Below are 55492 nucleotides of genomic sequence, written 5' to 3'. Positions count from 1 at the left end.
CACGCTTCATCGACTCAATCTGGCGGATGCTCTCCTGCAGTTCGCGGTGCATTTCCTCAAGCGAAAGAGAGAAAAAGCGGATCCGTTCTTCAACAGACATCTTTTTCATTTCTGAGCACAGGTCACTGGCGGTACGTGGCGGCATATTCTCTTCCTGTCAAAAAGTTAAGCACTCATCCATTATGGAGCCTTAGATAACTTTTTGTACCTGCCGGGTTAACGGTGTTCTTCAATATAGCGGGCCAGGTCCGCCGGGGTTTTCAGCACCGTCGCCACGTCTGTTGGCGGGATCATAAAGCCGTAAACGTCCTGCACTTCCAGTACCATATCGACCGCCAGAATGGAGTCGAGAATGTCTGAGTCAATCAGTTCATCGTGGAAACCGACCTTACGGGATAATACGTTTTCGAACAGGGCGAGAATTTCTTGTTCCATCATTTTTTCCTGGTGTCATTAATGTGTGCGGGCGTAAGCGTCCAGCAGTTTGCGGTCAATTTTGCCGTTAGGATTCAACGGTAAAGCGTCTTTGACGATAATTTGTGACGGTACCATATAGTGTGGAACCACCTTCGACAGGGCGGTTTTGATCGTATCCGGTGCCAGCTCCGTCACGCAGAAGGCGGCAATGCGCAGTACGCTGCCACAGGATTTCTTCAGCGGCAGTACCACCGCTTCGTTGATGCCGGACATGGCCAGCAGGCGGTTTTCGATCTCGTTGATTTCAATACGGTAACCATTCAGTTTGATCTGGCTGTCATTGCGGCCCTGACAATAGATGAGCCCTGCTTCATAACCCAGATCGCCGGTCCGGTAGCCACGAAAGGCTTCATTTTCACGGTGGAGCAATTTTGCCGCGTTCTCCTGCGGCAGGCCGAGGTAGCCGCGCATAACGTTCTTACCCCAGATAATCAGCTCGCCCTCGGCGGTAATTTCCATTTTGCTCTCTGGCATCATGACCCCCACCGGCAGCACGGCGCTGTCGCTGTTGAGGATCTCATCCGTTATTTCCACCACGGTTGTCGCAATGGTCGCTTCCGTCGGGCCATAGGCGTTAATGATGTTGGCCTGCGGGAAACGGCGGCGTAGCTGCTTAACCAGCGCTTTATTTAACACCTCACCAATGAAGATAAAGACCTTGAGTGCTGGCAAATACTCGCTGTTGAACTGCGGGGACAGCAGCTGCTGGTAAGCAAAAGAGGGGGTAGAAACCCAGGCGGACACCGCGTTGCTTTTCAGCCGCGCCAGCCAGTTCGCTTTCTGAATATCCTCTTTGGCGTTCAGTACGATGTGTCCCCCCATCGCCAGATTCGCCAGTAACGGGATCAGGGAGAGGTCAAAACTGAATACCGCGTGGTTCATCAGCACCGGTTGTTCCGGCAGTGAAAAATCTTTGCTGACCCATTTCATGAAGTGCCATACGCTCTCACGTCCAATCTGCACGCCTTTAGGCTTGCCGGTGCTGCCCGAGGTAAACATGATATAGGCCAGATCCTGCTCCTCCAGCACCTTGCTTGTTTCACCGGTGGCGATGAACTGCCGGGTCGCCACGTCGTAATAGTAAGGGGCACTGGCCAGATGGCAGATCTCCTTCAGCCTTTCCTGCGGATAGATGCAGTCGACCGGGATATATGGAATGTTATGCAGCAGGCAGCTATAAATCGCCACGGCAAATTCCGCCTGCTGGTGTCCGTACAAGACGACCGGCGTACCTGCAACAGGCCGGCAACGCTGATAGCGCTGCGCCCAGTCCGTCACGGCTGCGGAAAGCTGTTCCCAGCTTAGAGATTCGTCGCTGCCGCTGATGGCCAGCTGTTGCGGACGCGCGGGATCGCATAATGCCGCACGTAAGAAATCCTGCAGTGCCTGAAGGTCGGCGTGATTATTCATAGAGGTGACATTCCACTAAAGATGTAAAGGGACCCTGCCGCGCTTCCCAGCGTCAGAATTCGCCCCAAAAAAGCAACAGCCGGATACTGCAATCCGCGTTGTAATGCCGGGCTGCGTTTGGCTGACCACAACAGCATGTTATGGGCCACCGAAATCGCGCCAAACAGCGCGCCGCTGATGACATAATGGCGTTCCAGACCATTCCACGCGCCCATGCAGAACAGGGTGCAAAAAATGCCGATATTTTGCGCCAGCGTTTTGTTCTGACGGAAAAAAGTAAACTTCATCAGGTTCATATAGACGGGCATAAACACCACATCACGCAGCCATTCAGACAGGCTGATGTGGAAGCGGCGCCAGAAATCCTGCGGGTTTTTGGCGAGAAGGGGCATATTGAAGTTTGCCGGAATGTTCAACCCAAACAGGCGGCCTGCACCGATGGCCATATTGCTGTAACCCGCAAAATCAAAATAGAGATAGGCGCTATAGGCCAGTGACATCACCACGCCCACGGTCAGCGTAAACGGCTTATGGCTCCAGGGCTGCACGACAAGTGAATCAACCAGCATGGCAAACAGGAACTTCTGGACAATGCCGGTAATGATTTGCTCCAGCGCCACTAAAAACTGTTCGCGGTTAAGGGCAAAGACGGGCTTACTGACGTCGCTCATCCATGTCCGCCAGCGATACATGGGGCCCGCCAGAATAATAAAGGGCATAAACAGATAACAGAAATAATGCAGGAAATTCTGTCCTTCTTTTTTACTGCGATAGAGCAGCACGTCCACCGCGCGGAACGTCATAAAAGAGAGGCCGATCATGCCGAGATGATGATTAAGATGTAGTTTCACCAAAAATAAAGGTAGCAGCGTTAACACAATCGCCTGCCAGGTTTTTAACCAGCCTTTTTCTTTTAACGTGGCGACAAGATAAAAACTGAAAAAAACGACCGCGGGAACACGGTAATCACCCTGAAAAATATAGCCCCAGCCTAATGCGGCGAGGACGGATAACGCCGATAAATACGTCAGGCGATGACGTAATACGCGATTGATCAGCGCAAACGCCAGGGCGGATGAAAATAAATAGACAAAAAACATGCCTGAGCTATACATCATTCGGCCTCAGAACTTTTGATATTCAAAATGCAGCTGCATACTCATGCTGTCATCGACAGAGGTCCACGCGACGATGGTGATCGCCAGCAGGAGATAAAGGAAAAAAAGACGGATCGCGATTTTCATTATTTAAAACTCTGCGCAATAAAGCGAATCATAGGAACCCAGGCCAGCTCGGAAGGGTGCAAACGATCCCAGTTCCAGCCATTCTGATAAGGCATGGAATACATATCTAAATAGGGGATCTGGTTCGCTTCCAGAATGGTTTGAATTTGCTTATCCACCGGACGGAAGGTATCGGTATGGTAAAGCGCCCAGGGGTTAACCGGGTCGACGATAGCAATCACCTGCACGTGACGGTCTTTCAGCAACTGGACAGTTTTTTTGAACGCGGCGATTTGCGCAGGTACGACCGGCGTGTCATCCCACTGCTGTCGCGTACTGTCCTCCTCGTAAATCGTTTTGTCCATCCACAGGGTGGCCGCGCTCTGCTGGCGTTTTTTATTGAGCTCGCGGGCATTCGCCAGCTCTTTATCCCAGTCCGGCGTGATGTGGGTTGTGGGCTGCTGCGGCCAGGGCTGCGCCGTCCCGGGCGTGACGTGGAGCAGCGCCAGCCAGTCGTTTTTAATCAGGGTGCAGACGTTGGCAAACTGGTAACTCAGCTCGTCCCACATCAGACCGGGGTGCCAGCCAAAGACGCGCATTTGACCAAAGGTTAAATGACTTATTTCTTTGGCATCAATATGCTTTAAGTAATTTACCAGTAACGGGCGCGCCTGCGGATCCTGCATCAGCGGATTAAAAACAGAGGCCGGGAAATTATCGGCATAGATAGCAGGAGGCAAACCTTTTGAATAAAAGCTGTCCGGTGCCAGAAGCAAAACAACTTTACTGTTTGCGTTAAGGCTATTTTTAAAACGTGAGAGCAGCAAAAATTGCGTTTCGTCATCGACAAAGGCATCGCCATACGCCACAACGGGTTGGTGCAATTGCTTATTAAAGTAATTATATACCGCGTAATGTTCATCTTCCGAGGTTGCAACCTCAGACGCACCAATGAAAAAAATCGCATTCCCTTCTAAGGCATGGGAAATAGTCGCTATTTTTTCCGCTTGTTCTTTCGGCGTGCCCGCCATTGATTTAATCAGCGGCTGGAAGGTGAGTGGCGGATTAACGCCCGACATGAACGGATGAACACAAAGGAACAACATGGCCAGGGTCGCCATCAGGATATGTAAGCAAAGCGTATTTTTGATTTTCATCATCAACCAGTAAGACTACATGGCAGTAATTTCTACAATCTGTGGGTAATCAAATTCATAACAATTACACAACAAATGGCGGTCTATTTTTTGGGGCATTCTATACCAGAGTGTTTTAAAAGGATGAGCGTTGCTGTGTAACGGTATGTACAAGGGGGCGAAGAAAGAACGGGGACCCCGCTCCGGTGGCTTTTTGAGCAATCAACCCTCGGTAGTCAAAAATAGAAAAATTCCTGCTTTACAAGGCGCTAATAGATGTTTATAGTGCGCCTCACTTTGGAAGCGTGGCCGAGCGGTTGAAGGCACCGGTCTTGAAAACCGGCGACCCGAAAGGGTTCTAGAGTTCGAATCTCTACGCTTCCGCCAAATTCGAAACCCAGGTCGTTATGCGACCTGGGTTTTTTGTTTTCTGTCGGTTTCAGCATGCATGCTGATGAGGCGCAGGAACGGCGTTCTGGTGCCCGTCACGCTGGCGCTGTCAGGGAGCGAAAAGCGTTATCAGCAGGACACACAAAACCCTGCTCTATTTATAGCTCAACGTTTTGTTTTATATTTTTTAACATCCAGTCCCTGATTATTCCTGATTTTAATGGCCATACGTTTTTTCGTATAATAAAACGCTGCCTCCATTACCCGAGACACAAAAGTGAACAGGTTCTTAATAATCTTTCATGTTTCATTTCATTTTCTGCAAGTAGTTTGGCCTGAGCCGCAAAACTGATTAAATCATGGTATGGATCACTGCCGACAAAGCCTAACTAAAATATAATGGCGGTATCGTTCTGAAGCAGGGTTTATTCGCTTCAAAAAAATACTGTTACCCACCATGAATGGAAGACATGATGAGAGGAAAAATCCCCAAGAGCGAGTTGCTGGTGACGTTCGAAGTGGTGGCACGTCACGAAAGCTATACCCGCGCCGCAGAAGAGCTGGCGTTAACGCAAAGTGCAGTGTTCAGACAGGTGACGGCCCTGGAGGAGTTTTTACACACCTCATTATTTAACCATGCCAAAAAACGGATTTTTCTGAATGCGGCAGGAAAGCATTATCTGAATATCGTCAAAGAGACGCTGAATAAGCTGGAACGCGATACCAATATGATAATGAATTGGCAGCCTGCTGTTCAGGTAGTGGAGCTGGCGGTCAATCCCACCTTCAGTACGCATTGGCTGATCCCCAATTTATGGGAGTTTAATAAATTAAATCCTGATATTATTGTTAATATTCACTCGCTGGCCAATATCGGCGATTTTTTGAATCGTGAATATGATGCGGCTATTATGCGCGCAGATTTTTGTTCTCCGTGGTCGGAAGTCGATTATTTATTTGAAGAGGAGATCCTGCCGGTCTGCAGCCGCAGCTTGCTTCCTCATGCGGAGCAGAAGCTGGGGGTTGAGGAGTTGCTAAGGGAGTTCCCGCTGTTACATCAAAGCACTCGCATCAATGGCTGGCAGGAGTGGTTTGCGCTTTCCGGTATTACCAGTCCGGATGTGAATCTGGGCCCGCGTTTTGACCTCCTCTCGATGCTGATTGCCGCAGTACGATCGAATCTTGGGGTTGCGCTGCTTCCCCGCTTCGCCATCCAGCATGACCTGGACTGCGGCGAGATGGTAATCCCCTGTGATGTGCCTATCCGCACCGGCAACCGCTTTATCATGACATGGCGGGAAGAAAAGTCTCAGGCACAGCCGTTACAAGTCTTCCGCGAGTGGCTGTTGCAAAAATCAGTGGTATCCCCGGTTGAGTCATAATGCCGGATGGCGGCAGTGCAGCGCGCCATCCGGTGCAGACACGCTTACCAGTCGATGCCCTCCTGCGCCTGGATACCGCTGTCAAATGCGTGTTTAACCGGGCGCATTTCGCTGACCGTGTCGGCAAGCGCCAGTAATTGCGAGTGACAGCCGCGTCCGGTGACAATCACGGTCTGCTGTACCGGACGGTTCTCCACCGCCGCGATCACCTCCTGACTGTCCAGATAGTGATAAGCCAGCATATAGGTGAGCTCATCCAGAACCACCAGGTCATAACGTGGGTCAGCGAGCATGCGTTTGCTCTCCTGCCACACCGCCGTTGCGGCCTGAATATCCGTTTCCCGGTTTTGTGTTTCCCACGTAAAACCGGTGCCCATAATGTGAAATTCGACGCCGAGCGGATGCAGGGTGTTGTATTCGCCATTATCCCACTGACCTTTAATAAACTGCGCGACGCCAACGGTTTTACCGTGCCCGACGGCACGCGTCGCCGTGCCGAAGGCGGCGGTGGACTTTCCTTTTCCGTTGCCGGTGAAGACGATCAGAATGCCTCTCTTCTCCGTTGCCGCCGCTACGCGGCTCTCAACCTGCTCTTTACGCTTTTGCTGCCGTTGGCGGTGTCTGTCTGCGTTAGCTCGCGCTTCCATAATGGCTCCTTAATGTCCGGCAGGGCAGGATGCGCAGCGATGCTGCTGCTCAAACTGGCTGAAGAAATTATTTCCTTTGTCATCAACCAGCATAAAGGCGGGCAGATTTTCGACCTCCATCATCCACACTGCCTCCATGCCCAGTTCGGGATACTCAAGGCAGCGCAGGCTTTTCACATACTGCTGCGCCAGCAGAGCCGCCGCACCGCCGATACTGCCGAGGTTGAAGCCGCCGTGCTTATGGCAGGCATCGGTGACTTGCTGGCTGCGGTTGCCTTTGGAAAGCATGATCAGGCTTCCGCCCGCGGCCTGGAAAGCATCGACGTAGCCATCCATGCGCCCGCCAGTGGTCGGACCGAGGGAACCGCAGGCCTGATTCTCCGGTGTTTTCGCCGGTCCAGCGTAATAGACGATATGGTTTTTCATATACTCCGGCATCGGTTCGCCGTTATCCAGCCGCGCTTTGATTTTGGCGTGAGCAATATCGCGGGCGACCACGATCGGGCCGCTTAACGACAACCGGGTGCCGATCGGCAGGGTGGACATATCGCGCAGAATCTCGCGCAGCGGGCGGTTCAGGTTGATCTGTACGGTCCGGGCGTCGTTTTCCTCACGGCAGGCGTCCGGGATGTATTTCCCTGGGTTATGTTCCAGCTTCTCCAGCCAGATACCCTGCTTGTTGATTTTCGCTTTGATATTTCGGTCTGCGGAGCAGGACAGTGCCATGGCGACAGGGCAGGAACCGCCGTGTCGCGGCAGGCGGATGACGCGAATATCGTGGGCGAAGTACTTGCCGCCAAACTGGGCGCCGATGCCGAATTCGCGGCTGGCGTTGAGCAGCGTGGTTTCCAGCGCCGTGTCGCGGAACGCCTGACCCAGCTCGTTCCCGCTGGTGGGCAGATTGTCATAGTATTTTGTTGAAGCCAGCTTCGCGACCTTCAGCGCCTGGTCGGCAGAGAGGCCGCCGACCACAAAGGCAATGTGATACGGTGGACAGGCTGCAGTACCGAGCGACTTCATCTTCTCGATCAGGAACGCGGTGAGTTTCTCCGGCTGCAAAATGGATTTCGTTTCCTGGAACAGCGCGGCTTTGTTAGCAGAACCGCCGCCTTTATTGACAAACAAGAAGCGGTATTCGCTCCCCGGTGTGGCGCTGATGTCTATCTGCGCCGGCAGGTTGGTCTGGGTATTTACCTCGGTATACATGTCCAGCGGTGCGTTTTGCGAATAGCGCAGGTTACACTCGCTAAAGGTGGCGTAAATCCCTCTGCTCAGCGCTTCGGCATCGTCACCACCGGTCCAGACGTGCTGGCCTTTGCTCGCCACAATGGTGGCCGTGCCGGTATCCTGACAGTTTGGCAGTATGCCTTTTGCCGATACTTCGGCGTTGCGCAGCAACTGCAGAGCGACATACTTATCGTTACTGCTGGCCTGCGGGTCGTGCAGGATGCTGGCTATCTGCTGTAAATGTCCGGCGCGCAGGAAAAATGAGGCTTCATAAAATGCCTGCTGGGCCAGCAAGGTCAATGCCTCAGGCGCCACTTTAATGACCTCCTCGCCCTCCAGCTCCGTCACCGTAACGTGTTGCGCGCTGAGGAGTTCATATTCCGTCGTATCTTCACTCAGAACAAACAGGTCCTGCCAGACAAATGGTTTAGACATAGTACTTCTCACTTTGTGGTTGTTTTTACCGGGCACTGGCGCAACTGCCGCGCCCGGCTTACAGAATCACAGCCGGTTGGGATCAATGGGCTAAAAAGAGACTGGCCTGCGTCGCCTCAGCGACATACGCAATCGTCTGCTGTGCGCGGACGCTATTCCCGGCGGCATCCAGCGGTGGCGAATAGACCGCGATGGCGTATTGGCCGGGCACGATGGCAACCATGCCGCCGCCGACGCCGCTCTTCGCCGGGATCCCAACGGTGTACAGCCATTTGCCGCTGCCGTCGTACAGCCCGGCAATCGCCATTTCCGCCAGAACCTGCGGCACGTAGCGTTCATTCAGCAACTGCTTACCGTTGAAAGGCGATTTGCCCCTGTTCGCCAGCACCGCGCCCATTTTGGCGAGCTGCTCAACGGTGATGTCTACAGAACACTGGCGGGTATAGATTTCGACGGCATCCCGGGTATCGCCATAAAAGCTGTTATAGGACGCCATCAGCATCGCCAGCGCCTGGTTATGCTGATTGGTCTCCATTTCTGATTTGAACACCGGCTCGTTGACGGTCAGCGAGGCATCCGCCCACGCGTTGAGGTTATCGAGAATTTTGTTCCAGCGGTCGGACTTATCTTTCGCCTCAATCAGGCTTACCGTGCTCATCGCCCCTGCATTGACCAGCGGGTTTTCCGGCGCCCCTTTGGTCAGCTCAACCGCCAGGCCGGAGTTGAAGGGCAGACCGGTCGCACTGGCGCCGAGTTTATCCAGGACCTCCTGTGGGCCACGCTGCTCCATCGCCAGCGCCAGGGTGAAAACTTTACTCAGCGACTCCATGGGAAATGCTTTTTTCACATCGCCAACCTGGTAAATGTTGCCGTCAACGGTGGCGAGGGTGATGGCGAAATTATTGGGGCTATAGGTCGCCAGGGCGGGAATGTAGTCGGCGACTTTTCCCTCAAAATTATCTTTAAATTTTTGATGAGCCTGCTCCAGCAGCTGCGCGTAATCCGGCGCGGGTTGCGCCAGCGTGGCGGCGCTAAAAAACAGGCTGACGGATAAGAGGCTGACGCCGAAAATGTTTATCTTCATGGGCTATCCTGTAAATCGAATAACGACAGGCCAACGACTGTTGGCCTTTGTAATCAATACATGGCGATTTCAGTGTCTGAAGCGGTACTTTCTTTGGCCGGAACCTTGCCGCGGCAGCCGACGCCGAAGTGCTCGCCTTCCCAGCGACCGACGATAGCGGCACCCATCGCGTTACTCATCACGTTGGTGGCGGAACGGCCCATGTCGAGGAACGGATCGACGCCCATCAGCAGAATCAGGCCCGCTTCCGGAATGTTGAACTGGTTGAGCGTGGCGGCAATAACCACCATTGATGCACGCGGCACGCCCGCCATCCCTTTCGAGGTCAGCATCAGGATCAGCAGCATGGTGATCTGCTCCCCAATGCTCAGTTCGATGTTGCACGCCTGGGCGATGAACACGGTAGCAAACGAGCAGTAGGCCATTGAGCCGACGAGGTTAAAGGAGTAGCCGATCGGCAGGACAAAGCTGGCAATCCTGGAGGAGACGCCGAATTTTTCCAGTTTGTTCAGCGTGCCAGGGAAAGCCGCTTCTGAACTTGACGTCGTAAAAGCCAGCAGCGCAGGTTCGAGGATCGCTTTTGTCAGACGACTGATGCACGGACCGACAATCATGGTGGACAGGCCAATCAGAATCGCCCACAGCAGGCCGAGCGTCATGTAGAACTCGCCCATGAAAATACCGGCGCTGACCATCACACCCAGACCGCGTTCGGCAATCAGCCCGGAGATCGCGGCAAACACGGTCAGCGGTGCAAACAGCATGACGTAGCCCGTCAGCTTGAGCATCACATGGACCAGAGAGTCGAGCACCTTAATGATGGGCTCGGCTTTCTCGCCAATGGCCGCCAGGCTGCAGCCCAGGAAAATCGAGAACACCACGATTTGCAGAATCTCGTTACGGGCCATGGCATCAACGATGCTGGTCGGTACCGCGTGAGAGATAAACACTTTCAGCGTAAACGGTTCGGACTGAACGGCCGCAACGGCCCCGGCGTCATGAGCGACAAAGTTAATGCCTGCGCCAGGCTGGAAGATATTGACGATAACCAGCCCCAGCGCGATCGACAGCAGCGAAGCACAAATAAAGAGGAAAAAGGTTTTGGAGAATATACGGCCGAGTGTTTTCGCATCACCCATTTTGGCTATGCCGACCACCAGGGTTGAAATAACCAGCGGGGCGATAATCATTTTCACCATGCGTAAGAATATCGTGGTGAAAATAGAAATATCCTGTGCGTACGATTTTGCTGTATCTGCTGATGCCATATTATTAATGACCACCCCGGCTATCATGCCGAGTATCAAACCTAATATGATCATTTTTGTTAAGCTTATTTTTTTCATGTTTACTCCATCGGATAAAGGTTGGTTAAGGTGTAGGGTCGCGTGCGCCTGAGCCCTGACGAACCGCTCAGGCGCACGTTTGTTGTGGCCAACCGCATGAATTATCTGGAATACAGTGATACAGCAAATATCTATATCCCAATGGACGTTGTTGTATTTGTAGTGTTACAGATCAAACTCAATGCTTAATAACGGTGCATGCTGCTGGGCACCATAAACATCATTGTCACCAATGTTGCCGGAGATAATATCGCGAGGCATGACGATTTTTACCGCATTGGCCGGGTCGAACCAGACAATGCGATGTATAAAGTCAGGCTTCACGTTATATAAACGGGCGATAAGCTGTGGCGTTAATTGCTTCGAGGCTTTTACCCGCTGATAGTCTTCATGCGTTTTAAATAAAATATCCAGAACCAGCTCATACGGTCCGGCGTTTTTTGAGCGAATGACCTGTGCCAGTGAGCGAATACTCTGTTTCATAACCGAACCCCTTCTGGCGTGACCTGCTCAAGGTGGAAATCAAATCGCAGCGCGTCGCTCGCTTCGATCAGGTGATAGATTGAGAACTCATACACCGGGCCGCTCTGAATGTCGGAAGGGGAGAACGGGAACGCGAGGTTGCCCGCTGTGGCGATCCGGTTTTCATAGCCGTAATGCAGCAGGGTAGAACGCACCAGCGAACAGACGCTGTTGGCGATATCCTGGGTGGGAGCCACCACGTCCAGCAAAATACCCAGCTCGTGCCCGGCAGACTGCACCGGCTCATGGTTGCCCATCACGCCATTCTTTCCGTACAGGTGGAACGTCATGCGGATACTGTCGTCGTTCAGCGAGAGGTTGCGCTTCACGCTGACCTGCACTTCTTCGAGGATATTATCGATCCCGGCAATCATGATTGGGTCGCGCGTACCGGCAATGGTCAGACAGCGGAAGCCGACCCGGCGAGCGCCTTCCAGTTTCAGCGCATACGGCGTTTCTTCGTGGCGGGAACCGCTGACGTACACTTCGCCCTCATTGACCGCTTTGAAGCTGCACCCTTTCAGGTTCAGCACGCCGCCCGGCCCCGGCAGGAAGTACGGGTCGGATTTCTCATACAGGGTGTGCGCCGCGGCCGACGTTTCGGTGAATTTACGCTTCGGATTAAAGGTTTTCAGCGTAAAGCCGTGCTCGTCAATGATGCCCATCGCGCAGTCGGAGCCGGACCCTGGCGTAGCGGCAATCGCCGCGCACTCCAGGATCTTACCGCAGTGCAGCGCCAGACCTTCATCGAAGCCCTGCATAATGGGCAGTGCGGCAAAGCAGGCCGGATCGTACGCCCGCCCGCCCAGCACCACCTGTGCCCCGGCCGCCAGCGCCCGCTGGAAAGGCTCAATGCCCATCTGCGCCACGATATAGGTGCTCTCTTCGATGGCCTCGTGGGTCAGTTCCGGGACGAAATCCAGAGCTGTGATTTTCCCGTTGTCCAGTGCCTGATGCACCGTGGCTTTATCGACATCCGATGGGATCAGCGCCATCGAGAATGAGAGCTTCTCTTCCTGAGCAATCTCAAGGATTATCTGCCGGCACCACTCCAGATGCGGTGCGGCACCGGACCCTCCGGCGGTGCCGATCACCACCGGGATGTTGTGCTTAACGCCAGCCACAATCATATAGCGCAGATCGCGTTTTACCCCCGCCCGGTCGGTGAAAGGCTTACCTGCCCCCAGGTAGTGGGGACCCGGGTCGGATGAGCCCGCGTCGACAGCAATAAGATCCGGCGAGGCTTCCATGGCCTTACGAAAACTCTCTTCCGGGAAGCCATAGCCCAGGATTGCCGTTGGCGATAAGATCTTAAATGTACGTGCCATCATTTAATCCTTAGTGTGCAACAATGCGATGGTGCGGTGCATTTCGTTAAACACGATGTTAAGACCTTCATCGAAGCCCATGCCCGGTTTGATCAACATGCGCATCGGGCGAGCAGCCAGAGCCACGTGCACGCAGGTGCGGGCGCTGATTTCCGTTTCGTTACAGGTACCGCCCTGATAGGCTTCCATGCCATGTTTGTTGCAGTACAGCACCGCATCAACGATGTTATGAATACCGCCCAGATCCGGGGTTTTGATCTGCACCATGTGGCAGCTGCCCGCATCGGTGAAGTCCACAATATCCTGATAGGTGTTACACCACTCATCGGCAACGATTTTCACGCCAGAGCCCAGACGCATCAGCTCGTGGGTGATGGCGGTCAGCAGGCGGATTTGATCCGGTTTGTTACCCGCATCCACCGGTCCCTCAATATAGAGCGGCAGGCCCTGGGCCTCTTTTTCGAGGCTGGCGATATAGGCGGCGCAACGTACCGGGTCCATATCGAAAATCAAACCGATAGTGCCGTACACGTCGATGTGCAACGTCGGGCGATAGTGCGGGCTGGTGCGCAGGCTTAAGATGCGGTCGGATAACCAGCGCACATACTCACGCAGTTTTTCCCCCTTCAGGCCCAGTTTCTCTTCCACGTTGTTGATAAGCGCATGCGGCAGTACGTCAACGCCTTTGAGGATCATCTTGTCGACGGCGATATAGCGGTCGTCGCCGCTCTGTCCGAATAACGGAATGGCTTCAGGGACACACGGCAGTTGCCATTCATCACAAACGACTTCCGTTTTCAGACGACCGGTCGCCAGTGCCGTCGCGTCGAGCAGCGCCTGTGACAGGCCATAACGTACGGCGGTATGCAGCAGATGGCCGTCGATACGCAGTTCGTCAAAGAATCGGGCGTTCGTCAGGAAGCGGTCAACGTCGCGGCCTTCCAGCAGCGGCTTGATGTGATCGTTAAGGAACGGAATGAAGTGTTCAGCCAGGAACAGCGGATCGCGACCGCCTGCACCTGAATATTGCACCGCTGCACAATCGCCCACCGCCACCGCGCCGTTTTCCAGAATCAACTGCACGGAGACGCATTCACCCGCCTGACGAACTGACGTAAACCCAGGCGTGACCGGGTTGCCGGTATAGATAAATCCGTCATGCCCGGCACCGTTTTTAATTGCCTGCTGATCGTCAAAATAGAATGAGGAGTAGCCTGCGGTGAAAAGGGCCTGTTTAATTTTCATTATGGTCTTCCTATTAATTTACTGTGGGATACCGCGTTGATGTCATCAACAACCATCTGGAATGAGGGTTTACGTCCTTCAAAACGCGCGCGCTCGGCGACGTAATCGTGATGCAGGTCGAGGATATCTTTCGGCAGCGGAACCGCGCCGGCTTCCAGCACGCGAATGGCACCGGCGTTATCACGAACCGGCAGAATTTTGCCCGCGTTGCAGGAGGCGGGGGCAAACGGCACGTCCAGCACGCCAGCTTCAAACGCCAGCACCGTACCGCGCGCGACATCCCCGTTGCCCAGCTCGAAGACTTTCTTCAGCACGGCGCGGACTTCACTCTTAATCAGCTCGACTTCCTGCTCGACGGCGGCACACGGCGGGAATTTCTGATCGCTCACCATGTTGAGCATCTGACGCGAGGCTTTCAGTCCCTGGGCGTTGGCGGCGGCGGTGGGTATACCGAATGCTTCGTGCGGGCTCTTGGTGATCACTTTGGTCGCTCCGGACATCCCGGCCACCGCTGCGCCCCAGGAGATAATGGCAAACGCTTTCGACTCATCTTCCGGGAACCCCCCCATCCACTGGTGGAAGACGGTGCTCAGCTCGTAATCGTCAAAACCGTGGTTATGGAAATATTCGTGGGACAGTTCACGCAGAGCCTGAATAGCAGCAATATCCTGCGTCAGGCTACCCACCTGGCCGTAGCCAACGGTGATTGACTTCACGCCCTGTTCCAGCGCCAGCAGACCTTCGATAATCGCCACCGAGTGGGAGACAAACGGCGGGATCAGGGTGCCGGTCAGCGGGCCAAACGGTTCACGGTTAATGCGAATGCCGTTCTCCTCGTACAGGCCCATCAGGCGGTCGCAGTATTGCCAGTCGCGAATGGATTTTTCCAGAGTGACGCGCTTGGCGTACGGAATGTTGTAAGAGATACCGCCGCCTTCATAGCTGGTAAAGCCGCTGGCCATCGCGATCTCCGCCAGCAGGCGCGCATCCGGCGTGCCGTGACGTACCTGAATCGGTTTCTCCAGCGCTTCAGTCATGCGGCGGCACGCGGCGACGCCGTGGTTGACGACCGGTAAGCCGTTCAGTTTGGAGGTGCCCGCTTCGATGGATTTTTGGATCCCTACCGCGGCCTCTTCATAGCGATTCAGACGGGTATAGGCATCGATGGTGCTGGGCAGCAAATCACACTCTTCCTGCAGCGTTTTCAGCAGGGCGATATGTTCATCCATGAGCGCTACGCCTGCGCGCGGCTGGCTCAGGGTTTTACCTTCCTGGTCGGCCTTCAGTAGTGCGTGAGAAAAGCGTTTTTGCTCAGGAATGGTTTGCTGGTACTTCACGCCATCTTCGAAGTTCTCAACGTCCTTGCCGGTATGCCAGGTTTGTAAGACCTGTTGCCGCTCAGTCATGAATTCGTCATGGGTTAGCTTTTTATTTCGAAGTTCCATTCGTTGCTGCCTTAGGTTTTATAGGGTTAAACAATGAATACTGGTGCGAGCCGCCGCCTGCGGGTCCAGCCTGGCGACATTCGCCAGCAGAGGAAGCAGACCTTTTGCATCGCGGTAATAATCAAACTGCCCGGGTAAAAGGACGCGTCTGCTGCTGTCGTCCAGCTCGCGGTACTTCAGCCAGCGGTGCACATCGAACTGGCTGGCGCGGGAGAGCCATCCCCCGGAACCCACCACTTTGTGCACGGTGGTGAGATCGCGCCCCACCTGCAAATCGACGTTGCCGACGCAGGTACAGACCTGTTTTTTGGTGCCGGCATGGCGTTCGCTGGCGTACCCCACGCACAGCCCGGCCAGTAGCGTGTCGAAATGTTTTTCTTCTTCGGTGACAGGCAGATAATCCGGATGTGCGACCAGATGACGCAGATAGCCATAAAACGCGTCCTTGCGCTGAGGCTGATGGGCGAACACCGCGTTCACCAGTTCCTGCGTACTTTCACCGACCACGACCGCCGAGACGCGCATGCCGAGGTCTCCCTCTACGGTGCGTTTCACAAATGGCTCAGGCACGCCGTGCAGAACGGTATCCGGCGAGAGCGTGTTGGCGCTGGCGGAATAGACGTCGGTGGTGGCACCGCCCATGTCGATCAGCATGAATTCTTTCCACGCGCTGTCGACCTCACTGATCGCTTTTACCAGCTCGTAGACGGTCCACGGCGTGGGCATCGGCTCTTCGCCGGTTTCCCCGACGATAACGTCCAGTCCTTTCCCCTTCACGATGCGGGAAAGAAACACATCGCAGATGGCCTTGCGGGCGGCATAAGGATTCGGGTGATCGAGGTCAGGCAACACATTGTCGACGGTGATCAAATCTTTATGGCCAAGAATGGCCTGCACGTCGTCCTGAATATCGCGATTTCCGGCGTAAATAATGGCGCAATCCAGCGAGGACGCTGCCAGCGCGCGGGCATTGGCAAGACCGTAGCTCTCTTCTCCGCCGTCTGTACCGCCTGTGAACAGCAGGATGTCCGGCGGGGAGTCCTCCAGCGCCTGGATATCGTGGCGATTCAGTTTGTAGGAGTAGTACTGAGCGATTTTGGCGCCCGCTGAATGGGCGGTGACTTTGGCCGACTCCAGTGTTATCGACGGCACCAGCCCCATTGCGGCAACGGCGAGGCCGCCTTTTGCCGACGAAGAGTATTTCAGCGTAACGTCCCCGCTGTTCAGCAACGGTCGCGCATCGGCAACGTTTAGCACCTGGTTCAGGCTGGTAAAGAAGCCCTCCGCCAGATGGTGGGTCGTCGTTGGGGTCAGCACGTGGTTGACCAACGTAAGCGCATCACCTTCCGGCGTGAAGAGTGCGGCTTTGGTCCACGTCGAGCCAATGTCGACTGAGACGATTTGCATCAGAAGCCCTCTTCAAGACAGAGCTCTTCAACGCGCTGACGCTGCTGGATATCATTCGCCATCAGCTGACAGACGTCTTCCAGGTCGTGGCTCGGGGCGAACACGCGGTTGAAACCCATCTCTTTGAATTTGGCTTCGACATCGGCAAAATCGTGCTTACCCACGACCAGATTACCGCCAACAAAAAGCAGAATGTCGCCGATACCGCGTTCGATGCAGCGCTCACGCAGCCCCAGACAGTCGATGTCGCCATGGCCGTAGATGGATGAAACGACAATAGCATCAGCACCTGTTTCGATGGCCGCATCAATATATTCATCCTGGCTCACCATGACACCAAGATTGATAACGTGAAAATCATGAGAAGTAAAAACGCGGTCCAGAACTTTATTGCCTACCGCATGGCAGTCAGCACCAATGACGCCAATGACAAGTGTTGATTTCTTCATGGGTAATCCTCTGTAGGGCTGATTGTGAAAATACAATGGGTATTAAAAATGAATAATGTACTCAGGGTCTGCTAATGGTGTTGAAGTGTGTTTGGAAGAGGAAAAGGAAGCAATTGATCTATTTTCAAAAAATCCTTCCTAAAACGATGATGGTGATGCTTTGTTATTATATATCCTTTTAAATCAAATAATTGGCTGTGGTTTATTTTTATCTTGATATTTATCTGTAAACGTTGCTGACAAAACCATTGTAATATTTGTGATCGCGCGCCTGTTTTATTGCTGAAGGCGTTTAATAATGTTTTTAAGCGTAACAGGTATCGCGATATTGTCGTGCGGGCAGGGCGGGGAGGTTATTTGCGGTTTTATTGATATTGGTCATAAATACCATTCGTACAATTAAGAGAGAGTGATAAACACATCAACTTTTTGACCTGTGGAGGGGATATATAATTCAGCGCTAATTTTAATTATCCGTTTTCTTGCGTCTTTGAATATTTAATCTGAGGATATAATGATGAGTAAAGGGAAAGTTTGGCTTGTAGGGGCTGGGCCTGGCGATGCGTCTTTGATAACGGTAAAAGGTCTGCACTGTATCCGCCACGCGGAAGTGATTGTCCACGATCGCCTGGTTAACCCCGAACTCCTGGCGCAGGCTCCGGCAGGCTGTTTGATTATTGATGTCGGTAAAACCCCGAGCCATCATCCGGTACCTCAGGAACAAATCAATGCCCTGCTGGTCAGGCATGCCGGGGAGGGACGGCAGGTGGTGCGTCTGAAAGGCGGGGACCCTTACGTTTTTGGTCGCGGGGGTGAAGAGGCCGAGCAGCTGGCGAAAGACGGCCTGTCGTTCGAAATTGTGCCGGGGATCAGTTCTGCGATTGGCGGGCTGGCCTATGCCGGGATCCCGGTCACGCACCGTCATTACGCCTCCAGTTTTCATATAGTGACCGGTCATATGTGCCAGGGGAACGACCCGCAAAACTGGCATGCGCTGGCGAAAATCAACGGAACGCTGATCGTTTTGATGGGAATGACCCGGCTGACGGAAATCTGCCAGCAGCTGATTGAGGGAGGCATGTCCGCTACGACGCCGGTAGCGGTGGTGATGTATGCCAGCCAGTCTCGTCAGCAGATCGCCAAAGGTACGCTGACCGATATCCATCTTGAGGTTGAACGTCAAAAACTGCATGCTCCTGCGCTTATTGTCGTCGGTGAGGTCGTCAACCTGCAGGAGATACTGGCGTTTACCGCATCACATCTTGCGCTGAATGAGGTTGCTGTCTGATGTTATCCTCACATCTAGCGAAATAGCCGAGTGAAACGAATGAGTGAGCATGGTGGTAACGTTCTGGAAACGGGACTGCAGTTGGGGATCGATCCCGGGTTGCTGTTGGACTTTAGCGCGAACATCAATCCGTTAGGGCTACCCGAGCGCGTCAGGTCGCTCATTGTGTCCCATCTGGATATCATCATGCAGTATCCGGACGTTGAATACCGCCATCTTCACCAGGCGCTGGCCAGCGCCAGTCGGTGTGACTATGACCAGACGATTGCCGGGAATGGCGAAACGGAGTTGATCTATGGCCTGGTGCGAACGCTTGCCCCTCGCCGGGCAATGCTGCTGGTGCCGGGGTTTGCCGAGTATCGCCGGGCATTGCAGCAGCAGGGATGCCAGATAATCGATTATGTACTGAGTGAGTCGAACGGGTTCCAGGTGGATTTTTCCCTCCTGGACGCCGTTCGCGCGCACCGGCCCGATTGCCTGTTCATCGCGACCCCAAACAACCCTACCGGGTTAATGCCTGATGCCGATCTACTCGACCGCCTGGCCTCGCTGTGCGAAGCGCTGCAGATTGCGCTGATTGTTGATGAAGCATTCATCGATTTTATGCCGCAGGGCTCGTCGCTGGCCCCACGTCTGGCTGAGTCACGCTATCTTTACCTGCTGCGTTCACTGACCAAGTTTTTTGCCATTCCCGGACTGCGCCTGGGATATCTGCTGAGCGGGAATACGCACACTATTCGCCAGATGAAACGCACCCGTGAACCCTGGTCCGTGAATGCGTTATCGGCGCTGGTGGGGCAGCATTTGTTACTGGATGAGGACTATATTTCTCGCAGCCATGCCTGTATCGCCCGGGAGAGGGATTTCCTGTGGCAGGCGATGACGCGCTTTTCATCGCTGGTGGTCTGGGAGCCGCAAGCCAATTTTATCTTCTTCCGCTGCCTGCGTCAGGGGTTCAACCTGAAGGCAGCGCTGCTCGGCCATCACATCCTTATCCGCCACTGTGAAAACTACCCAGGGCTCGATCGTGACTACTATAGAATTGCCGTGCGTACCGAAGCGGAGAACCGCCGGTTTATTGCCGCGCTGAGTCAGGTTTTGGAAGGCTAAGGCGATGGACTATTTCCCGATTTTTTGCAACCTGAAGGGTAAACGCTGCCTGATCGTCGGTGGCGGGCAGGTGGCGACGCATAAGGCGAAGAGTTTGCTGGCAGCCGGGGCAGTGCTGCGTCTGGTTGCCCCCACCCTGACGCCAGAACTTGCCGGCCTGCACGCGTGCGGTGACTTCGAATGGTTCCCGGCAACGTTTGCGCCGCAGTATCTGCACTCCTGCTGGCTGGTCATCGCCGCGACCAGCGATCCGCAGGTGAACCGTCAGGTCGCCGGGGCTGCCAGCGCGAGGCATCTGTTTTGCAATGTCACAGACGACCTTTCTGCCGCCACCTTTATTTCACCGGCCATTATTGACCATTCACCGGTTATTATTGCGCTCAGCTGTGGGGGCAACGCGCCGGTGTATAGTAAGATCCTCAAAGCGCATGTCGCCGCGCATCTTCCTCCAGGTATGCAGGAAAGCGTGCGGCTGGCGGGAGCGCTTCGTGAAAGGGTAAACGGTGTGTGCAGTGACCGGGAGCGCAAGCGTGCATTTTGGGCCGCGTTCTTCCGGCATGTTCCGCTGCAACAGGCCTTAGCGCAGGAACACGAACACGAGGTCAGGCAGCAGGTGGAGTGGCTCATTCAGCACAGGCTGCTCTCAGAGTAGCGTCACGCCGCCTTTTACCATCCGCAGCAGGTGTTGTTCAGGCCAGTGGCGGGTGAGCTGTTTTTTCGCTAACAGCCATTTCACATAATCGACATCGTCTTTATTTCTGTCCAGCATCAGCCCCACGACGCTGCCGCTATGCGCCACGTTGACCCCGTAGATACCGCACTCCTCCACCAGTGAGAGCAGATCGTCAAAATCTGGTTTCGGCAGCAGCGTCTGGCTGGCGATGGCGCTGAGGGTGGCCGCTTCGCCCAGCCGGTAAGGGCTTAGCGTCATACAGGCTTCCTGTACCTTTTCCCATGCGCGTTTCAGCGCTGGCGCACCGGCATGTAGCCCCGCCTGACGCGGGATGCGGTGGTAATCGGCCGTGCGCAGCGTTTGCGGACTTTCCAGAACAAGCAGGTCGAGAGTGGGCTGGGCGTCGCAGGGAATTTGGGTAGAGGCGTCGTTATGATCGAAAAGAGTTAACTGGCGAAACACGGTACTGTCGGTGGGTTCGAGCGAAACGCAAAGCGTTGCCAGCGCGCTTTCGTCGAGCTGATGCCCCAGATGGTGGGCGGTGGCGACGGCGGTGGCGGCAATATCTGCGGTGCTGCTGGCCATCCCTTTGGCAATCGGGATGGTCGAATGCACATCAATGCGAATCTCCTGGCTCAACTGCGCCGGGTAGTGCCAGTACTGCAATAACCGTTCAACCATCGCGCGCGACAGCGGGCGTTCATCCGCCAGAGGTGAGCCGTGGCTCACCTCAACAGTGCTGTACCATTCGACAGGGCAGGAGACCAGCTTTTCACTGCCCAAAATCCAGCCCTGGATAAGCTCACCGCACGACGCGGGGCATTGCGCAACAGCCACGTTCTCACCTTTCTGGTCAGTCATTTCTGAAACATAGTGTCATGAGGATAATCCTCTTACCTTGATATACCGCAAATTCCCTTTCTGGATAACCTACCTATTATTCTGCGATCCCGCTGAACGCGTAATGCATCAATAAAATCGCACGGGCTTACGTTTAACAGCCATATTATGTTATTGCCAGTTTTTAATATCTTAATGAATTTTGATCACGATAAAATGAAAAAATATCAAGTGATGCAATAACTTGTCGTAGCGCAATAAATATCGAGATTTTAAGCGTAATTATCTTTGCTTTTTATTTTTTGTGATAAAACGTTGAGTTATTGAGAAAGGCGTCAATTACTCTGATGCCACGTTTTACTCAGCAGGTATTTTTTTTACGGTTAAGTAATTACCTAAGGTGAATTGAAGCGCCGTAAATAGCATTGCTGTTTTCTTTCTCATAATGTAAGCCGACAGGTTTGCCACATTTGTGGCAGGGAAGGGGGTGACAATCCCCCGCAGCCCCCGCTGCTGTGATGCTGACGACCCCGTAATGACCACTGATCGTGAGATTGGGAAGGACGGGCGAGGAGGACGCTAAGCCAGAAGACCTGCCTGTCGGGAACGTTCAACAACTTCGGTGGGAAGTGGGTTGTACTGATGCATACAGTCGAAAGACTGGGGCGACGTGTATCTATACCACTCATCCACCCTGAACAGGATCAGGGTCATGGAGCCAAAGCAGTACGCGTTTGTTCTGGCAGGTACAGGAAGCGGTTGTGGTAAAACCACGGTGACGCTTGGCCTGTTGAGTCTGTTAAAACAGCGTGGGTTACGCGTCCAGCCGTACAAAGTGGGCCCTGACTATCTTGATACCGGCTGGCATACCAAAGTCAGCGGTACCGCCTCCCGCAACCTCGACAGCTTCATGCTGCCTGAACCGATCCTCAACGCGCTGTTTTGCGAGCATATGCAGCAGGCGGATATCGCGGTCATTGAAGGCGTGATGGGGCTGTATGACGGCTACGGCACCGATCCGAATTATTGCAGCACCGCCGCGATGGCAAAACAGCTGGGCTGTCCGGTGATTCTGCTGGTAGACGGCAAGGCGGTTTCTACGTCGATTGCCGCGACCATAATGGGTTTTCAGCGATTCGATCCCACCCTCAATATTGCCGGGGTGATTGTTAATCGGGTTAACAGCGAATCACATTATCAGTTGCTCAAAGCGGCAATTGAACACTACTGCACGGTACCCGTCCTGGGTTATGTGCCTCGTGTTGAGGGTGTCAGTTTACCCGAGCGCCATCTGGGATTGGTCACCGCCCGGGAGTCGGTTGCGGATTCGCAGACCTGGCAGAATTTTGCCGCCCTTCTCGAACGTACGCTGGATATCGAACAACTTCTCGCACTCAGCCAGATGGCGTCGCTGCCGCAGGGTGCCTGGCCTGCGCTGCCTGATGGGGACGCCGGGCGCGGGTTAACGCTCGCGATGGCTGACGACGACGCCTTCAACTTCTATTACCCGGATAACGTCATGCTGCTCGAACGTACCGGGGTCGAGATAATCCGCTTTAGTCCGCTCCGGGAGAGCCGTTTACCTGACTGCCAGATGGTCTGGCTCGGGGGCGGTTACCCGGAGCTTTATGCGGCACGGCTTGCGGAAAACACCACAATGCTCGCCAGCCTGCAGGAGGCGCACCGGCGTGGCGTGGCGATCTATGCCGAGTGTGGCGGGCTGATGTATCTCGGCAGCGCGCTGGAAGATAGCGAAGGGGTGACCCACCGGATGGCCGACATTCTCCCCGGCCACAGCCGGATGGGTAAACGGCTGACCCGTTTTGGCTATTGTGAGGCGCAGGCGTGCCAGCCCACGCTGCTGGCCGATGGCGGGGAGGTGCTGCGTGGGCATGAATTCCACTATTCCGACTTCTTCCCCGATACCCCAGCGGTGCTGGCGTGCCGAAAAGTGCGCGATGGCGTGACGATGCAGGAATGGGCGGGCGGCTGGCAGGTTGGCAACACGTTCGCAAGCTACCTGCACCTCCACTTTGCCCAACGTCCCATGATGCTCAGCCGCTGGCTGGCGGCGGCGAGGGGGGCGCGATGACTCTGCTGGCATGGTGCGTCGCGTGGCTGCTTGATGTCATCATCGGCGACCCACAAAACTGGCCGCACCCGGTGCGCTGGATAGGCAACCTGATTAATGCGGTGCAGCGCGGCATACGCCACTGCTGCCATAGTGACGCGGCGTTACGCATTGGCGGCGGCGTAATGTGGCTGGCGGTGGTGGGGCTGACCTGGGGCGTGGCCTGGGGCGTGCTGACGCTCGGACGGATGGTGCATCCCTGGCTGGGCTGGGCCATTGAGGTGTGGATGATTTTTACCGTGCTGGCCGGACGCAGTCTGGCAAACGCCGCACGGGACGTTCAACGCCCTTTGCAAGCGGGCGACCTTGATGAAAGCCGCGAAAAACTCTCCTGGATAGTGGGGCGCGATACCTCTCAGCTTCAGCCGGAACAGATCAACCGGGCGGTGGTAGAGACCGTCGCGGAGAACACGGTCGACGGCATTATCGCCCCGCTGTTTTTCCTTCTGCTGGGCGGTGCGCCGCTGGCGATGGCCTATAAAGCGGTGAATACCCTCGATTCAATGGTGGGCTACAGGCACGAAAAATACCGCGCGATCGGCATGGTCAGCGCCCGTATGGATGACGTGGCGAACGCAATTCCCGCGCGCCTGAGCTGGCTCTTGCTGAGCATTGCGGCGTGGCTATGCCGAGAGGGACCCTCCCGCGCGCTGCGCGTCGGCTGGCGCGACCGCTACAACCACAGCAGCCCCAACTGCGCGTGGGCTGAAGCGACGGTTGCCGGCGCGCTGGGCGTCCGGCTTGGCGGACCCAACACCTATTTTGGCCAGCGCGTGGAAAAGCCCTGGATTGGCGACGCGCTGCGCCCGATTGCGGTAGACGATATTTCCCGAACGATTCGACTGATGTGGGTTTCCTCCACCCTGGCGCTGGTGCTGTTTATCGCAGCACGCTGGCTGATGGTTGGCGTGGCCTGAGGACAAGAGACAATGCAATACATCCAGCAACCCCAGGCGATTGAAGCCAAAAGTTTCGACATCATTGGCGAGATCATTCGCGAAACGCGGCCGGAGTACCGGTTCGCCAGCCCGCTGCATGAGGCGATCGTCAAGCGGGTGATCCATACCACTGCAGATTTTGACTGGCTGGATATTCTCTGGTTTTCAGATGACGCCATAGAGCAACTTTGCGCGGCGCTCCGTCGCCCCTCCGTCATCTATACCGATACCACGATGGCGCTCTCCGGGATCAACAAAACGCTGCTGGCCACATTCGGGGGCGAATGTCGTTGCTATATCAGCGACCCGCGGGTGGTAGCACAGGCAAAAGCACAGGGAATCACCCGCTCGATGGCGGCCGTTGATATCGCGGTGACGGAAGGGAGTGAGAAGATCTTCGTCTTTGGCAATGCGCCAACGGCACTGTTTCGCCTGCTTGAGCATGATGTTGCCGTCAGCGGCGTGGTGGGGGTACCGGTGGGGTTTGTGGGGGCGGCGGAGTCGAAAGAGGCGCTGACGCACAGCCATTTGCCCGCTATTGCGGCACTCGGACGCAAAGGTGGCAGCAATGTGGCAGCAGCGATTGTGAACGCCATGCTCTATTACCTGCAGGGGGCGCGATGAGCGATTCAACCTTCGATGCCCCGGTATGGCATAACGGGAAGGCGTTACGCAAAGGCTACACCACCGGTTCCTGCGCGACCGCGGCAGCGAAAGTCGCCGCGCTGATGGTGCTGCGCCAGCACCTCATTCATCAGGTCTCCATTGTCACGCCCTCCGGCGTTACGCTGTGTCTGAACGTGGAATCGCCGCACATTGAAGGACAGCAGGCGATTGCCGCCATCCGCAAAGACGGCGGTGATGACCTCGACGCCACGCACGGCATGCTGATTTTTGCTCGCGTGACGCTCAACGACAGCGGCGAGATTACGCTGTCGGGCGGCGAAGGCGTAGGGACCGTGACGCGCAAAGGAATTGGCCTGCCCCTCGGCAGCGCGGCGATCAACCGCACACCGCGTCACACCATTGAAGCCGCGGTGCGTGAGGCGATTGGCCCGACCCGCGGGGCCGACATAACAATTTTTGCGCCTGAAGGGGAAGAACGGGCCCGGAAAACCTACAACTCACGCCTCGGGATCCTGGGCGGCATTTCGATCATCGGCACAACTGGCATTGTGACTCCGATGTCAGAGGAGAGCTGGAAACGATCGCTTTCTCTTGATCTGGAGATTAAACGCGCGGCCGGGCTGGAACGGGTCGTACTGGTACCGGGCAATCATGGCGAGCGTTTTGTGCGTGAGCAGATGGGCATCGATGAAGATGTCGTGGTCACCATGAGCAATTTTGTCGGCTACATGATCGAAGAGGCGGTGCGGCTGGGATTTCGCCAGATAGTGCTGGTCGGCCATCCTGGCAAACTGATCAAAGTTGCCGCCGGGATTTTCCACACCCACAGCCATATCGCTGATGCACGCATGGAAACGCTGGTGGCGCATCTGGCGCTACTCGGCGCGCCGCTGGAATTACTGACCGCCGTCAGCGATTGCGATACCACCGAAGCGGCGATGGAACATATCGAAACCTGGGGTTTTCAGGTTCTTTACAGCCACCTTGCCGAACGTATCTGCCTGCGCGTGATGCAGATGCTGCGCTTTACCAAAAATCCGCCGGCCTGTGACGCCATTCTGTTTTCCTTTGATAACCAGGTGCTGGGCAGCAACCGCCCGGTCGAGGCGATAGCCCGGGAGCTGCAATGTTAACGGTCGTGGGAATGGGGCCAGCGGGACTGTCCCTGATGACGCCTGCTGCGCGAGACGCCGTTGAGCGCGCCGATGCGCTGGTTGGCGGAATACGCCACCTGCAGGCGTTTCCAGCGTTTGGCGGCGAGACGTTTGTCCTCGGCGCCAACATTCCGGAGCTGCTGGCCTGGGTTGAGGCGCGTCAGGAGAAAAAGGTGGTGATTGTCGCCTCCGGCGATCCGCTGTTTTACGGCATCGGATCGCGGATGGTGGCGCATTTTGGTATTGCGCGCGTGCGCGTGATCCCCGGCATCAGCGCGGTGCAGTACCTGTGCGCGCAGACGGGCATTGATATGAATGAGATATGGCTCACCAGCAGCCATGGTCGCAGTGTGAATATTGATGAACTGGTACGGCATCGCAAAGTGGCAATGGTCACCGATAGCCAGTGCGGGCCGAAAGAGATTGCCGCGCAGCTGGTCGCACGCGGTAAGGGGCATCGCTGGATGGTGATTGGTGAAAACCTGGCGATGGCAAACGAACGGATCCACTGGCTTCCCGTCAGTGAGGTCAGTGCCGACTATGAGATGAATGCTTTGGTGATCCTCGATGAAAGATGAACTGTTTCTGCGCGGCGAAACGGTGCCGATGACCAAAGAGGCGGTACGCGCGCTTGCCCTCGCGAAACTGGAGCTGCACCGCGTCAGCCATCTGATTGATGTAGGCGCGGGGACCGGGAGCGTGTCGATAGAGGCTGCGCTGCTGTTTCCCTCTCTGCGCGTAACGGCCATTGAGCGTAACCCTGCGGCTCTGCAACTGCTTGCGGAAAATTGCCAGCATTTTGCCTGTCGCAATATCACGATTTTGCCGGGCGTTGCACCGTTACCGGTGGCGGATAAGGCCGATGCGGTATTTATGGGCGGCAGCGGTGGCCATCTGACATCGCTTATTGACTGGTCCATGCGCCAGTTACATCCAGGCGGACGTCTGGTCATGACGTTTATCCTGATGGAAAACCTCACCACCGCGCTGACCCATTTGCAGCAGATCGGCGTGCAGGACATTGATTGCCTGCAAATGCAGAGCTCCGCGCTGACCCCGCTCGGCAGCGGCCACTATTTCAAACCGAATAATCCTGTTTATGTTATCGCCTGTCAGAAGGAAGAACACCATGTCTGAGACGTTTGATTCCCGTTGTGTGTGGTTTGTCGGTGCAGGTCCCGGCGATCGTGAGCTCATCACGCTCAAGGGATATCGGCTGCTGCAGCAGGCGCAGGTGGTTATCTATGCCGGCTCGCTTATCAATACCGAACTGTTGGCCTATTGCCCGCAGGAGGCCGAATGCCACGACAGCGCGGAACTCCATTTAGAACAGATCCTTAACCTGATGGCGGCAGGCGTGAAGGCCGGAAAAACGGTGGTACGTTTACAAACCGGTGATGTCTCGCTCTACGGTTCCGTCCGTGAGCAAGGCGAAGAGCTGACCAAACGCGGCATTGCCTGGCAGGTGGTACCCGGCGTCAGCGCCTTCCTCGGCGCCGCGGCGGAGCTTGGGGTCGAATACACCGTTCCCGAAGTCTCACAGAGCCTGATTATTACCCGCCTCGAAGGCCGTACGCCGGTACCGGCGCGTGAACAGCTGGAGTCATTTGCCAGCCATCAGACCTCCATGGCGATTTATCTCTCGGTCCAGCGTATTCACCGGGTGGCGGAACGTCTGATAGAAGGTGGCTACCCGGACACCACGCCCGTTGCCGTCATTTATAAAGCGACCTGGCCGGAAAGCCACACCGTACGCGGCACGCTGGCGGATATCGCCGACAGGGTACGCGAGGCGGGGATCCGCAAAACGGCGCTCATTCTGGTCGGGAAGTTCCTGGGCGAGGAGTATCACTACTCAAAACTCTATGCTGCGGATTTTAGCCATGAATACCGCCAGGCCTGAGTCCATCGCGCTGTTTTGCCTGACGCCGGGTGGCGTGCAGCTGGCGAAACGCCTGGCATTGATGCTGCCGGTAACCTGCTTTGCCAGCGAGCATTTGCAGGAAGAGGGCTTTGTCTCCTTCAACGGCGGCTTTGCCCCGGCGCTTCGCGAGGCGTTCACGCACTACCCGGCGCTGATTTTTATCGGCGCAACCGGCATTGCGGTTCGCGTCCTGGCGCCTTTGATCGACGACAAACTGAGCGACCCGGCGGTGGTGGTGATCGATGAGCGTGGGCAGCACGTGATTAGCCTGCTTTCCGGCCATGCCGGCGGCGCGAATGCGCTGACTCGCTACCTGGCGGGAATACTGGGGGCTGACCCGGTGATAACCACCGCCACGGACGTCAACGAGATGGCCGCGCTGGATACCCTTGCCATTCAGCTCAATGCCCGAATGCGCGATTTCCGAACGACGGTAAAAATCGTCAACCAGATGCTGGTGAGCCACCAGCGGGTAGGGCTGTGGTGGGATGTCGAACTCGATAGCGACGTCAGTCAGTGCGATCGGCGCGGATTTATTACCGTGAGCGACCTGCAGCACCTCCCTGAACTGGATGCGCTGGTGTGTATTACGTTGCGAAATACGTTGCCGGAACTGCCGCTGCCGCACTGGAAGCTAGTCCCGCAGCGGGTTGTGGCAGGCATCGGCTGTCGACGCAACACGCCGTATTCGCTACTGGCGACGCTGCTGTCGCGTCAGCTTGAGGCGCAGCAGTTCGATCCGCTGGCGCTGAAAGCGATTGGCAGCGTCTCCCTTAAAAAAGACGAAGCGGGCCTGCTTCAGCTTGCCGCCTGCTGGCGTGTTCCTTTTGAAACCTTTACCGCTGACGCGCTGCGTGAGCACGAACATCGCTTTGCGGCCTCACCCTTTGTACGCCAGACGGTTGGGGTGGGGAGCGTCTCGGGTCCGGCAGCGTGGCTGCTGAGCCATGGGCAACTACGAGGAGAAACCCTGCGCGAACAGGGCGTCACTATCACTTTGGGAGTTTCACACTGATGTTAACCGTAATTGGAATCGGCCCGGGCTCGCAGGCCATGATGACCATGGAAGCCGTAGACGCGTTACAGGCGGCAGAAATCATCGTTGGCTACAAAACCTACACCCATCTGGTGAAGGCGTTCACGGGTGACAAACAGGTCATCAAAACCGGTATGTGTAAGGAGATTGAACGCTGCCAGGCGGCGATTGAGCTGGCGCAGGCCGGGCATAATGTCGCGCTTATCAGCAGCGGCGACGCCGGTATTTATGGTATGGCGGGGCTGGTGCTGGAGCTGGTCAGCAAACAGAAACTGGACGTTGAGGTTCGCCTGATCCCCGGGATGACGGCCAGTATCGCCGCTGCCTCTCTGCTTGGCGCACCGCTGATGCACGATTTTTGCCACATCAGCTTAAGCGATCTGCTGACGCCGTGGCCCGTCATCGAAAAACGCATTGTCGCCGCGGCAGAAGCGGACTTTGTCATCTGTTTCTATAACCCGCGCAGTCGGGGTCGCGAGGGCCATCTGGCACGCGCATTTGAGCTGCTGCGCGCCAGTAAAAGTCCGCAAACGCCGGTAGGGGTAGTGAAATCTGCCGGGCGTAAAAAGCAGGAGAAGTGGTTAACCACGCTGGGTGACATGGACTTTGAGCCGGTCGATATGACGAGTCTGGTGATTGTCGGAAATAAAGCCACGTATGTGCAGGAGGGGCTGATGATCACACCGCGGGGTTATGTGCTGTGAAATATGGCGACGTGCTGGTCATGGGGGGCACCAGCGATGCCCGCGCGATCTGCCACCAGCTGGATGCGGCTGGCGTGGCCTACACCCTGTCGGTGGCGACGCCCACCGGGCAGCGGCTGGCGGGCGACATTAAGGGACGCGTGCGCTGTGGTCGTCTGGAGCCGCAACAGATGGTTGACTGGCTTACGGCAAACAGGACCCGCTGGGTGATTGACGCTTCGCATCCCTACGCTGAAGTGGTCAGCCGCAACATCCTGACGGCCTGTGAGACGGTGGGCGTGTTGCTTAGCCGCTATCAGCGCCCCGAGCAGCTCAGTGAACTGACGCATCCGCTGCTCTACAGCGTGCCGGGAATTGAAGAGGCCTGCGACATCGCGCGGCGTCTTGGCGAACGCGTGCTGTTGACAACCGGGAGTAAAGATCTGGCGCGCTGGCGTACCGCGCTGCCGGAGAAAACGCTGCTGGCCCGGGTACTGCCTGTGCCCGAGGTCCTTGAGCAATGCGCCGGGCTTGGCTTTGGTGTAACCGAGATTTTCGCCCTGTGCGGACCATTCAGCGCTGAGTTTAACGCGGCGTTTTATCGTCAGTGCCGGGCTGACGTGATGATAACCAAAGCATCCGGGGCGGAAGGCGGTTATCGGGAAAAGGTTCAACCCTGTCTGGATGCGGGCATTCCCTGCATCGTGATTACACGCCCGGCACCGCTGGTGACGGGAGACGAGTTACTGGAAAGTCAGGCCGCATTCGCCGGGCGTTTAGCGCGTTGGATGGCCGTTGCTTAAGGAGATAGTGATGAAAAAGGCGCTTCTGGTGGTCAGCTTTGGTACCAGCTACCACGATACCTGCGAGAAGAACATTGTGGCCTGCGAGCGTGCGCTGGCAGAAAGCTGTCCTGACCGTGAGCTGTTTCGGGCATTCACCTCCGGGATGATTATTCGCAAGCTGAAACAGCGTGACGGCATTGAGATCGATACGCCGCTGCAGGCGCTGAAAAAGCTTGCGGCTCAGGGATATCAGGATGTGGCGATTCAGTCCCTGCATATCATCAACGGCGATGAGTACGAGAAAATCGTCCGTGAAGTGCAGAGCCTGCGCCCGCTGTTCACCCGCCTGACGCTGGGGGTACCGCTCCTGAGCAGCCACGACGATTACGCGCAGCTGATACGCGCATTGCAACAGCAGATGCCAGCGCTTGGGGCTACGGAAAAAGTGGTGTTTATGGGCCACGGCGCCAGCCATCACGCCTTTGCGGCCTATGCCTGCCTTGACCACATGATGATGGTCCAGGGTTTCCCTGCCCGCGTCGGCGCGGTGGAGAGTTACCCGGAAGTCGACATCCTGATTGAGAGCCTCGGTAAAGAGGGCGTCACCGCCGTGCATCTGATGCCGCTGATGCTGGTGGCAGGCGATCACGCCATTAATGATATGGCCTCTGATGCCGAGGATTCCTGGAAGACGTTGTTTAACGCAGCCGGGATCGCGGCGACGCCGTGGCTGAGCGGGCTGGGAGAAAACCTGGCGGTGCGCGCGATGTTCGTCGCCCATCTGCAGCAGGCGCTGAGCGTCGCGATGGAGGAGGCAGCATGAGCGGCAAACTGTACGCCCTGAGTACCGGCCCGGGCGCGTCTGACCTTATTACCGTGCGCGCCTCACGGATCCTCGGTTCGCTGGATATTCTCTATGCCCCGGCCGGTCGCAAAGGCGGCGATAGCCTGGCGCTCTCTATCGTCCGGCCGTTTATCGGCCAACAGACCGACATCCGCTGCTGCCACTTTCCCATGAGCGCCGACGATGCTGAAAAAGAGGCGGTGTGGGATGAGGTGGCCGACGCGTTAGTCAGGGCGGTGAACGACGGAAAACAGGTTGGCTTTATCACCCTGGGCGACGCCATGCTGTTCAGCACCTGGGTGTTCTTACTGCGACGCATCGGCAATCCGGACTGGCTGGAAATTGTGCCCGGGGTGACGTCGTTTGCCGCAATTGCCGCGCGGTCCAAAACGCCGCTGGCGATGGAACAGCAGTCGCTGGCGGTGATTGCCTGTACCGCGCCGGAAGCGGAGATTGCACAGGCGCTGCAGCAGCACGACAGTCTGGTGCTGATGAAGGTGTATGGCCGGTTTGCGCGCATCAAAGCGCTGCTGGCGCAGGCCGGGCTGCTGAATTGCGCACTGATGATGTCAGAGGCCACGCTCCCTGGCGAGCAGTGCTGGCGGCATCTGGATGAGGTTGCTGATGACCAGCCGTTACCCTATTTCTCGACCATTCTGGTCAACAAACAGTGGGAGTACGCGTGAATGAAACTCGAACAACAGCTTAAACAGCTGTCATTTGGTGGCCTGGCGGCGGCGCTATTGCTGATGGTGGTGCCGGAGCAGGCGTTCGCAATGCACATCATGGAAGGGTTTTTACCGCCGATGTGGGCGCTGGCGTGGTGGCTGCTCTTCTTACCGTGTTTGTGGTACGGACTGGTGCGCCTGCGCCGTATCGTGCAGGAGGATAGCCACCAGAAAGTCCTGCTGGCGCTGTGCGGGGCATTTATTTTCGTGCTGTCGGCACTGAAGATCCCATCGGTAACCGGCAGCTGCTCGCATCCCACCGGCGTGGGACTCGCCGTGATTCTGTTCGGGCCTGGGGTCGTCGCCATCCTCGGTGCCATCGTGCTGTTGTTTCAGGCGCTGCTGCTGGCACACGGCGGTTTGACCACGCTTGGCGCGAACGGCATGTCGATGGCGGTGATTGGGCCGGTTGTTGGGTATATGGTGTGGAAGATGGCCTGCCGTGCCGGACTCCGTCGTGATGTCGGGGTATTTTTGTGCGCGATGCTGGCGGATCTGGTGACTTATTTTGTGACTTCGGTTCAGCTTGGCGCGGCGTTCCCGGACCCGGTGACGGGTACCACGGGCTCGATGGTGAAATTCATGGGCATTTTCTGCCTGACGCAGATCCCCATCGCCATCGCAGAGGGATTGTTAACCGTCATGATTTATGACCAGTTGACCAAACGTCAGCTGATTACCGCGCAAGGATACTGAGATGAAAAAAACGCTGATGCTGTTGGCGATGGTGCTTGCCCTGATCGTACTGCCATTTTTTATCGATCACGGGGGGGAATTTGGCGGCTCGGATGGTGAAGCCGAAAATCAAATCCAGGTGGTGGCGCCGCAGTACACGCCATGGTTCACGCCGCTCTATGAACCCGCCAGCGGCGAAATTGAAAGCCTGTTGTTTACGCTCCAGGGCTCCATTGGCGCAGCGGTGATTTTCTATATTTTGGGCTACACGAAAGGCAGACAGCGCCGTGATGACCGGGCTTGACAGGCTTAGCTACCAGAGCCGCTGGGCTCACGTTGCGCCGGAACGCAAGTTTCTGCTCTGGCTGGCGCTGATGATGCTGGCGTTTGTGCTGCCGCCGCTGGGACAGGGGATCGTAGTGGCGTTGACGGCGGGACTGACCTGCTGGCTGCTGCGTATGAGCTTCTGGCGCTGGTGCCGCTGGATGGCGCTGCCGTTTGGCTTTCTGCTGGTCGGGGTAATGACGATCCTCTTTAGCGTCACCCGAGACCCGCACACGCTGGTGGTCAGCGTCCCCGTGGGGCACTACTGGCTGGGGATCACCGTTTCCGGGATGACCGCCGCCAGTGAAACCTTCTGGCGCAGCCTTGCCGCGCTGGCGGCGACGTTCTGGCTGGTACTGAACTTGCCGTTTCCGCAGCTGATTGTACTGCTTAAGCGGGCGCGCGTGCCGCGTCTGCTTACCGAACAGATTCTGCTGACCTGGCGCTTTATTTTTATTTTGCTGGACGAAGCGCTGGCGATTCATCGCGCGCAGACCCTGCGTTTTGGCTATCGCAGCCTGCCAAAATGCTATCGCTCTCTGGCGATGCTGGTCGGTTTGCTGTTTACCCGGGTGTTGATTCGCTATCAGCAGATGGCGACCACGCTGGATATTAAACTCTACCAGGGTGATTTTCCCCTGTAAGGAATCACACCATGCTGACCACCGCCAATCTCTGGTTTCGCTATCAGGAGGCGCAGGTACTTAAAGGGCTGACGCTGGATTTTTCGACCCATGCCGTCACCGGCCTGGTCGGGGCTAACGGTTGCGGAAAGTCGACGTTATTTATGAACCTGAGCGGCCTGCTGAGGCCGCAGCAGGGAGCGGTGCTGTGGCAGGGGAAGCCGCTGGACTACAGCAAACGCGGACTGCTGGCGCTCCGTCAACAGGTCGCAACGGTGTTTCAGGACCCCGATCAGCAGATCTTTTATACCGATATTGATAGCGACATCGCCTTTAGCCTGCGCAACCTGGGGGTGGCTGAGCCGGAGATCGCGCGGCGCGTCGACGATGCGCTGACGCTGGTCGACGCGCAGCGTTTTCGTCAGCAGCCGATCCAGTGCCTGAGCCATGGGCAAAAGAAGCGAGTCGCCATCGCTGGGGCGCTGGTACTGGGGGCGCGCTATCTTCTGCTGGACGAGCCCACGGCCGGGCTTGATCCTTCAGGACGCACGCAGATGATCGAGATTATCAGACGTATTGTGGCGCAGGGGAACCACGTGGTGATCTCCAGTCATGATATCGACCTGATTTACGACGTCAGCGATGCCGTCTACGTGCTGCGTCAGGGAGAAGTGCTGGCGCACGGTGCGCCGGGCGAGGTGTTTGCCCGCAGCGAACTGATTGAACGGGCCGGATTAACGCAGCCCTGGCTCGTCAAACTGCATGCGCAACTTGGCCTGCCGTTATGCAAAACCGAAGATGAATTTTTCAGCCGTATGCGACAAAAAAACGTAATGAAGGAGGCCTCATGACGCAGGCAATTATGTTGCAGGGAACCGCTTCTGACGTCGGTAAAAGCGTCCTGGTGGCTGGGCTGTGCCGGATTTTTTATCAGGATGGCCTGCGTACCGCGCCGTTTAAATCGCAGAATATGGCGCTCAATTCCGGTATCACCCCGGAGGGAAAAGAGATGGGCCGCGCGCAGATTTTTCAGGCCCAGGCGGCGGGAATCACGCCGGACGTACGGATGAATCCGGTGTTGTTAAAACCGACCAGTGACCGTAAAGCGCAGGTGGTGCTGATGGGGCAGGTGGCGACCGATATGGACGCGGTCAGCTACCACGCGTACAAACCGCGTTTGCGGGAGCAGATCCGTGATGTCTACAACAGCCTGGCCAGAGAGTATGACGTGCTGGTGCTGGAAGGCGCGGGTAGCCCGGCGGAAATTAACCTGCGCGATCGCGATATCGTCAATATGGGGATGGCCGAAATGGCGCAGTGCCCGGTGATCCTCGTGGCGGACATTGACAGAGGCGGCGTGTTTGCCGCCATCTACGGGACGCTGGCGCTGCTGCACGACCACGAGCGGGCGCGCGTGAAAGGGGTCATCATCAATAAATTTCGTGGCGATGTTGCGCTGCTCTGTTCGGGCATTGAACAGATAGAAAACCTGACCGGCGTGCCGGTGTTGGGGGTTATGCCGTGGCTGGATGTGGATCTGGAAGATGAGGACGGCGTGGCGCTGCAAAAGGGAAAATACCTGCGAACCGCGCCGCGTGATATCGACATTGCCGTGGTGCAGGTTCCGCATATCTCCAACTTCACCGACTTTAACGCCCTGGCGGCGCAGCCCGATGTGCGCGTGCGCTATGTTCGCTCTCCCCAGGAGCTGGCGGGGGCTGACCTCGTGATTCTCCCCGGCAGTAAAAATACGCTGGGCGATCTGGCCTGGCTGCGGGAAAGCGGCATGGCGCACGCGGTGCTGCAGTCCCACCAACAGAACGTGCCCGTCATGGGCATTTGCGGCGGCTACCAGATGCTTGGCGACACCATCATTGATGAGGTGGAATCGGGAATGGGAACCCAGCCAGGACTGGGTCTACTTCATACCGTGACTCGCTTTGCGCAGCGAAAAACCACGACGCAGGTTTCCGGGCGGATGGCGTCGGCGCTGCAGACGTGGCTTGCCCCGTTATCAGGCATGAAGGTGCAGGGTTATGAGATTCATATGGGAGAGACCCGGCTGATCTCCGACGGTGACCCGGCGCTGTTTCTGGAAAAAGGGGGCACGCACATAGCCGATGGTGCCATCAGCGCTGACGGGAAGGTGATAGGAACGTATCTCCATGGGTTATTCGATAACGATGCGTTCACGCGCGCCATGGTGGATGGCTTACGCCAGCGCAAAGGACTGGCGCCATTAGACGTTGCGGTAGATTACGCGGCTTATAAAGCGCAACAGTTTGATATCCTGGCGAGCGCGATGCGAGAACATATTGATATTGAAAAGATCTATCAAATAATGCGGGAGCATCAGGAGGAGGGCGCATGATATTAGTCACCGGAGGCGCGCGCAGCGGGAAAAGTGCGCACGTCGAACAACTGGCGGCGCAGCAGTGCGAACGCGTGCTGTATATCGCGACGTCAGTGATTACCGATGAAGAGATGGCGCTGCGCGTTGACAAGCACCGCGCCCAGCGTCCTGCGCACTGGCGAACCTGGGAAGGGTATCGCGATCTGGGCGATGTGATTCGCCACCAGGTGCAGCCGGGCGAAGGCGTTGTTCTGGAATGCGTCACCACCCTGTTGTCGAACCTGCTCTATGACGCCAGCGGCGGCGCGTCGCCAGAAACCCTCGATTTTTCCGCGCTTGAGGCGGTGTTGCAAGAGCAGGTGGACGACCTGATTGCGGCCTGTCAGCAGTCGGCGGCGCCGGTTTATATTGTGACCAATGAGCTGGGTATGAGCATCACGCCAGAGAATCGGCTGGCGCGTCATTTTGTTGATATTGCCGGGCGCGCGAACCAGAAGCTGGCGCGGGCGGCGCAGGACGTGTGGCTGATTGTCTCGGGAATTGGAGTAAAGATTAAATGTCGTTAAAAATGTTGTGGGCGACGCTGGGATTTATTACCCGTATACCGGTGCCGCAAAAATGGAGCGACGGCGTTGAATTTTCGCAGTATGGCCGTGGCGTTCCCTGGTTCCCCGTGGTGGGCTTGATCGTTGGCGGCCTGGCCGCCGTAAGCTATCTGGCGGTGAGCCAGACCGGCGGGGGCATCATTATCGGTGCGGTTGCCTGGGTGCTGGCGCTGGTGCTGCTGACCGGCGGGTTTCATCTGGACGGTCTGGCGGACACTTGCGATGGCGTTTTTTCTGCCCGCACCCGTGAACGGATGCTGGAGATTATGCGCGATAGCCGGTTGGGGACTTACGGCGGTCTGGCCATCGTATTCTGCATCCTTATCAAAGTCGCTACGGCGATCTCCCTGGCTCAGCTTCCCGTTAATACCCTCTTTGCACTGCTGGTGTGTGCGCCGATCGTCGGGCGCACGGGAATGGTGTTGGCCATGTACCGGCAGCACTATGCGCGTGAGGGTGCAGGCATGGCAAACGCCTATCTCGGCCATATCAGCGGCAAAGAGACCATCATCACCCTCTGCATCGGCGTAGCGCTCGTGGGGCTGATGGCGGGGATGCAGGGGCTTGTCGCCAGCACCATCGCCTGGATTGTCGTCAACGCGGTAAAGACGTTTTTAAGCCGCCGACTGAACGGGCTAACGGGGGATACCCTGGGCGCGATGGAGGAGATTGGCGAAATGGTCTTCCTGCTGGCGCTTCTGTGGGTCTGACGTATGCGCATTTTTCTGGTCCGGCACGGTCAAACCACCGCTAACCTCAGCGGTGTATTTTACGGGAGTACCGATTTGTCGCTCTCGCCGCAGGGCATTGCGCAAAGCCAGCGTGTTGCCGGGTTTTTGGCCGGGGTCGCGTTCGGGCAAACGCGCGTCAGCGCGCTGCAGCGTGCTCAGCAAACGGCGCGGCTTATCGTGCCAACTGCCCATGATGTTCAAGTGGATGCGCGTCTTAACGAGCTGGATTTTGGCAAATGGGAGATGCGGCACTACAGCGACATTGAAAAAGAAAATCCCGCGTCGTGGCAGCGCTGGCTGGATGACTGGCAAAACGCCACGCCCGACGGTGGCGAAGCCTTCCCGCATTTCGCCGCACGTGTCAGGGCGGCGGCGGATGAGATGAGTCAACTGCAGCAGCACGACGAGATGCTCATTGTGGCGCATCAGGGTGTGCTGAGCCTGCTGCTGGCAACCTGGTTAGGGATGCCCCCGGCAGCGATGTGGCATTTCCCGTTCAGTCATGATGCCTACACGGTCGTTGAAAATCGGGCCGGGCATTGGGTATTACGCGTATTTAATGGCAGAAGCGTTTGGCAAACTGAAGAGTGAGGGTGATGAGGATGGGGACAGTGAAGGCGCTGGCGGCGGCCATCAGACCGCTTGATAAACAGAAGATCGAGGCGGCCTCGCGGCATGTTGATGGCTTAATCAAGCCGACAAACAGCCTCGGTCGGCTGGAGAGTCTGGCAATACAGCTTGCGGGAATGGGGGGAATCGACAGGCTCGATAATCTGCAAAAAGAGATTATCGTGATGTGCGCCGACCATGGCGTGTTTGATGAAGGCGTGGCTGTGACGCCGAAAGTGGTGACCAGGCTTCAGGCCGTCAATATGCAAAAGGGGTTGACCGGGGTATGTGTGCTGGCCCGCACTAGCCAGACGTCGGTACTCCCCGTTGATATCGGCATTGACGGTGAGCCTGTTGACAATATGCTCAGCCTTAAACTCTCTCGTGGCTGCGGGAATATCGCCCAGGGGCCTGCGATGAGCCGTCAGGATGCCGAACACCTGCTGCTGGCGAGCGCCAGCCTCGTTAAAAAACGCGCTCAGGAGGGGATTTCCGTCTTTGGCGTTGGCGAACTGGGTATTGCGAACACGACGCCGGCCTCGGCAATCATCAGCGTACTGACCGACAGCGATCCGCATGAGGTGGTGGGGATTGGGGCAAATTTGCCGCAGGACCGGGTACAGCATAAGGAAGCCATTGTTCGGCAGGCGATACGCATTAACCAGCCGGATGCGCGCGACGCGGTTGACGTTCTGGCCAAAGTTGGCGGCTATGACCTGGTGGGTATGACCGGGGTGATATTAGGCGCTGGCGCATGCGGACTGCCCGTTGTGTTGGACGGTTTTCTCTCGTATGCCGCAGCCATCGCCGCCTGCCAGATTGCGCCAGAGGTTAAGAACTACTGTATTCCCTCTCATTTTTCCGCCGAAAAAGGGGCCAGACGTGCGCTGGAGCACCTTGGGCTGGCGCCCTTTATCCATCTTGACATGCGTCTTGGCGAAGGGAGCGGTGCCGCGCTGGCAATGTCTATCGTCAGTGCGGCATGCGCGATGTATTGCGAGATGGGGCTACTGGCGCAAAGCGGCATTGAGTTGCCGGTTCCGGCGTGACGGAATGCGATACGTTTGATTTGTTAAAGCCACCTTGCAGTCCGATCACTGCAAGGTGATCCCGTCAGACGTTCTGCTGCAGCGGAGGCTACGTCGATACTGCAGCGGTGTCTGACGCATCATCTTTTTAAAGCAGGTAATGAAGTAGGTCACTTCGCTAAACCCGACTGCCAGCGCAATGGTGTCAACAGGCTCATCGCTGTACCGCAAGAGATCGCAACTGCTTTTGATCCGCCGGGTCAGCAAATATTCCTGGATGCTACCGCCGGTCTGCTGGCGGAAAATGCGTGAGGTATAGCTGCGTGAAAGCCCCTGGTCGTGGGCTAACTGGTCGAGCGAAAACTTGCTGGCATAGTGGGCTTCAACCCAGCTCATGATCCGCGAGGCGACGGTCTGCTGACGCGGCGGGTAGGGTTGCGGCTGCTCGGGCAGAAAGGTCATGAGCTGCATCACCAGAAATGCCACCTCGCAGGCCTCGGTCTGCTCGTTGCCCTCCAGGCGCTGAAACTGTTCCAGGATCCTCTCGATAAATGCCGCGTGCTCGCTGAGATCGTATATTTGCGCGGGCAGATTGCTGGCCGCCAGCGCGGCGAACCGGGCCTGATGGCGCGGGAAGGCGCTGAGCGCGCTTTCGACGACCGATTGCTCAATGTGCATGGTGGTGCGGTGATAGGGGTTCTTATCGCTATGATCGACCTGCACTTTGTGCAGACGAAAGGGCGGGAAGATAAATAATCGCCCCGGACGGGCGGTGTAGTGTTGATTATCCACCACCACGATGCCGTAGCCGCTGGAAATATAGAGCAATTCAACGCATTGATGCCAGTGGTAGTAAATCGCGCTGGTGGCGTACATGCGGTTAAAAGAAATGGCCTGCTGATCGAGCATAATGCGTTCCAGCAGCTGCGTTTCACCCATTTTACCTCCAGGACAACAGATTTAAATTTTTAGGCCACCATTTGTAATTTATCCCCCTCGCGGTCGACAAAATCCAGAAAAAATGAAATGGCGGTTCAATTTTGTGATTCTGCTCACTCAGCACCGTGAATAAAAGCAGTTACTCTTCATCCAGACGTCGCACTCGTGGCTATAAAAAGCCTAATAACAATAACTTATCTCTACCCTCGTGTTATGCGGGAGGACCCTGTGCAACCTGAAAACATTCATCTGGATAACCCACTGACAAGCCGGGAAGAGGTACTACGGCTGGTCAACGATATGCTGAACGCGGTGGCGCCTTATTTTAAAAAAGACGCCAGCCGCATTGATTTAGCGAACTTTACCGCTCACTACGGCCAGCAGGTCGCGAGCATGGAAACATTTTCCCGCCTGCTGTGGGGCGTGACGCCATTGCTGGCTGGCGGCAGTGAGCCACAACACTTCTCTTTCTATTTACAGGCGATAAAAAACGGCACTGATCCGCAGCATGCCGATTACTGGGGCGACGTCGCGCCTTACGATCAGCGAATTGTCGAGATGGCGGCCTACGGGCTGCTGCTGGCGCTGGCGGGGGAAACCGTACTGGCACACTTCACTGAGACGGAGAAAGTGAATTTATGGCGCTGGCTAAAGCAGTGCGAGACCCAGGAAATCCCCGATAACAACTGGCACTTCTTTCCGATTCTGGTGCAGGTCGGCTTCCATTATTGCGGCATGCCCACCAACCCGCAGGCGCTGGAAGACCATTTTGCTGCCATGGAGCACTACTATCTCGGCGATGGCTGGTACTCCGATGGTCCGGGCCGGCCGCGCGACTATTACATCTCGATGGGCTTCCATTTCTATGGCCTGATCTACGCGAAGCTCATGGTCGATGTCGATCCAACGCGTTGTGCAACACTGCGTCAGCGGGCCGCGCGTTTCTCCTCTGACTTCATCCATTTCTTTGCCGAAGACGGCGCGGCGATCCCGTTTGGCCGTAGCCTGACCTACCGCTTTGCCGAGGCGGCGTTCTGGAGTGCGGCGGCCTTCGCCGGGCTGGAGGTCTTTTCGCCTGGCGTGATGAAGGGCATCGTTCTGCGTCATCTGCGCTGGTGGCTGAAGCAGCCGATGTTCGACCGCGACGGCGTCCTGAGCGTTGGTTACAGCTACCCGAATCTGGCGATGGCGGAAGACTACAACGCACCGGGTTCGCCGTACTGGGGCCTGAAGACCCTGCTGGTGCTGGCATTAGATGAGGGCGACGCCTTCTGGCAGGCGGCTGAGCTGCCGCTGCCGCCGTTACCCGCGCAGCACACGATAGCCCACGCGGATCAGGTGCTGGTGCATCAGGCCGATCACCTGTGGATGCTGACGTCCGGCCAGCTGGAGCTGAACAACTTTGTGAATACCGAAGCGAAATACTGCAAATTTGCCTATTCCACCCGCTTTGGCTTCACCATTGAACGCGGGCGCTACGGACTGAACCATGCCGCACCCGATTCGATGCTGCTGCTGGCCGAAAAGGATAACTACTGGCGTGGCCGGCGCGAATGCCAGAACGTGGTCACCGCTGACGGCACCCTTTACAGCCGCTGGCTGCCGTGGCGCGACGTGGTGATTGACAGCTGGCTGCTGGCGCTGGGCGACTGGCAGCTACGCGTCCATCGTATCACTACCCGGCGTGCGCTCGATTGCGCAGAAGGGGGCTTTAGCCTGGTGAACCGCCCACAGCCGCAGGGACACGAGAGTGACAGTGCCTGCTGGTTACGCAGTACCCGGGATGTCTCCGCCATTTTCTGTTTACATCCGCAGACCCGCCGCGGCGAGACGGTGGTGACGCCGCCAAACAGTAATCTGTTGTTCGCCGAGCGCGCGGCGGTGCCGGTGTTGCGCGGCGAGCTCGACCCCGGCACGCATGTGTTCATCAGCGCGGTGTGGGCGGGAAATGCCGCCGACTTCAACCCGCAGCATTGCCCGCAGGCCTTCATGAGCGATGACGCGGTACGCTTCGTGACGGCACGACAAGAAACGACGCTCATTCTGGCTCCGGAGGCATCGCTATGAGCACATCATCATCCGTACGCGCCGCGCAGTACAAAATGAGTACCTTTATTTTCCTTTACTTCTTCACCTGGTCATCCAGCTTTGGCCTGTACGCCCTGTGGCTGAGTCAGAAAGTGGGCCTCGACAGCGTCACCATAGGCAGCGTGTTCGCCATCAATGGCGTCTTCGCGGTGGTCCTGAAGCCGGTGTACGGCTACATCATGGACAAAATTGGCATGAGCAAGTGGCTGCTCTATTTTGTCTGCGCTATTTCTGCGCTGATGGCGCCGTTCTTCGCGCTGGTGTACCAGCCGCTGCTGCAAAGCCATGCGATGGTGGGGATTATCATCGGCGCGCTGTATCTGAGCCTGGGCTGGTACGCCGGGGTGGCGGCGTCTGAATCTTACGCCGACCGCTTTAGCCGCCTGTACGGCCTGGAGTTTGGCCGCATCAGAATGTGGGGTTCACTGGGCTGGGCGATGGCGGCGTCGGTCTCAGGGTTGTTGTTTAACGTCACGCCGCTGGCCAACTTTCTGCTCAGCAGCGGGACCTCGGTAGTGATGCTGCTGGTGCTGATTAGCCTCAAAATCGGCGAGGAGCAACTGCGTAATAACAGCGTCATTTCCGCGAATAAGATCGTCTTTGCCGATGTGCTGATGCTGTTGAAAAACCGCAAGTTCTGGATGTTCAGCCTCTACGTCGCCGGGGTGGCGTGGATGATGTTTATCGCCGAGCAGCAGTTCCCGCGCTACTTCGTGTCGTTCTTTGCCACCAAAGCGCAGGGAAATGCCTGGTACGGCTACCTGAGCACCGTCCAGTCGGGGATGGAGTTCGTGATGATGATGTTTATCCCGTGGCTGGTGAACCACTACGGCGCGAAGCGCGGCTTGCTGTTCTGCGGCTGCGTAGTAGGCGCACGGCTGATCGCCTCCGGACTGACCAGTGACCCGATTGTTATCTCCATTATCAAACCGTTTTATGGCGTCGAGATCGCGCTGCTGCTGATTTCTGTCTTCAAATACATCGCCGAACATTTCCATCGTCGGGTTAACGCCACGATGTACCTGCTGGGCTACCAGGCGATGATTTACGTGGGCTCGATTGTGGTCGCCCCACCTGCCGGCTATCTGTACGACAGGATAGGCTTTGAGCATACCTATCTGCTGATGGGCAGCTGCGCCCTGGTATTTACGCTGATTTCCGCCTTTACGCTGTCGCGCTGCCAGTCGACGCGCGATGACTCACGCCCCGTTGCTCCGGCTTTAGATACCGCACCGGTTGAACCGGCCAAACATTAATTCAGGAGTTGTTATGACCAAATCTGTTATCACCGAAGCGCTGCGGCCGATCGAACTGCATCAGGTCGATCGCCTGGCACTGAGCCAGAAGCTGGACGCGGCGCTAACCCGCGTCACGCGCAAGCTCGACCACAATATTGTCGCCTTCGGCGATAAGTTCCCCGGCGAAGCCTGTGAGAAGGGGGTCTGGCCGCGCACCGATAACGTGGAGTGGACCACCAGTTTCTGGACAGGCCAGCTGTGGCTGGCGTGGGAGATGACCGGTAAAGCGCATTATCGCGAAGCCGCCGAGCGCTATTTACCGTCGTTCGCCCGGCGTATTGAGCAGCGTATCGACACCGCAACGCACGATCTCGGGTTCCTCTATTCGCTCTCCTGCGTCAGCGCCTGGCGGCTCACCGGCAACGAAGCCGCTCGCCAGTCGGCGCTGCTGGCGGCCGATCGCCTGATGGAGCGTTTTAACCCGACGGCCAACATTATTCAGGCGTGGGGGGATTTAAACGACCCGGAGCAGCAGGGGCGAATGATCATCGACTGCAATATGAACCTGCCGCTGCTGTACTGGGCCAGCGAACAGACCGGGGAGCCGCGCTATGCGCAAGCGGCGACGGCTCACGCCGGACAGGCGGCGAACTATATCGTGCGTGAAGATGCCTCGACCTGGCACACCTGGTATATGGACGTGCAGACGGGCGAGCCGCGCTTTGGCAACACCCATCAGGGCTACAGCGATACCTCGTGCTGGTCGCGCGGCCAGGCATGGGGCATTTACGGTTTCCTGCTCAGCTATCAGCACACCGGTGATAAGCAGATGGTTGAGTTGTCACGCAGCCTGGCGCATTACTTCCTCAACCGTCTACCGGAAGATGACGTTTGCCACTGGGATCTGGCGCTGCTCGGTACCGACGCCATGCGCGACAGTTCAGCGGCGGCGATTGCCGCCTGTGGACTGCTGGAGCTGGTCAAGGCGCTGCCGTTGCTCGACGCAAACCGTGCGTATTATGAAGAGATGGCGCTGCGTATTGCGCTGTCGCTGACCGATAACTATCTTGCTCACGACGACGATCCGACCGAAGGGCTGCTGCAGCACTCGGTTTATCATATGGGCAGCGGTAAAGGCGTCGATCAGTGCTGTAGCTGGGGGGACTATTTCTATCTTGAGCTGCTGGCGCGGCTGCGACAGATCTGGCACCCGTACTGGTAACCCTTAAGCAATGGAGAGCAAAATGAAAAGCGTAGCCGTGCTATTAGCCCCCGGTTTTGAAGAGGGGGAAGCGATTGTCACTATCGATATCCTGCGCCGCCTGAATATTACGGTGCAGACGATTGCCTGCGGCGAGCGTCGCGAAGTGGTGAGCTATCACGCCATCTCAATGGTGGCGGACAGCACCCTGCAGGACAGCCTCGACAGGACCTTTGACGCCGTGGTGTTACCAGGCGGCCCGGAAGGCAGTGTTAACCTGGCGAAAAGCGCGGAGGTCATTGCCTTCGTCCGCCGCCACGATGAAGCGGGCAAATATATCTGCCCGATTTGCTCCGCCGCTGCCCGCGTGCTGGGCGGCAATGGACTGCTGAAGGGACGTCGCTATGTCTGCTCCGGCGATCTGTGGAAAACAGTCAGCGATGGCATCTGCGTTGATGCCGACGTTGTCGAAGACGGCAATCTGCTGAGCGGCCGTGGGCTGGGTAAAGTATTTGATTTCGCCTTTACCCTGGCGGCGCGATTGCAGGGCGATGCAGCACTGGCGCGCGAGCAGGCCAGTCATATTGATTACGCGTGGCAGGATAGCGAGCCCGTTTACGGGCTGGCAAAGTGCGATTTGTGAGTTTCGCCCGGTGACGGAATGCGATACGTTTGATTTGTTACGGATTGTAGGCCGGGTAAGCGCAGCGCCACCCGGCAAGAAAGCGTGTGCAGGGGGTTTACAGCCCGATCACCAGCTCCCCGGAATGGCTTCGCGAGCAGCACAGCGCCACCTGCTGCTCGGTTGCGTTTTTTTCTGCCTCCGACTGCACGCTATCCCGGTGATCCACCACGCCGTCAATCACTGGCGTCAGGCAGGCACCGCAGATCCCCATCTCGCAGGACAGCGGTACGTCCACGCCATGTTCCTGCAGTACCTGGGCGATGGTCTTATCCGCAGGGACCGGCCAGCGCTCACCGGTGGAGGCCAGTTTGACCGTAAAGATCTCACCCGCTGCACCGCCACTGGCGGGCGCAGCAGGCTGAAACGCCTCGCTGTGAAGATGGGCGTCGTCCCAGCCTTTCGCCGTGGCGACCTCACGTACTTTTTCCATAAACCCTGCGGGTCCGCAGATCCAGGCGTGAAGCCCCGGCTCAGGCATCGGGAGATGCCCGTCCAGCGTGGTGCGCGGGCTGTCGGTATGGATGACGCACGCATCGCACGCTGAAAGCGCGCGGGCAAACGCCGCGCGTTGCCGGTCCCGGACGTAGTAGTGCAGCGTAAACGGCGTGCCGGCGGCCTTCAGTTGCAGGGCCATCGCGTACAGCGGCGTAATGCCAATCCCCGCCGCCAGCAATAAAACCCGCTCTGCCTGCACCAGCGGAAACAGATTGCGCGGGGCCGAAATCAGCAGCTTCTGCCCCGGACGTAGCGTTTCGTGAACGTAGCGCGACCCACCGCGGGAGGCGGCTTCCCGCCCCACGCAGATTAGATACCCCTCATCGCCGCACGCCCCGGTCAGGGAGTACTGGCGAATAACTCCGCAGGGCAGATGCACGTCGATGTGCGCCCCGGGCTGCCATGCCGGCAGCGCTTCGCCGTTTTCTGCCACCAGCCTGACGGCGAGGCTCTTGTCCCCCTCGCGCCACAGTCCGTCAACAATCACGCTCAACATACGGGCCTCCGTCATACCAGGAAAAATGTGCCAAAGCCCATCTTCTTCAGTCCCCGGCGGTAGGCAATCGAGCTTTTATCCGCGGGGATATGCGCTTCCAGGGTGAGATCCAGCGGCAGGCTTTCCGGGCGCTGGGTTTCAACCATCAGGCGATCTTCTTCAAAGATGCGCAGGTTAAAGGCATGCACCTCTTCCACCGGAATATGCAGATCAAAATTGCGCGCGATAGGGGCGAACATGCGGGTCACGCGTGAGGAAACGGGCGACGCGGCATTCATGATTACCAGCCGGGATTCCCCCGGAAAATGGATCGTCAGGGTGGCGGTAAACGGCAGATGCATTTCAAAATGGCGCAACCAGCGGAAGCCCTCCGGGGCCTGCACATCCGAAGCGGGAGGATAGTTACTCACCGTACTCCAGTAATCGGCAACAAAGCCAAACGGCGTCTCCTGGGGTTGATAGTCAGGGACCAGCGGGTTATTGGGATCCGCAAAGGTATCGGTGTGGATCCAGGCAAAGTGCGCCACGTCCAGAAACCCTTCCACCTGACGCCCGGCGAAGCCATTCACTTCGAACGCCGGGCAGTTAATCTGCTGAAATCCGTCGTCATCCCAGTGCGGCAGGGTGGGCAGCGGCGCGGGGTTGTCCGGATCAAACGCCAGGCAGGTCCAGATCAGGCCAAAGCGCTCCTCCACGGCGTAATTAATCAGGTTCAGCTTCGCCGGAACGGGCTGGTCGGGGCTGGACGGAATGCGGTTGCAGCGCCCGTCCTCCCCAAAACGCAGGCCATGATAGGGACAGATAATCCCGTGCTCATCGTGAAAGCCGAGCGTCAGCGGCACGCCGCGGTGCGGGCACACGTCCCGGGCGACCACGACCTGGTCGTTGATCCGGTAAATCACCAGCTGTTCGTCCAGCAGGGTCGCTTTAACCGGCGCCGGGCCGATGTCGCAGGCCCGGGCGACCGGATGCCAGCATTTCGCCAGACGCAGCCAGTCCTCTGGCTCAAACGTGCAGTGGGCGGGTGGGGTCGGTTCTCTTTTCATGCTTATCCCTCTTGCGTTCAGCCTAACGGGCCGCCCTGAATGGTGTCGCACAGACCGTTGATGATGCGCTCTCCGGTCTCCTCTTTGAGTTCCTGATACCAGGCCTCCGTCAGCGCCATGTCTTTGCCGTGGGTCACGTCGCAGCGTTTACGCGCCTTCAGCACCAGGTCGCGCACCCGGTCGCAGCGCAGCGCTTCGTACTGTCGCAACGCCAGCGTCACGTTGTGGTTTTCACGCAGGCATTGACCCAGCACCACCGCATCTTCCATGGCCGCACAGCCGCCCTGGCCGATATCCGGCGTGGTGCTGTGTGCGGCATCGCCCAGCAGCGCAACGTTGCCGCGCACCAGCGTGTCGAACGGCTCAATGTCGTGGATCTCAATGCGGTTGGTGGTCTGCGGGTCGAGCGCGGCGATAAGCTTTTGCACCGGCGGCGCCCAGCCGCGGAAGTAGCCCGTGAGATCGGCGCGCAGGGTGGTGCGATCCTCCGCCAGGCCCAACGGGAGCGGCACGTCAAAAAAGAAATAAAACCGTCCGCCGGAGACGGGCATCAGCGACACGCGTTTGCCTTCGCCAACGAAGGTGGTCCACTGATGAGCCGGTGCAATCTCTTCGTCAATCTTCACCAGCCCGTTCCAGTTCACGTAACCGGCATAGCGGCGCGCCGGGGTATAGCCCAGCACGTACGGGCGAACCGCCGAGTGGGCGCCGTCGGCGGCAATCAGAAAATCCCCGTGCGCCGTGGTGCCATCGGTGAAGGTCACGCTCACGCCAGCGTCGTCTTCATGGACGTGCTCGACGCGCTTGCCGAACTGCACGTTATCGCGTCCCCAGAACGCCAGCATTTCGCGCTGGAGTTCAGTGCGCGAGACGGGGCAGGGACGCCCTCCGGTACGCTCAACCAGCGGGGCAAGGCTGAAGCGGGTCAGGGTCTCGCCACGCCTGTAATCTTTATAGGCCATGAAACGCATCGGCCCGCCGTACGTCTCAACGATCTCCCCCATCCCGAGGTGCTGCATGCATTTCACGCCGTTAGGCCAGATGGAGATGGCCGCCCCGACGGGCCTGATCTCTTTTACGGCTTCAAATACGGTACAGTCGATTCCCGCTTTCTTCAGTGCGACGGCGGCGCTCAGGCCGCCAATACCCGCGCCAATGACGATTGCTCTCATGCTTCTCTCCTTTTGCTGGGGTAAGGTTATTCAGCAATTTGCGTACCAGGCTGCAGCGTGGCGAAAACGGCGTTGTGAGAGCGGTACTTGCACTGCTAAGGTGCGTAAACGCGGTGAGCGTGCCTTTTTTTGAATCAAAAATTTCCGCTTTACTCATCCGGAATCGACTGTTTCACGCCGGGGCAACTGTGGCGTGGTTTGTGCAACAGCCTGGAAGAGGACACCACAGGAGACGCTATGATCGCACTGCACGACTTTAATCATCTTCCGGCCCACGACGCGGTGGCGCTGCTTCACCCCTGCGTGGCGATCCCCGGCTGGGCCGACGCGCTGGTTCGCGGGCGGCCTTACCCGAGCCGGAAGGCGTTGTTCATCACGGCGCAGGCCCTGACGCAACGCTGGGATGACGCGGCATTAACCCTCGCCCTGAGCGCGCATTCGCGCATTGGCGAAAAGCCCGCGGGCACCGGGGCGGAGGCGGCGCTGTCGCGCCAGGAGCAGGGTGCGGTGAATGACCGTGATGCCGGGCTTGCGCAGGCGTTACGCGAGGCCAACGCCCGCTACGAAGCTCGTTTTGGACGGGTCTTTCTGATCCGCGCCAAAGGCCGCAGCGGTGAGGAGATGTTACAGGCGCTGCACGCGCGGCTGGAAAACAGTGACGCACAGGAAGTCCGCGCCGCGCTGGAACAGTTACGGGAAATTACGCTGCTACGGCTGGAAGGAGTCATTAGCGAATGAGTACGTTAAGCACGCATATTCTGGATATCTCAACGGGCAAACCTGCAGAGGGCGTGACCGTCCATCTTCAACAGGAGGGGAAGACGCTCGCCACGGGCGTGACCAACGCACAGGGGCGCATCGCCGCGTTCGTTCCCTCGCTGCCCGCAGGCCGTTACCGGCTGGTGGCGGAGATCGGCGCATGGTTTCGCGACACCGGTCGCGACACGATCTGGCCCTGCGCGCAAATTGATTTTGTGACGGGAGAAACGGCAGAGGAACACTTTCATCTGCCGTTTGTGATTGCCCCCGGCGGATGGTCAACCTACCGGGGCAGTTGACCACACCTGCTCGCCGTTGACCCAGGTCTCGCTGATGTTGCGCTCATCACCCAGGGTCATCAGCACAAATAGCTGCTCGTAAATATCCCTGCAGCGGCGATTGCGCAGGCGCTGCAGCGGCGTCACGTCAGGGTCGATAACCACGAAATCCGCCTCTTTGCCGGGGGCGAAGTTGCCAATTTTATCGTCCAGCCGCAGCGCGTGCGCCCCGCCCAGCGTGGCGTGATAAAATGCCTCGCTGGCGCGCAGGCGGTAGCTCTGGAGCTGGCCGACCTTATAGGCTTCCCCCAGCGTGCGCAGCATGCTGAAGGTGGTGCCCGCCCCCACGTCGGTGCCGATGCCCATCCGCACCCTGTGCTGCCAGCAGGCGGGCAGGCGAAACAGCCCGCTGCCGAGAAACAGGTTAGAGGTGGGGCAAAACGCCACCGCCGAACCGGTGTCATGCAGGCACTGCCACTCGCTGTGGTGCAGATGAATACCGTGGGCAAACACGCTGCGCTCGCCGGTCAGGCCGTAGTGATGATACACATCCAGATAACGCTCGTGCTCCGGCCAGAGATCGCTCACCCAGGCCACTTCGTTGGGGTTTTCGCTCAGATGGGTCTGCAGCCAGGTATCCGGGAACTCCTCTCTGAGCAGGCTGACCGCGGCAAGCAGCTCGGGGGACGAGGTCGGGGCAAAGCGCGGCGTAATGGCATACCCCAGCCGCCCCCGGTGGTGCCAGCGCTGGATCAACGCCCGCGTTTGCCGGTAGCTCTGTTTGGGATCTTCACTCAGGTAGTCCGGCGCGTGCCTGTCCATCATCACCTTGCCGGCGATAAGGCGCATATTCAGGCGCAGGGCTTCGGTAAACAGCGCCTCGACCGATTCGGGATGGAGGGTACAAAACACCAGCGCGGTAGTGGTGCCATTGCTGACCAGCTGGTTAATGAAAAATTCAGCGATCTCTTTCGCGTAGGCTTCATCGGCAAACTGGCTCTCCACCGGGAAGGTATAGGTCGTCAGCCACTCCAGCAGTTGCTCGCCAAATGCGCCGATCATCTCCGTTTGCGGGTAATGGATGTGGGTGTCGATAAATCCGGGCAGCAGCAGCTTGCCGCGCAGGTCGGTGTAGCCTTTGTGCGGGTCAAGATACTGCTCGCCCTCCTGCCAGGACATGTGCGCCAGAATTTTTCCGTTCTGTATAAACAGCACCCCGTCCTCAAGATAGCGCGCGTGTTGGGCAATCGCGTCTGCGCTGTCACAGACCTGGGCAATGTCAAAAAATGCACCGCGGATCGCTGTCTGGTAATCCATCATGGTTCCTGCCTTAGTGTGTGCGTAGCGGGGTAAAAAGGCTCAGCAAGAAGGGTGCCAGAATGAGCAGGCCGCAGATAAACTGCGGCCGGAAGGGAAGGGTTACTCTTTTTGCGTCGCCACGCGGGAGCTGAACGACGTTGCCTTTGCTGTCTCGCGCTCTTCCCGCGCCAGCCAGCGGTAGGTGACACCGCCGAGGAAGACGCCGATAAACCAGCTAAAGTTTGCCACCTCATGCAGGGCCGGAATAAAGCTGATCACCAGACCCACGGCAACGGAGGGGATCAGCGCGCCAATGGCTTTCGGGTTAAAGCCGTTGCGGTACCAGTATTTGCCCTCTGGCGTGTCGTTGAACAGATCGTCGACCGACACCTTGCCGCGTTTAATCAGGTAGAAGTCGGCAATCAGAATGCCGAACAGCGGGCCGATAAACGCCCCAAGCACGTCGAGGGTGTAGTGGATAAGCTCCGGCGAGTTGAACAGGTTCCACGGGGTGAGCAGGATCGAGCCGATGGCGGCAATCATGCCCCCGGTGCGGAAGCTGATTTTTTGCGGCGAGCAGTTAGAGAAATCAAACGCCGGGGAGACGAAGTTCGCCACGATGTTGATCCCGATGGTGGCGGTGATCATCGTCAGCAGGCCAATCGCCACCGCCAGATCGTTACCCACGCGGCTGACGGTCTCAATCGGATCGGTGATCATGCGGCCAAACAGCGACTGGGTACCGGAAACAATCACCACGGTGACGATGGAGAACAGCAGGAAGTTAAACGGCAGACCCCAGCGGTTACCGCGGCGGATCTCACCCATGCTCTTCCCGTAGCGGGAGAAATCACCAAAGTTGAGCAGCGGGCCGGAGAAGTAGGAGACCACCAGCGCCGTCGCGGTGATCATCTGCCAGGTCTGCTCGCCCGCGCTCAGGGACTTGCTGGCGAGGGTAAAGGAGATACCGTCAAAACCGGTCTTGTATACAATCCAGCCGGCGAGAGCCAGCATCACCACATAGACCGCCGGACCGGCGATATCAATAAACCGTTTGATGGCGCTCATGCCGTGCCAGAAGACCATCGCCTGCAGGACCCACATAATGGCAAAGCAGATCCAGCCCAGATGCGACAGGCCCAGGAACGCGCCGGTGGTGAGCGAAGAGAGCGACGGCCAGAACTTCAGCGCCACCAGCATCAGCGCATTGGCGGCGAGATAGGTCTGAATGCCGTACCACGCAAAGGCGATAAGCCCGCGGATCACCGCCGGAATATTGGCCCCGAAGACGCCAAAGGCCTGACGGCTGATCACCGCGTAGGGCACGCCCGCCATCTGGCTCGGTTTTGCCACCAGGTTGGCGCACAGCTGCACAATACAAATTCCTACCAGCAGGCAGAGCAACACCTGCCAGCTTGCCAGTCCGAGCGTAAAGAAGCTCGCGGCGACAACATACCCCCCCATGCTGTGCACATCCGACATCCAGAACGAAAAGATGTTGTACCAGCTCCAGCTCTGGTCACGCGTCGGTGCCAGATCCTCATTGCAAAGACGTGGGCTGTAAACCGCACCGGAATCAGCGGCCGTACCCTGTGGTGTATTTTGACTGTTTGGCATGAAACCTGCTCCTGTGAATGAAAACCCGTTGAGTGGGAGTGCAAACGGTGTTGCAGGATCCAGGCCAAAATAATAAATCTTGTATGCAATATTTTATTTTTATGTATACGATTCGATAACGGAAAGTAAAATTCGGAGTGGTGAATGAATAACATAAACGCCCTGCAGACCGCGCCAGACCTGCATGACAAAGACGAATCCATCTTCCAGGCGCTGATGACCGCGATTGTCGAACATCAGCTGCTGCCGGGAAGCAAATTGCCGGAAGAGGCGCTGGCGGAGGTGTTTGGCGTGAGTCGTACGGGCATCCGCAAGGTGCTGCAGCGACTCGCCGCTGTGCAAATGGTCACCTTAACGCCCAGGCGTGGTGCATACGTTGCCAGCCCGACGGTCGAAGAGGCGCAGCACATCTTCCGCACCCGCGCGCTGCTGGAGGTTGCCAACCTGCCGGACGTGCTGGCGCACTGTCAGCCGCCGCATCTTGCCGCGCTGGAGGCCATTATTCGCCAGGAGCAGCAGGCCCACGAGGCCTACGACGGTCCGGCGGCGATCCGCCACTCCGCCCGTTTTCACATTCAGCTGCAGGCCATCTCCGGCAATCAGGTGCTGACGGAGATGGTGACCGGCCTGAGCCAGCGCTCCTCGCTGGTGATTGCCACCTGGGGGGCGCCGTGGCGTCAGGGCTGCCGCTGCAACGATCACGAACAGCTGGTGGATCTGCTGCGCCAGAAGGCGCTCCAGCCGCTAAGTGATGCCTTAATGCACCATTTTGAACATATCGTCGCCAGCCTCTGCTTCGAGCGGGCGGGTGAGTGCCTGCCTGATTTTGCCCGGCTGTTCGCCGGCCACAAGGAGTCGTAATGTCAGTCTGTATACAAGTGATCAACCCCAACACCAGCCTGGCGATGACGGAAACCATCGGCGCGGCGGCCCGTGCGGTGGCCGCACCGGGCACGGAAATCCTCGCGGTCTGCCCCAGTGCAGGCGTGCCCTCAATAGAAGGCCACTTTGATGAGGCTATCGCCGCGGTGGGGGTTCTCGAACAGGTCAAACTCGGCAGGCAGCAGGGCGTGCACGGTCACGTCATCGCCTGCTTTGGCGATCCGGGTCTGCTGGCGGCGCGCGAGCTGTCGCAGGGGCCGGTAGTCGGCATTGCTGAAGCCGCCATGCATATGGCCACGCTGGTGGCGACGCGCTTCTCGGTGGTCACCACGCTGCCGCGCACGCTGATCATTGCCCGTCATCTCCTGCACCAGTATGGCTTTCAGGATCATTGTGCGGCGCTGCACGCCATCGACCTTCCGGTGCTGGCGCTGGAAGACGGCTCCGGTCTGGCGCAGGAGAAGGTGCGTGCCCGCTGTATACAGGCACTGAAAGAGGATGGCTGCGGCGCCATTGTGCTGGGCTGCGGCGGAATGGCGACGCTGGCGCAGGAGCTGACGCGCGAGCTGCGCGTACCGGTGATCGACGGCGTCAGCGCGGCGGTGAAGATGGTGGAGTCGCTGGTGGCGCTGGGGCTGTCGACCAGCAAGCACGGGGACCTGGCGTTCCCGGAAAACAAAGCGTTAAGCGGACAATTTCAGGCATTGAATCCATTTTAAAGGTGAGGGGAGAGGCGATGGCGCTATTTGAACAGGATTACCCGCGGGATCTGCGCGGTTACGCGGGCAACCCGCCGCACGCGCAGTGGCCGAATCAGGCGCGCATCGCGGTGCAGTTTGTGCTCAATTATGAAGAGGGGGCGGAAAACCACGTTCTGCACGGCGATGCCGGGTCGGAGCAGTTCCTGTCGGACATCATCGGTGCGGCCAGCTACCCGGACAGACATATGTCGATGGACTCCCTCTACGAATACGGCAGCCGCGCCGGGTTCTGGCGGATCCACAATGAATTTCAAAAACGTGGCCTGCCGCTGACGGTTTTTGGCGTGGCGATGGCGCTGGCGCGTCATCCGGAAATCGTTGAGGCGATTAAGTCAGCGGATTACGACGTCGTCAGCCACGGCTGGCGCTGGATCCACTATCAGAACATGGATATCAGCCAGGAGCGCGAACACCTGCAGAAAGCGGTGCATGTTCTGACCGATCTGTTCGGCAAGCCACCCACCGGCTGGTACACCGGGCGTGACAGCCCCAATACGCGTCAGCTGGTGGTGGAGCACGGCGGCTTTGACTACGACAGCGACTACTATGGTGACGACTTACCCTTCTGGACGGAAGTGGCCTGCAGCGACGGTACCCGCAAACCGCACCTGATTGTGCCCTACACGCTGGATGCGAACGACATGCGCTTCGCCACCGCGCAGGGGTTCAATACCGCCGAGCAGTTTTTTACCTGGCTGAAGGACAGCTTTGACGTGCTGTACGAAGAGGGGGAACGCGCGCCGAAGATGATGTCCATCGGCATGCACTGCCGCCTGCTGGGGCGCCCTGGGCGTTTTCGCGCGCTGCAGCGGTTCCTTGATTACGTGCAGCAGCATGAGCGGGTGTGGGTCTGTACCCGCCAGCAGATTGCCGATCACTGGCGGGATGTTCATCCGTTTCAGAAGTAAGTGTGCCGTGTTTAGCCGGGTGGCGGCTGCGCCTTACCCGGCCTAAGGGACAACGTTGGCCCGGTGGCCCTACGCCATCAAACTCACCTGCGCCGCCACGATCCGCCAGCCGTACGCAAACCGCACCCACGTCTGCTGCTGACGGCCAATGCGCTGCGTGCCCTCGCGGGTAAATTCGGTGCTGCACACCGCATAATCCTCCCCGAAGGTGGTGATGACGGTGTGACGCAGCGTCCGCTGCAGCCCGGCGGCAGGGCGCGCCGCGCGAAAGGCGCGGATTTCATCAATGCCATAGAGATTTTCACCCGCCCCCAGCCGTACCGTGTTTTTGTCGTGCCAGAACAGCTCGTCCAGTACCGCAATGTTGTTGCTCACCAGCGCGTCTTCATAGCGGTAAAAGGCGGCCGTCACTTCCGCCACCACCCACGGGAGGTTGATGTCATCGTGATTCATCATACCGCCACCTCCGCCGGGCGGGCATCGGTGATTCCACTCTCCTCCAGCACGCTCGCGACGCGCAGGCAGGCCTGCTCGTTAAACGGTGCGGCAATGAGCTGCAGGCCAATGGGCATCCCCTGCGCGGTGCGCAGCGGAACAGTGGTCACGGGCAGGCCTAAAAACGAAATCGGCTGGGTCAGCATCCCCATGCTGGCGCGAATCGGCAGCGGCTGGCCGTTAATCTCCATGGTTTGCTCGCCCGCCAGCGTGGCGCTGCGCGGGGTGGCCGGGGCGATCAGCACGTCGGCCTGCGCGAAGAGGGTCTTAA

The 55492-nt window shown here is 57.6% G+C and carries 57 protein-coding genes, 1 tRNA gene, 1 pseudogene and 1 riboswitch (2 of these 60 cut by a window edge); of the genes and pseudogenes, 35 read left to right on the top strand and 24 right to left on the bottom strand.

Annotated elements, in window-relative coordinates; all coding sequences use genetic code 11:
* The 5 genes from EKN83_RS03550 to EKN83_RS03530 all read right to left on the bottom strand — a co-directional run.
* On the bottom strand, positions 1-145 hold the 5' end (the start) of the coding sequence (locus tag EKN83_RS03550) for a diguanylate cyclase domain-containing protein (RefSeq protein ID WP_126800347.1). The gene continues 884 nt to the left of window position 1, outside the view; 145 of the gene's 1029 nt are visible here — the first part of the coding sequence; it begins with the start codon at positions 143-145; its stop codon lies beyond the left edge, outside the window.
* 71 nt (positions 146-216) lie between these two features.
* Positions 217-435, bottom strand: coding sequence for an acyl carrier protein (locus EKN83_RS03545; protein WP_126800412.1), 219 nt, complete (start codon positions 433-435; stop codon positions 217-219).
* Positions 436-453: 18 nt separating this feature from the next.
* Positions 454-1887, bottom strand: a complete 1434-nt coding sequence (locus EKN83_RS03540) for an AMP-binding protein (protein ID WP_126800346.1) — start codon at positions 1885-1887, stop codon at positions 454-456.
* Entirely contained in the window at positions 1884-3002 is a 1119-nt protein-coding gene (locus tag EKN83_RS03535; RefSeq protein WP_095440951.1) for an MBOAT family O-acyltransferase, read from the bottom strand. The genes EKN83_RS03540 and EKN83_RS03535 overlap by 4 nt, the downstream gene beginning before the upstream one ends.
* A gap of 128 nt (positions 3003-3130) precedes the next feature.
* Complete coding sequence (locus EKN83_RS03530) at positions 3131-4267, bottom strand: D-alanyl-lipoteichoic acid biosynthesis protein DltD (protein WP_126800411.1); 1137 nt, start codon at positions 4265-4267, stop codon at positions 3131-3133.
* A gap of 278 nt (positions 4268-4545) precedes the next feature.
* Here EKN83_RS03530 and EKN83_RS03525 point away from each other — a divergent pair.
* Together EKN83_RS03525 and EKN83_RS03520 are read left to right on the top strand one after the other, a co-directional pair.
* Positions 4546-4633: transfer RNA gene (locus EKN83_RS03525), tRNA-Ser, on the top strand.
* 476 nt (positions 4634-5109) lie between these two features.
* Positions 5110-6018: a LysR substrate-binding domain-containing protein gene (locus EKN83_RS03520; RefSeq protein ID WP_025755956.1), complete on the top strand. Its 909-nt coding sequence runs from the start codon at positions 5110-5112 to the stop codon at positions 6016-6018.
* A gap of 44 nt (positions 6019-6062) precedes the next feature.
* Here the strand turns inward: EKN83_RS03520 and cobO are convergent, their stop codons facing one another.
* From cobO to glmS, 10 genes are all read right to left on the bottom strand, one after another.
* Positions 6063-6665 carry a cob(I)yrinic acid a,c-diamide adenosyltransferase gene (gene cobO / locus EKN83_RS03515; protein ID WP_045284690.1) on the bottom strand — a complete coding sequence of 201 codons (603 nt, stop codon included), beginning with the start codon at positions 6663-6665 and terminating at the stop codon, positions 6063-6065.
* Positions 6666-6674: 9 nt separating this feature from the next.
* Positions 6675-8327 carry a class I fumarate hydratase gene (locus EKN83_RS03510; protein WP_126800345.1) on the bottom strand — a complete coding sequence of 551 codons (1653 nt, stop codon included), beginning with the start codon at positions 8325-8327 and terminating at the stop codon, positions 6675-6677.
* Between the two features lie 82 nt (positions 8328-8409).
* Positions 8410-9411 carry a glutaminase A gene (gene glsA / locus EKN83_RS03505; protein WP_025755953.1) on the bottom strand — a complete coding sequence of 334 codons (1002 nt, stop codon included), beginning with the start codon at positions 9409-9411 and terminating at the stop codon, positions 8410-8412.
* Positions 9412-9464: 53 nt separating this feature from the next.
* Positions 9465-10757 carry a dicarboxylate/amino acid:cation symporter gene (locus tag EKN83_RS03500; RefSeq protein ID WP_025755952.1) on the bottom strand — a complete coding sequence of 431 codons (1293 nt, stop codon included), beginning with the start codon at positions 10755-10757 and terminating at the stop codon, positions 9465-9467.
* Between the two features lie 165 nt (positions 10758-10922).
* On the bottom strand, positions 10923-11240 hold the full coding sequence (locus EKN83_RS03495) for a DUF4387 domain-containing protein (protein ID WP_025755951.1): 318 nt from the start codon (positions 11238-11240) through the stop codon (positions 10923-10925).
* On the bottom strand, positions 11237-12607 hold the full coding sequence (locus EKN83_RS03490) for an acyclic terpene utilization AtuA family protein (RefSeq protein ID WP_025755950.1): 1371 nt from the start codon (positions 12605-12607) through the stop codon (positions 11237-11239). Before EKN83_RS03490 ends, EKN83_RS03495 begins: the two co-directional genes overlap by 4 nt.
* Before the next feature lie 3 nt (positions 12608-12610).
* Positions 12611-13852, bottom strand: coding sequence for a methylaspartate ammonia-lyase (locus tag EKN83_RS03485; RefSeq protein ID WP_025755949.1), 1242 nt, complete (start codon positions 13850-13852; stop codon positions 12611-12613).
* Entirely contained in the window at positions 13852-15297 is a 1446-nt protein-coding gene (locus EKN83_RS03480) for a methylaspartate mutase subunit E (protein WP_025755948.1), read from the bottom strand. The genes EKN83_RS03485 and EKN83_RS03480 overlap by 1 nt, the downstream gene beginning before the upstream one ends.
* An 18-nt stretch (positions 15298-15315) precedes the next feature.
* On the bottom strand, positions 15316-16704 hold the full coding sequence (glmL, locus tag EKN83_RS03475) for a methylaspartate mutase accessory protein GlmL (RefSeq protein WP_126800344.1): 1389 nt from the start codon (positions 16702-16704) through the stop codon (positions 15316-15318).
* Entirely contained in the window at positions 16704-17153 is a 450-nt protein-coding gene (glmS, locus tag EKN83_RS03470; RefSeq protein ID WP_024907732.1) for a methylaspartate mutase subunit S, read from the bottom strand. Before glmS ends, glmL begins: the two co-directional genes overlap by 1 nt.
* A gap of 517 nt (positions 17154-17670) precedes the next feature.
* Here glmS and cobA point away from each other — a divergent pair.
* From cobA to EKN83_RS03455, 3 genes are read left to right on the top strand one after another with little or no spacing between them, the layout of a single operon-like run.
* Positions 17671-18441: a uroporphyrinogen-III C-methyltransferase gene (gene cobA / locus EKN83_RS03465; RefSeq protein ID WP_095449470.1), complete on the top strand. Its 771-nt coding sequence runs from the start codon at positions 17671-17673 to the stop codon at positions 18439-18441.
* Between the two features lie 39 nt (positions 18442-18480).
* Positions 18481-19551 carry a threonine-phosphate decarboxylase CobD gene (gene cobD, locus EKN83_RS03460; RefSeq protein WP_126800343.1) on the top strand — a complete coding sequence of 357 codons (1071 nt, stop codon included), beginning with the start codon at positions 18481-18483 and terminating at the stop codon, positions 19549-19551.
* Between the two features lie 4 nt (positions 19552-19555).
* On the top strand, positions 19556-20203 hold the full coding sequence (locus EKN83_RS03455) for a bifunctional precorrin-2 dehydrogenase/sirohydrochlorin ferrochelatase (protein WP_126800342.1): 648 nt from the start codon (positions 19556-19558) through the stop codon (positions 20201-20203).
* On the opposite strand, the gene EKN83_RS03450 is transcribed toward EKN83_RS03455, so the two are convergent.
* A complete protein-coding gene (locus tag EKN83_RS03450; RefSeq protein WP_148110454.1) occupies positions 20195-21061 on the bottom strand; it encodes an L-threonine kinase in 867 nt (288 codons plus the stop codon). The two genes, EKN83_RS03455 and EKN83_RS03450, sit on opposite strands and share 9 nt — an antisense overlap.
* Positions 21062-21504: 443 nt before the next feature.
* Positions 21505-21680: riboswitch (cobalamin riboswitch) on the top strand.
* 96 nt (positions 21681-21776) lie between these two features.
* Between EKN83_RS03450 and EKN83_RS03445 the strand changes: the two genes are divergently transcribed.
* Genes EKN83_RS03445 through cobT form a run of 21 tightly spaced genes read left to right on the top strand, consistent with a single transcriptional unit; the run spans position 21777 to position 38883 of the window.
* Positions 21777-23156 (top strand): cobyrinate a,c-diamide synthase, encoded by a 1380-nt coding sequence (locus tag EKN83_RS03445; protein ID WP_126800340.1) that lies wholly within the window; start codon positions 21777-21779, stop codon positions 23154-23156.
* Entirely contained in the window at positions 23153-24112 is a 960-nt protein-coding gene (gene cbiB, locus EKN83_RS03440) for an adenosylcobinamide-phosphate synthase CbiB (protein WP_095451662.1), read from the top strand. Before EKN83_RS03445 ends, cbiB begins: the two co-directional genes overlap by 4 nt.
* Before the next feature lie 12 nt (positions 24113-24124).
* A complete protein-coding gene (locus EKN83_RS03435) occupies positions 24125-24757 on the top strand; it encodes a cobalt-precorrin-8 methylmutase (RefSeq protein WP_025755940.1) in 633 nt (210 codons plus the stop codon).
* The gene (cbiD, locus tag EKN83_RS03430) at positions 24754-25893 is read left to right on the top strand and encodes a cobalt-precorrin-5B (C(1))-methyltransferase CbiD (RefSeq protein ID WP_126800339.1); all 1140 of its coding nucleotides are present in this window, start codon (positions 24754-24756) and stop codon (positions 25891-25893) included. The genes EKN83_RS03435 and cbiD overlap by 4 nt, the downstream gene beginning before the upstream one ends.
* A complete protein-coding gene (locus EKN83_RS03425) occupies positions 25887-26492 on the top strand; it encodes a cobalt-precorrin-7 (C(5))-methyltransferase (protein WP_126800338.1) in 606 nt (201 codons plus the stop codon). The genes cbiD and EKN83_RS03425 overlap by 7 nt, the downstream gene beginning before the upstream one ends.
* Positions 26482-27051, top strand: coding sequence for a decarboxylating cobalt-precorrin-6B (C(15))-methyltransferase (locus EKN83_RS03420; protein ID WP_059385504.1), 570 nt, complete (start codon positions 26482-26484; stop codon positions 27049-27051). The genes EKN83_RS03425 and EKN83_RS03420 overlap by 11 nt, the downstream gene beginning before the upstream one ends.
* Positions 27044-27817 carry a cobalt-precorrin-4 methyltransferase gene (locus EKN83_RS03415; RefSeq protein ID WP_126800337.1) on the top strand — a complete coding sequence of 258 codons (774 nt, stop codon included), beginning with the start codon at positions 27044-27046 and terminating at the stop codon, positions 27815-27817. The genes EKN83_RS03420 and EKN83_RS03415 overlap by 8 nt, the downstream gene beginning before the upstream one ends.
* Positions 27798-28853 carry a cobalt-precorrin 5A hydrolase gene (gene cbiG, locus EKN83_RS03410; protein WP_095440964.1) on the top strand — a complete coding sequence of 352 codons (1056 nt, stop codon included), beginning with the start codon at positions 27798-27800 and terminating at the stop codon, positions 28851-28853. Before EKN83_RS03415 ends, cbiG begins: the two co-directional genes overlap by 20 nt.
* Positions 28853-29578 (top strand): precorrin-3B C(17)-methyltransferase, encoded by a 726-nt coding sequence (locus tag EKN83_RS03405; protein ID WP_088244149.1) that lies wholly within the window; start codon positions 28853-28855, stop codon positions 29576-29578. Before cbiG ends, EKN83_RS03405 begins: the two co-directional genes overlap by 1 nt.
* The gene (locus tag EKN83_RS03400) at positions 29575-30360 is read left to right on the top strand and encodes a cobalt-precorrin-6A reductase (protein ID WP_126800336.1); all 786 of its coding nucleotides are present in this window, start codon (positions 29575-29577) and stop codon (positions 30358-30360) included. Before EKN83_RS03405 ends, EKN83_RS03400 begins: the two co-directional genes overlap by 4 nt.
* Positions 30361-30370: 10 nt before the next feature.
* Complete coding sequence (gene cbiK / locus EKN83_RS03395) at positions 30371-31165, top strand: sirohydrochlorin cobaltochelatase (protein WP_025755933.1); 795 nt, start codon at positions 30371-30373, stop codon at positions 31163-31165.
* Positions 31162-31872: a cobalt-factor II C(20)-methyltransferase gene (locus tag EKN83_RS03390; protein WP_025755932.1), complete on the top strand. Its 711-nt coding sequence runs from the start codon at positions 31162-31164 to the stop codon at positions 31870-31872. Before cbiK ends, EKN83_RS03390 begins: the two co-directional genes overlap by 4 nt.
* Positions 31873-32610: a cobalt ECF transporter S component CbiM gene (gene cbiM / locus EKN83_RS03385; protein WP_088244150.1), complete on the top strand. Its 738-nt coding sequence runs from the start codon at positions 31873-31875 to the stop codon at positions 32608-32610.
* A gap of 1 nt (position 32611) precedes the next feature.
* Positions 32612-32893: an energy-coupling factor ABC transporter substrate-binding protein gene (locus EKN83_RS03380; RefSeq protein WP_045284670.1), complete on the top strand. Its 282-nt coding sequence runs from the start codon at positions 32612-32614 to the stop codon at positions 32891-32893.
* The gene (locus tag EKN83_RS03375; RefSeq protein WP_126800410.1) at positions 32880-33557 is read left to right on the top strand and encodes an energy-coupling factor ABC transporter transmembrane protein; all 678 of its coding nucleotides are present in this window, start codon (positions 32880-32882) and stop codon (positions 33555-33557) included. The genes EKN83_RS03380 and EKN83_RS03375 overlap by 14 nt, the downstream gene beginning before the upstream one ends.
* 11 nt (positions 33558-33568) lie before the next feature.
* The gene (locus EKN83_RS03370; RefSeq protein ID WP_126800335.1) at positions 33569-34387 is read left to right on the top strand and encodes an energy-coupling factor ABC transporter ATP-binding protein; all 819 of its coding nucleotides are present in this window, start codon (positions 33569-33571) and stop codon (positions 34385-34387) included.
* Complete coding sequence (locus EKN83_RS03365) at positions 34384-35907, top strand: cobyric acid synthase (RefSeq protein ID WP_126800334.1); 1524 nt, start codon at positions 34384-34386, stop codon at positions 35905-35907. Before EKN83_RS03370 ends, EKN83_RS03365 begins: the two co-directional genes overlap by 4 nt.
* Positions 35904-36455 carry a bifunctional adenosylcobinamide kinase/adenosylcobinamide-phosphate guanylyltransferase gene (cobU, locus tag EKN83_RS03360; protein ID WP_126800333.1) on the top strand — a complete coding sequence of 184 codons (552 nt, stop codon included), beginning with the start codon at positions 35904-35906 and terminating at the stop codon, positions 36453-36455. Before EKN83_RS03365 ends, cobU begins: the two co-directional genes overlap by 4 nt.
* The gene (gene cobS, locus EKN83_RS03355; RefSeq protein ID WP_126800332.1) at positions 36446-37204 is read left to right on the top strand and encodes an adenosylcobinamide-GDP ribazoletransferase; all 759 of its coding nucleotides are present in this window, start codon (positions 36446-36448) and stop codon (positions 37202-37204) included. Before cobU ends, cobS begins: the two co-directional genes overlap by 10 nt.
* Positions 37205-37207: 3 nt before the next feature.
* Positions 37208-37816, top strand: a complete 609-nt coding sequence (gene cobC / locus EKN83_RS03350) for an alpha-ribazole phosphatase (protein WP_025755925.1) — start codon at positions 37208-37210, stop codon at positions 37814-37816.
* 11 nt (positions 37817-37827) lie between these two features.
* Positions 37828-38883, top strand: a complete 1056-nt coding sequence (gene cobT, locus EKN83_RS03345; protein ID WP_095451670.1) for a nicotinate-nucleotide--dimethylbenzimidazole phosphoribosyltransferase — start codon at positions 37828-37830, stop codon at positions 38881-38883.
* Between the two features lie 45 nt (positions 38884-38928).
* On the opposite strand, the gene EKN83_RS03340 is transcribed toward cobT, so the two are convergent.
* Complete coding sequence (locus tag EKN83_RS03340; protein WP_126800331.1) at positions 38929-39801, bottom strand: AraC family transcriptional regulator; 873 nt, start codon at positions 39799-39801, stop codon at positions 38929-38931.
* 228 nt (positions 39802-40029) lie between these two features.
* On the opposite strand from EKN83_RS03340, the gene EKN83_RS03335 reads away from it, so the two are divergent.
* Genes EKN83_RS03335 through EKN83_RS03320 form a run of 4 tightly spaced genes read left to right on the top strand, consistent with a single transcriptional unit; the run spans position 40030 to position 44971 of the window.
* Positions 40030-41868, top strand: a complete 1839-nt coding sequence (locus tag EKN83_RS03335; RefSeq protein WP_126800330.1) for a DUF2264 domain-containing protein — start codon at positions 40030-40032, stop codon at positions 41866-41868.
* The gene (locus EKN83_RS03330; protein ID WP_095449490.1) at positions 41865-43145 is read left to right on the top strand and encodes an oligosaccharide MFS transporter; all 1281 of its coding nucleotides are present in this window, start codon (positions 41865-41867) and stop codon (positions 43143-43145) included. The genes EKN83_RS03335 and EKN83_RS03330 overlap by 4 nt, the downstream gene beginning before the upstream one ends.
* Positions 43146-43158: 13 nt before the next feature.
* A complete protein-coding gene (locus tag EKN83_RS03325) occupies positions 43159-44349 on the top strand; it encodes a glycoside hydrolase family 88 protein (RefSeq protein ID WP_095449491.1) in 1191 nt (396 codons plus the stop codon).
* Positions 44350-44371: 22 nt separating this feature from the next.
* Complete coding sequence (locus tag EKN83_RS03320; RefSeq protein ID WP_126800329.1) at positions 44372-44971, top strand: DJ-1/PfpI family protein; 600 nt, start codon at positions 44372-44374, stop codon at positions 44969-44971.
* 97 nt (positions 44972-45068) lie between these two features.
* Here EKN83_RS03320 and EKN83_RS03315 read toward each other — a convergent pair whose 3' ends face one another.
* The 3 genes from EKN83_RS03315 to hpxO are packed head-to-tail and all read right to left on the bottom strand — an operon-like array spanning position 45069 to position 48222.
* Complete coding sequence (locus EKN83_RS03315) at positions 45069-46004, bottom strand: PDR/VanB family oxidoreductase (protein WP_126800328.1); 936 nt, start codon at positions 46002-46004, stop codon at positions 45069-45071.
* Between the two features lie 11 nt (positions 46005-46015).
* Positions 46016-47050 carry a molybdenum cofactor-independent xanthine hydroxylase subunit HpxD gene (hpxD, locus tag EKN83_RS03310; RefSeq protein ID WP_095449494.1) on the bottom strand — a complete coding sequence of 345 codons (1035 nt, stop codon included), beginning with the start codon at positions 47048-47050 and terminating at the stop codon, positions 46016-46018.
* Positions 47051-47067: 17 nt separating this feature from the next.
* Complete coding sequence (gene hpxO / locus EKN83_RS03305) at positions 47068-48222, bottom strand: FAD-dependent urate hydroxylase HpxO (RefSeq protein WP_126800327.1); 1155 nt, start codon at positions 48220-48222, stop codon at positions 47068-47070.
* Between the two features lie 237 nt (positions 48223-48459).
* On the opposite strand from hpxO, the gene uraD reads away from it, so the two are divergent.
* A complete protein-coding gene (gene uraD, locus EKN83_RS03300) occupies positions 48460-48960 on the top strand; it encodes a 2-oxo-4-hydroxy-4-carboxy-5-ureidoimidazoline decarboxylase (RefSeq protein ID WP_126800326.1) in 501 nt (166 codons plus the stop codon).
* Complete coding sequence (gene uraH / locus EKN83_RS03295; protein ID WP_045284659.1) at positions 48957-49280, top strand: hydroxyisourate hydrolase; 324 nt, start codon at positions 48957-48959, stop codon at positions 49278-49280. The genes uraD and uraH overlap by 4 nt, the downstream gene beginning before the upstream one ends.
* Here uraH and guaD read toward each other — a convergent pair.
* A complete protein-coding gene (gene guaD / locus EKN83_RS03290) occupies positions 49260-50576 on the bottom strand; it encodes a guanine deaminase (RefSeq protein ID WP_047958219.1) in 1317 nt (438 codons plus the stop codon). The genes uraH and guaD overlap by 21 nt on opposite strands.
* A gap of 102 nt (positions 50577-50678) precedes the next feature.
* Positions 50679-52175 carry an NCS1 family nucleobase:cation symporter-1 gene (locus EKN83_RS03285; RefSeq protein ID WP_126800325.1) on the bottom strand — a complete coding sequence of 499 codons (1497 nt, stop codon included), beginning with the start codon at positions 52173-52175 and terminating at the stop codon, positions 50679-50681.
* A 144-nt stretch (positions 52176-52319) separates the two neighbouring features.
* Here EKN83_RS03285 and EKN83_RS03280 point away from each other — a divergent pair, with 144 nt between their 5' ends.
* From EKN83_RS03280 to puuE, 3 genes and pseudogenes are all read left to right on the top strand, one after another.
* Positions 52320-53036, top strand: a complete 717-nt coding sequence (locus EKN83_RS03280) for a GntR family transcriptional regulator (RefSeq protein ID WP_095449496.1) — start codon at positions 52320-52322, stop codon at positions 53034-53036.
* Positions 53036-53909: pseudogene (gene hpxA / locus EKN83_RS03275) on the top strand (allantoin racemase). The gene EKN83_RS03280 and the pseudogene hpxA overlap by 1 nt, the downstream one beginning before the upstream one ends.
* Positions 53827-54726, top strand: a complete 900-nt coding sequence (gene puuE, locus EKN83_RS03270) for an allantoinase PuuE (RefSeq protein WP_229235359.1) — start codon at positions 53827-53829, stop codon at positions 54724-54726. Before hpxA ends, puuE begins: the two are co-directional and overlap by 83 nt.
* 69 nt (positions 54727-54795) lie before the next feature.
* Here the strand turns inward: puuE and hpxZ are convergent, their stop codons facing one another.
* Complete coding sequence (hpxZ, locus tag EKN83_RS03265) at positions 54796-55182, bottom strand: oxalurate catabolism protein HpxZ (protein ID WP_095440980.1); 387 nt, start codon at positions 55180-55182, stop codon at positions 54796-54798.
* On the bottom strand, positions 55179-55492 hold the final stretch of the coding sequence (locus EKN83_RS03260) for an AtzE family amidohydrolase (RefSeq protein WP_126800323.1). Its footprint extends 1084 nt past the window's final position; only the last 314 of its 1398 coding nucleotides appear in the window; its start codon lies beyond the right edge, outside the window; it ends in the stop codon at positions 55179-55181. Before EKN83_RS03260 ends, hpxZ begins: the two co-directional genes overlap by 4 nt.

This window comes from Enterobacter sp. WCHEn090032, assembly GCF_003986875.1.
In the GTDB taxonomy this organism is placed as follows: Bacteria; Pseudomonadota; Gammaproteobacteria; order Enterobacterales; family Enterobacteriaceae; genus Enterobacter; species Enterobacter sichuanensis.
Note: the sequence above shows the minus strand (reverse complement) of the source record. Positions and strands in the feature narration are given on the sequence as shown.

What these genes read in the sequence shown, in the direction of transcription:
- EKN83_RS03545 (WP_126800412.1), bottom strand. Translation starts at nt 435, where the DNA reads ATGGAACAAGAAATTCTCGCCCTGTTCGAAAACGTATTATCCCGTAAG.
- EKN83_RS03540 (WP_126800346.1), bottom strand. Translation starts at nt 1,887, where the DNA reads ATGAATAATCACGCCGACCTTCAGGCACTGCAGGATTTCTTACGTGCG.
- EKN83_RS03535 (WP_095440951.1), bottom strand. Translation starts at nt 3,002, where the DNA reads ATGTATAGCTCAGGCATGTTTTTTGTCTATTTATTTTCATCCGCCCTG.
- EKN83_RS03530 (WP_126800411.1), bottom strand. Translation starts at nt 4,267, where the DNA reads ATGAAAATCAAAAATACGCTTTGCTTACATATCCTGATGGCGACCCTG.
- EKN83_RS03520 (WP_025755956.1), top strand. Translation starts at nt 5,110, where the DNA reads ATGAGAGGAAAAATCCCCAAGAGCGAGTTGCTGGTGACGTTCGAAGTG.
- cobO (WP_045284690.1), bottom strand. Translation starts at nt 6,665, where the DNA reads ATGGAAGCGCGAGCTAACGCAGACAGACACCGCCAACGGCAGCAAAAG.
- EKN83_RS03510 (WP_126800345.1), bottom strand. Translation starts at nt 8,327, where the DNA reads ATGTCTAAACCATTTGTCTGGCAGGACCTGTTTGTTCTGAGTGAAGAT.
- glsA (WP_025755953.1), bottom strand. Translation starts at nt 9,411, where the DNA reads ATGAAGATAAACATTTTCGGCGTCAGCCTCTTATCCGTCAGCCTGTTT.
- EKN83_RS03500 (WP_025755952.1), bottom strand. Translation starts at nt 10,757, where the DNA reads ATGAAAAAAATAAGCTTAACAAAAATGATCATATTAGGTTTGATACTC.
- EKN83_RS03495 (WP_025755951.1), bottom strand. Translation starts at nt 11,240, where the DNA reads ATGAAACAGAGTATTCGCTCACTGGCACAGGTCATTCGCTCAAAAAAC.
- EKN83_RS03490 (WP_025755950.1), bottom strand. Translation starts at nt 12,607, where the DNA reads ATGGCACGTACATTTAAGATCTTATCGCCAACGGCAATCCTGGGCTAT.
- EKN83_RS03485 (WP_025755949.1), bottom strand. Translation starts at nt 13,852, where the DNA reads ATGAAAATTAAACAGGCCCTTTTCACCGCAGGCTACTCCTCATTCTAT.
- EKN83_RS03480 (WP_025755948.1), bottom strand. Translation starts at nt 15,297, where the DNA reads ATGGAACTTCGAAATAAAAAGCTAACCCATGACGAATTCATGACTGAG.
- glmL (WP_126800344.1), bottom strand. Translation starts at nt 16,704, where the DNA reads ATGCAAATCGTCTCAGTCGACATTGGCTCGACGTGGACCAAAGCCGCA.
- glmS (WP_024907732.1), bottom strand. Translation starts at nt 17,153, where the DNA reads ATGAAGAAATCAACACTTGTCATTGGCGTCATTGGTGCTGACTGCCAT.
- cobA (WP_095449470.1), top strand. Translation starts at nt 17,671, where the DNA reads ATGAGTAAAGGGAAAGTTTGGCTTGTAGGGGCTGGGCCTGGCGATGCG.
- cobD (WP_126800343.1), top strand. Translation starts at nt 18,481, where the DNA reads ATGAGTGAGCATGGTGGTAACGTTCTGGAAACGGGACTGCAGTTGGGG.
- EKN83_RS03455 (WP_126800342.1), top strand. Translation starts at nt 19,556, where the DNA reads ATGGACTATTTCCCGATTTTTTGCAACCTGAAGGGTAAACGCTGCCTG.
- EKN83_RS03445 (WP_126800340.1), top strand. Translation starts at nt 21,777, where the DNA reads ATGGAGCCAAAGCAGTACGCGTTTGTTCTGGCAGGTACAGGAAGCGGT.
- cbiB (WP_095451662.1), top strand. Translation starts at nt 23,153, where the DNA reads ATGACTCTGCTGGCATGGTGCGTCGCGTGGCTGCTTGATGTCATCATC.
- EKN83_RS03435 (WP_025755940.1), top strand. Translation starts at nt 24,125, where the DNA reads ATGCAATACATCCAGCAACCCCAGGCGATTGAAGCCAAAAGTTTCGAC.
- cbiD (WP_126800339.1), top strand. Translation starts at nt 24,754, where the DNA reads ATGAGCGATTCAACCTTCGATGCCCCGGTATGGCATAACGGGAAGGCG.
- EKN83_RS03425 (WP_126800338.1), top strand. Translation starts at nt 25,887, where the DNA reads ATGTTAACGGTCGTGGGAATGGGGCCAGCGGGACTGTCCCTGATGACG.
- EKN83_RS03420 (WP_059385504.1), top strand. Translation starts at nt 26,482, where the DNA reads ATGAAAGATGAACTGTTTCTGCGCGGCGAAACGGTGCCGATGACCAAA.
- EKN83_RS03415 (WP_126800337.1), top strand. Translation starts at nt 27,044, where the DNA reads ATGTCTGAGACGTTTGATTCCCGTTGTGTGTGGTTTGTCGGTGCAGGT.
- cbiG (WP_095440964.1), top strand. Translation starts at nt 27,798, where the DNA reads ATGAATACCGCCAGGCCTGAGTCCATCGCGCTGTTTTGCCTGACGCCG.
- EKN83_RS03405 (WP_088244149.1), top strand. Translation starts at nt 28,853, where the DNA reads ATGTTAACCGTAATTGGAATCGGCCCGGGCTCGCAGGCCATGATGACC.
- cbiK (WP_025755933.1), top strand. Translation starts at nt 30,371, where the DNA reads ATGAAAAAGGCGCTTCTGGTGGTCAGCTTTGGTACCAGCTACCACGAT.
- EKN83_RS03390 (WP_025755932.1), top strand. Translation starts at nt 31,162, where the DNA reads ATGAGCGGCAAACTGTACGCCCTGAGTACCGGCCCGGGCGCGTCTGAC.
- cbiM (WP_088244150.1), top strand. Translation starts at nt 31,873, where the DNA reads ATGAAACTCGAACAACAGCTTAAACAGCTGTCATTTGGTGGCCTGGCG.
- EKN83_RS03380 (WP_045284670.1), top strand. Translation starts at nt 32,612, where the DNA reads ATGAAAAAAACGCTGATGCTGTTGGCGATGGTGCTTGCCCTGATCGTA.
- EKN83_RS03375 (WP_126800410.1), top strand. Translation starts at nt 32,880, where the DNA reads ATGACCGGGCTTGACAGGCTTAGCTACCAGAGCCGCTGGGCTCACGTT.
- EKN83_RS03370 (WP_126800335.1), top strand. Translation starts at nt 33,569, where the DNA reads ATGCTGACCACCGCCAATCTCTGGTTTCGCTATCAGGAGGCGCAGGTA.
- EKN83_RS03365 (WP_126800334.1), top strand. Translation starts at nt 34,384, where the DNA reads ATGACGCAGGCAATTATGTTGCAGGGAACCGCTTCTGACGTCGGTAAA.
- cobU (WP_126800333.1), top strand. Translation starts at nt 35,904, where the DNA reads ATGATATTAGTCACCGGAGGCGCGCGCAGCGGGAAAAGTGCGCACGTC.
- cobS (WP_126800332.1), top strand. Translation starts at nt 36,446, where the DNA reads ATGTCGTTAAAAATGTTGTGGGCGACGCTGGGATTTATTACCCGTATA.
- cobC (WP_025755925.1), top strand. Translation starts at nt 37,208, where the DNA reads ATGCGCATTTTTCTGGTCCGGCACGGTCAAACCACCGCTAACCTCAGC.
- cobT (WP_095451670.1), top strand. Translation starts at nt 37,828, where the DNA reads ATGGGGACAGTGAAGGCGCTGGCGGCGGCCATCAGACCGCTTGATAAA.
- EKN83_RS03340 (WP_126800331.1), bottom strand. Translation starts at nt 39,801, where the DNA reads ATGGGTGAAACGCAGCTGCTGGAACGCATTATGCTCGATCAGCAGGCC.
- EKN83_RS03330 (WP_095449490.1), top strand. Translation starts at nt 41,865, where the DNA reads ATGAGCACATCATCATCCGTACGCGCCGCGCAGTACAAAATGAGTACC.
- EKN83_RS03325 (WP_095449491.1), top strand. Translation starts at nt 43,159, where the DNA reads ATGACCAAATCTGTTATCACCGAAGCGCTGCGGCCGATCGAACTGCAT.
- EKN83_RS03320 (WP_126800329.1), top strand. Translation starts at nt 44,372, where the DNA reads ATGAAAAGCGTAGCCGTGCTATTAGCCCCCGGTTTTGAAGAGGGGGAA.
- EKN83_RS03315 (WP_126800328.1), bottom strand. Translation starts at nt 46,004, where the DNA reads ATGTTGAGCGTGATTGTTGACGGACTGTGGCGCGAGGGGGACAAGAGC.
- hpxD (WP_095449494.1), bottom strand. Translation starts at nt 47,050, where the DNA reads ATGAAAAGAGAACCGACCCCACCCGCCCACTGCACGTTTGAGCCAGAG.
- hpxO (WP_126800327.1), bottom strand. Translation starts at nt 48,222, where the DNA reads ATGAGAGCAATCGTCATTGGCGCGGGTATTGGCGGCCTGAGCGCCGCC.
- uraD (WP_126800326.1), top strand. Translation starts at nt 48,460, where the DNA reads ATGATCGCACTGCACGACTTTAATCATCTTCCGGCCCACGACGCGGTG.
- uraH (WP_045284659.1), top strand. Translation starts at nt 48,957, where the DNA reads ATGAGTACGTTAAGCACGCATATTCTGGATATCTCAACGGGCAAACCT.
- guaD (WP_047958219.1), bottom strand. Translation starts at nt 50,576, where the DNA reads ATGGATTACCAGACAGCGATCCGCGGTGCATTTTTTGACATTGCCCAG.
- EKN83_RS03285 (WP_126800325.1), bottom strand. Translation starts at nt 52,175, where the DNA reads ATGCCAAACAGTCAAAATACACCACAGGGTACGGCCGCTGATTCCGGT.
- EKN83_RS03280 (WP_095449496.1), top strand. Translation starts at nt 52,320, where the DNA reads ATGAATAACATAAACGCCCTGCAGACCGCGCCAGACCTGCATGACAAA.
- hpxZ (WP_095440980.1), bottom strand. Translation starts at nt 55,182, where the DNA reads ATGATGAATCACGATGACATCAACCTCCCGTGGGTGGTGGCGGAAGTG.